We start from the raw sequence: 55,813 nt of genomic DNA on the forward strand, positions 1-55,813 counted from the left end.
TTGGTGATCACGATGAACTGCACCACAGTGACGATGGAGAACACCACGAAGCCCACCGCCAGGCTGTCGCCGATGACGAACTGGCCGAAAGTGGCGATGATCTCGCCGGCATCGGCCTCGATCAGGATCAGGCGGCTGGTGCTGATCGACAGCGCCAGCCGGAACAGCGTGGTGATCAGCAGCACGGACGGGAAGGTGGAGAAACTGAGGATGCGGTCGATGTAGAACGAGCCCATGAACACCAGCATCGCCAGCACGATGTTGAGGCCGATCAGGAAGTCCACCAGATAGGTGGGCAGCGGGATGATCAACATCGCGATGATCATCACCATCAGCAGCAGGATCAGCAACTCAGGCCGCGAGCGCGCGCCGTTCAACAAAGAAGTCAACACCGTCATTCATCCAGAAAATCAGACGCTCAACGCGCCTTTCACAAGGGAAAACAGCAAGCGAAACCCTGCGCGGCAGGGCTTGGCTGGCGGCTCTCTCCCAAACGGCTCACCGCGCTCTGCGCCGCTCCGCCAATTCATGCCGATAAGCGATTCCGGCCAAGTGGCGGAACTCGTCCAGCAAGGCGTCCAGCCATCCTTCGTCGGGAAACAATCTGGCGGGCAAGGCTTTGCAAGCCTGGTACAACGCGTGCAGCAGGGTGGAGCGATCCGCATGGCGGCCAAGCAAGGCGGTATCGCCCACGGTTTCCGCCAGCAGCTCGTCCAGCTCTTGCGGCTGCTGCAGCAGCGACAGCAGCAGAAACAGCCAATCGGCCTCATTGGGGTTGAAGCCGCGGACGGCGGGGTTGGCCAGCAGACGGCCGATGAACAGGCAGTCGGCGGAGCGCAGCAGCTTCAGCTGGGTCAGCCTGCCGAGCAGATCGCCGAACTCCAGCCTCGAGCAACTGGCATCCAGCGAATCGATGTCAGCCAGCAAAGCCCCCTCGATGAAATCCAGCACCTGCGCCCGGCGCTGGTAGCCGTAACTGGCCACCCAGTCCTGATAGATTTCCGCCTCGCCCGCCTCGCTTTGCAGAAACTGCCGGTAGCTGGCGCGCAGCAGGCCGGGGCTCAGATCCAGCGTCTTGCCGAACAAGCGCGCCTTGAGCGCGCAGTTGATGCCGGCTTTCAGGGGCCGCGGCTCCGCCTCGTCTTCCACCTGCTCCAGCAGCGCTTGCAGCCGCTTGCGCATCACCTCGTCCAGCTGCCGGCGCCGCAACAACTGGCGCAACACCAGCACCAGATCGCTGTCGTCGGGAAACTGCGAGCGCGCCCGGCGCAGCAACTCCTCGGCGGTGTAGCCGGGCGACTTGGCCACCTGCAGGATTTCCTGCGCCTTGGGCAGGGCATCCTCGTCAAGCACTCGCTCGAAGCTGTCCGCCAGATTGCCCCGCTTCTTGTCATAGTCGCGGCGGCTGCGGAACTGGGTCAGCACCGCCGCCATTTCGTCGGCGGATTGGGCGGCGCGCTGCAGCAGCGCCGCCGGATTGGTCTCTTCCGCCAGCTCCGCTTCGTTCATCTGCGCATCCGCCTGCTGCGATTCGCTTTTCTGCGGAGCCTCGTGCCGGATATCGCGCTTGGCATCGCGCTTGGCGTCCAGCTGAGCCTGCTGTTTGGGCGTGCGCAGGCCCAAGGCATGCTGCTGGCGAGCGCTAATCTCCATGAGCCGCATCCTCACGCCGTTCCAGATAACGGCGCAGTTTTTGCTGCAGCGGATCCATGTCCATACCGCCCTGCCGGCTCAAACCGCCGGCCAGATCGCTGGCGTCCGGCGCCAACGGCGAGTCGATTTCGCGCGGCTGGATCAGAAACACCCGCACGCTGTTCGACAAATCCTTGCGCTGATAGCGAAACAGGCTCCCCACCAGCGGCAACTGGCCCAAGCCCGGCACGGCCGCCCGATTGTCGCTGCTGGCGTCGCGGGTGAAGCCGCCTATCAACAGGCTTTTGCCCTGCGGCACCCGCGCCACCGTGCTGATGCGCGTGCGCCCCACTTCCGGCGTGGCGGCGTCCTTATTGTCTTTGGAGTAATCCGGCGCCCGCGCCTCGCTGCCGTCCTCGATGTTCAACGACATCTCGATCTGGCCATCGGCGCTGAAGCGCGGCAGCACGCTGACCAGCGTGCCGTAGGTCACATGCTGCAAATCGACGCTGCGCTCTCCCTCCAGCTTGGTGTAGAAGGTGCGGTTGTTATCGAACACGGCCGGCACATTTTCCTGCGTCAGCAATACCGGCCGCGACACGACATTGGCCTTGTTCTGCTGCGACAAGGCCATCACCGACGCGATGAAGCGGCTGCCGTCCAGCGTGCTCAGCGAGCCGGAACCGTTGAACGACACCCCCAGCCCGCCGCCGACCGCAAGCTGCCCGCTCCACTCCACGCCCAGCCGATTCAGATCCTCTTTCTGCAGATCGATGATCCACAGAGACAGCTCGACATGGCGCTTGGCCACGTCCAGCGCCGTCACCAGATTCTCGATGAAGCGCACTTGCTCGGCCGACCCCTTCACCAGCAGGCTGTTGGTGTCCGGATAGGCGATGACGCGGATATCCCCGGCCGGGCCGTCTTGCGGCGGCGGCTCCGGCAGCGCCGCCTTGGACGGCAACGGCAGCCCCGGCAACGGCGGCAGGCCCACTTGGCTGGCCGCGTCTTCCGCGCGCGCGGGCAGCGCCGGAGAGGACGGCAGGGACGGCGCCGGCGGCGGCAGCATCCGCACCGACTTCCCCTCGCCCGTCAGCAATTTCTCTATCACCGTGGCCATGCCGGGGATCACCAGCTTCTGATCCCGCAGCTCGTAACTGCGGTCCCCGACGAAAGTGTTGTTGAGCTTGATCACGCCTATCTTCAAACGGCCCAGGTCCATGCCTTCGCTCTGTTTATCCATGAACCCGGCCGCATTGATCACCAGATCCACATACATCGGCGGGCCGGATACGTAGAAAGCGCCGCTGCGGCTGTCGCCGCGCAGCGGATAGCGTTTGTCGTAGAGGCCGGATTTGCGCAGAAAGCCATTGAAGGCCGACAAGGACACATTGCGCAGCGCCACCACCGCGTTGCGGGTTTCGCTGGCGTCGTAGACATAGATGGATTGGCCGTCGTGATACCAGACCAGCCCCAGTTGCTGCGTCATCCTCTCCAGCAGCGCCTGCGGATTGCTGAGGTCGAACTCGCCGCTGACCTGCTTGCGCGCCGCCTGCTTGCTCAGGATCACCGGCTTTTTCAACTTGGAGGAAATCGCGTCGAAAAACGAACGCAGGCTGTCCTTTCTGGCCACATAGCCAGCGCCATCGGCAACCTCGCCCGGCTCCGGCGCGGCCAGCGCCCCGGCGGCCAGGCACAACGCGCACACCAGCCATAACGCGTACGACAAACACTTGTTCATTTCACGCTTAGCGGGATGATATTGGACAGACTGCGTGGAGAAACGCCGATCAATCCCTTGATTTCATTTGAAAAATGCGATTGCGAGGAATAGCCGTGCTTCAAGGCCAGCTGGGTCAGGCTTTCCCTGCCCTCAACCACGTCCAGCAGAGAACGCGCCATCCGCCAGTCGCGCAGCGCGGTCTTGGCCGCATTGCCCAGGGCATGACGGCACAAGCGGCGAAAATGGGAGCGCGACACGCCGTAACGCTCGCCCAGCTCTTGCAATTTGTCGCCGCCTGGCGACTGCGCCAACAGAAAACGCACCAGCCAGTAGCTTTCATTGCGGCGCAACAGGGCCAGCAAGGACGAAAATGGCTCCGCAGGCTCCAGCAACTGGTTCAGAAACCAGTACTCGCAACGGCGCCGATCCGACCATAGAGACAGATCATCCTGCGGCAAGCGCGCGCAGTGCCGCTCGGCAGAACACGGCGCCAGGCCATTGGCCTCATCGACGAAGGCCAGCAATTTGGCCAGCGCCTCCAGCCGAACCGGGTGAAAACAAAGACTGCCGGACGCCACCGTCAGCTTCAGGCGGTCCAGCAGCAACAGACCTTGCCAGCCTGATGGCAGAGTCCAAACCTCACGGTCCGCTCCCCAGCTCAGCTCAAGCCGGGCCCCGCCCTTGGCCAGCGGCAGCAAGAGCCAAGCCTCCTGGCCGGCGATCTCGCGCCGGCCAGAGGCCGCCAAGGTTTGCAGGGGGTTCAATACATTGTTCTCTGTCATCGCATGAAATCCAGGCCCGGCGGTTGCCGGGATGACGACAGTATGTGACAGCGAGGGGGAGGAATCCTGATGGGAATATGATGACCGGGACAATACTTGCTACCAGCAGGCAAGCTACGTCGAGTCATTCTCCCCGCGAAAATATGGAATACAGTTAGCGAGAAAACATTCTCGACATAGGCGATATACCATCACACGCTTGATAACGAGCAAGCCCACTCCCATCAAAATCGCTTACTGACTCCCAGTTTTACGCCCACCCTCACTTTCACTTCCACTTTCGCTTCCACTCCCACTGAAGTTTACACCCTCAAAATCCCCAGAAAAAAGATCAAATCCTGAATCTGGCTCATCTGGCTTTTTAAAATGCTCTTCGAAATTTTTTACACTAGATAAATCATTAACATGTTCCAGTTTTTTTCTTACATCCCCCGCCTGTCCCAAAACTGTCAAGAATCCATCTGCTGTAAATGAATCATTAGACATTTTAGAATATAAACCATTCAACTCACCAACAAGCCCTGTAATCTCTGCCACCACAGCCTCTTTGTAAGGACCAACATCCACTCCCTCGCTCTTTGGCTCATAACGATGAAATGGAAATCCATTCTTGCCGCCATTCATTGTATCTTTTGCAAAATTGGGTATGGACAAAGAAGAGGGAGAAAATCTGCTGTCTTTTTTCTCATTAAATACACCTCCAGCATCTTCATTACTGAATAAATAGGTCCCACCTGAGTGGCTACGCACCAGCGCCGGAGGATCATTCTCGCCCTGTCCCTTCACATCCGCATTGAACTCCACATCAGAAGCTTTGGCTAGTCCTTCTCTCGGATGCGTATGTACAATGTTAATAACATTCATGCCTTCAAAACCAGGCGTTGTGTTCCCTGGCGTCTTAACAGAAGCAGCTAGACCATTAGAGCCATCACTTGTCACCCCTCCTACTATCAGAAGCCGTCGTTCACTCGCATCACCAACCACATTCAACCCAATTTCACTTGCTGTATTTCTATCCATCCCAATAGTTTGAAGATCCTTTAAAGAAATACTAAAGTTGACTGGCAAGAAAACATGAGGAAAAAGAGAAACTGTGCGCGCAGCATCACCAACAGCAATATCGCCCGCTTCACATTGTGCCCTGATGGACTTACCTTCAGCAGCCATTTCATCAGCAATGCGCAATTTTCTAAGAATTCCATCTGGATTATTAGGCTCTATCTCCTCATACTGTGCATGCAATCCCTCAAGCTTTGCAGTATCAACCTTATCACTTGCCTTCAGTATATTGATCTGGCCATCATAAGTTTTAGAGGCCTCCCCCGTGTTGAATTTTTTAGCACGCTCCTCCACCGCGCCACCATCCAAGGCCATACTACCAAATTTTGCATTGACAGACATACCATTCGAGGGACTAGAAATCATATCACTTCCATTGTTCAAACAAATATAACCAATTAAATTTGATGGCAATAAATTACGCCACCACCTTATAACCTCGCAACACACTTCGACATATAAACCAAGTCTAGCCAACACAAACTGCACTGAATCCAAATGCCATGGATGGTTAGCAATACTAGTCAAACAAAGTGGAAAAGGCTCTGCGCATGCTCTAAACGCTCAAGAGGCACACGCGTAACCAAAAAAGCTAAACCACAATCGCCAGCCATACTTGCAGAAACAGCTCACACCTCCACCATCAAGGACGAGCCGGCCCCATCCCTACAGGCGTGACAAACCGGATAGTAAAAATTCCGTTGTCAAGTCGCCAAGCCAGCTGATAATATGTTTGATATGATACATATCATAACGAACAAATTATCAATGCGCCGTGAGACCCTGTAGCTCTGGCCTGCCGCAAAGGATAGAGAGATGATGAACAACGATGGCTTCATGAACCGGCAGTTCGTCTTCGGCGACTTCATCCTGCATTTCGACGGCATGCTGATCCATGGCGAGCGACAGCTGGGCATCCCGCCCAAAGAGCTGGCGGTGCTCACCGTGCTGCTGGAAGCCGCCGGCGAGCTGGTGAGCAAGGATGAGCTGCTGGACAGGGTATGGCCCGATGACGACGTCAACGAAGAGTCGCTGACTCGCTGCATCTACGCTTTGCGCCGCATCCTGCTGGAGAGCAAGGAGCAGCGCTACATCGACACCGTCTACGGCAAGGGCTACCGTTTTTGCCGCCCCGTGGCCATGGTGACCCAGCACAGCGTGCCGGCGACAAGCGCCTCGGTCGCGGTGCTGCCCTTCCGCATGGAAAGCCAGCTGGATGCCCAGGCGCTGCATGGCGCGCTGGTGCAGAATCTGGCGCGCTACGCGCCTTACGGCCTCTGCGTGCTGCCGGCCACGCTGACCCGGCATTGCCATGCCATCGGCGATATCCACACGCTGCTGGAGCAGCTCGCTCCCGACTACTACCTGGCCGGCCAAACCCAAGGCGCGGGCGAAGCCTGTATCTTGCGGGTGGAGCTGATCCGCTCCCGCGGCCACCAGCTGGTTCATCACGAAAGCATCTCGCTATCCGGCTTGCACCCGGCGGCGCTGCAAGCCAGGCTGAACAATCTGCTGGCGCAGCGCATCCCCGGCCTGCGCGTCAGCCGGGTTGGCGAGCTGGACGCCGCCGACACCGCCATCCCCTACCTGAACGCCATTCACGAATTGCGGCAGCACACGCCATCCAGCCTGCTGCGCGCGCTGGGCCAGCTGCATCGGTGCGTGGAGAGCGCGCCCGGCCACGCGCCATCCTGGCGCGCTCTGGCCGAATGTTATCTGGCCTTGGCGCAACTGAGCCTGTTCGATCAGGAGCTGGCGCTGGAGCAAGCCAGACAGGCAGTCGACAAGGCGGTGGAGCTGGACGCCGCCCATCCTCAGACGCTTGGGCTGCTGGCCTTGCTGGGCAGCTTGCGCGGCGAGCATGCGCTGGCCGACGCGCTGTTCGAGCAGGCGCGGCTGCTGGCGCCGCAATCGGTGGAAGTGCACTGCCACCACGCCTGGCATCTGTTTTTATCCGGCCGGCTGAACCAGGCCCAGAACGCGCTGGACGCCAGCCTGGAACGCGATCCTTCCCGCATCGCGGCCAGCATCCTCAAGCTGTGGCTGACCTTTTGCCAGAACCGCCTCGGCGACGCCGTCGCGCTGGGCAAGAGCCAGTTGCGCCGTTACGGCCAGGACCATCCGGTGCTGCAAAGCCTGCTGGCCTTGATCTTGTCGCAGCAGCAGCAGCATGCCGAAGCGCTGGAGCTCATTCATGCCGTGCGCGCCGCGGGCGAAGAAGCCGGCCTGCTGATGCTTAACCGTTGCAGCGTGGAATATGCCAGCACCGGCGACCGCGCCCCGCTGCAGGCGCTGCAGATCGACAGCCGCCATGTGCGGGCCAGCCTGCTGCCGCTGGTGCTGGCGCGCGACGGCCGCGAGGCGGCGCTGCTGCTGTGGGGGCAGTTGCAGGCCGGACGCTACCCCTGGCTGCCGGCATGGCGGCACGACCCGCGGCTGGCGGAACTGTTCGCGCCGCAGATGTCGGCGGCAGCGTGAGCCCACTAAGCCGACAAGATTCGGATGCGAATCTGATCCGCCGCGCCGAATCTGATCGGTTTTTCATCAGGAATGGCACAGCCCGCGCGCATACAGTGGCGGCCGATATCGACTCGCCCAGCAGCCTTGAATAAGAACACCATGCTTGCAGAAGACAACCACCCATCCGAGACGGCCGCCATTGTCGTGCGCCTGCTCAACAGCGCCTTGCGCGGCTGCGAGTTTTTGTTGCGCCCCGGCAGGACGCTGTTTCTGGTAGGCCCCAGCGAAGCCCTGGCCGAGCCCCACCAATTGCCGGAGTTGCCAGGAGACACGCTGTACGTGCCGCTGGCCGACGGCGGCGTCAATTTCGAGATCCTCATCGATGAGGATGCGCGAATCCGCGAGCTGGGCCAGGACGAGGTGGCCGAATATCCGGCTGGCTTCAATCAGATCATCCGGGTGGGCGCGCTGGAGCTGGCGTTGCGCCCTCAGGACCAGTCCTGGCTGCCGGAAGTGCTCAATCCACGCCAGACAGATATCCGGGCAACGAAGCCGCCGCGCCGCCGCAACCGCTGGCTGGCCATTCCCGCCCTGCTGGCGTTGCTGGCCGCGGCGGCGCTGGGCTTCAGCAGCTACGAGCAATGGCAGGATAGTTCTCAACACAAGACAACTGAGCTGTCGGCGCTGCTGGGCAACGATCCTCAGCGCTTTCAGATACTGCCCGGACAGGATGGCCGCTTTTACGTCTCGGCCACCAACGAAAGGGACACCGCCTGGGCGCGGCAAGCCCTGCTGCGCGGCGACGCCCCCCGCGCGTCTGAAGTCATTACCCCCTTGCGCGAAAACGAGCGCATCGGCCGCTGGCTGGCAGCGACTTACCCGGATCTTGCTTATTACTGCCTGCAACTGAATGATCCGCGCCACCCCCAGCTCTGGATCAGCCTGCAGCGCGCCGCGCTGAGCGCCGAAGACAAAATGCGCCTGGCTGCCCGGCTGGTCGAGCGCCTGCCTTACGCCGACAAGGTGGAAGTCATCCCGATGGACGACGCCGCCGCCGCGCGCGAAGCGGAAGCCGGGCTTCAGCGGCTGGCCTTGCCCTTCCGCCGCCAGGACAACCCAAGCAGCGTCGTCTTCGCCATCTCAGGTTCGCTGGGCGATGACGAACTGCAGCGCGCGCGCCAGTTCGTCGACCGCTATTACCGCCAATGGGGCGGCCGCTATGTGCAGTTCGCCATCGAATTGAAGGATGACTGGCTCAAGGGCAAGTCCTTCAAGTACGGCGACCAGGGCTACGTCAAGCTGGACGCTGGCCACTGGTACTTTCCCAAACCGCTCTGACAACAAGGAAACATTCCGTGGGATTTTATATCACCGACCGATCCGCCCAATTTGACACTACCGGCCTGCAAGCCACCGTCCAATCCGCGCTGGATGCCCTCGTCGCGTCGCCATCCGATCCGTCGCTGCTGGCCAAATATCAAAGCGCCTTGTCGGAATACAACCTGTACCGCAACGCCCAATCCAACGTGGTCAAGGCTTTCAAGGACATTGACGCCGCCATTATCCAGAACTTCCGTTAATCGCCGCGCCGGCAAGGCGCCGGCGCCAACCTGGACTCCAAGATGATTCCCATTTCCGCCGCTCAGTCGCGCCAGGCCCTCCAGGTCAGCGACATCAGCCAGACCGCGCAGCAAACCGTATCGCTTGAAGACCGCATGATCCACGCTTTCGCCGAATCGGCGGTCGCCACCGGCTCCGAGAAAGCCGCCATCATGCAAAAGCTGGATCAGCCCGAAGCCTTGAGCGATCCGGCCGAACTGTTCCAATTGCAGCAACGCAGCTCCAACTACAATCTGGAAGTCTCCATGCTCAGCACCCTCGCCCGCAAAGGGGTGGGCGTGGTGGAAAGCCTGCTGCGCTCATGATGCGCGCCTGCCTGAAAGCCGCGCTGCTGGCGCTGCTGCTGGCAGGCTGCCAGCAAAAGGACTTGCTGAAGGGTTTGGACCAGCAGCAGGCCAATGAAGTCATCGCCGTGCTGCAGCGCCACAATATCGAAGCGGACAAGCAGGACAAGGGCAAGAGCGGCTTCAGCATCGCCGTGGCGCCGTCCGACTTCGCCGCCGCGGTAGACTGGCTGAAAACCTACGACCTGCCCTCCCGCCCCCGCATGGAAGTGGCGCAAATGTTCCCGGCCGACTCGCTGGTTTCCTCGCCGCGCGCGGAGAAGGCCAGGCTGTATTCCGCCATAGAACAGCGGCTGGAGCAGTCGCTGCAGACCATGGATGGCATCCTGTCCGCCCGCGTCCACGTCAGCTATGACCTGAATGCCGGGGAAGACGGCCGGCCGCCCCAGCCCATTCATCTTGCCGTATTGGCAAGCTATGACCGGGATATCGAACCGGAACCAATGATCAACAACATCAAGCGGTTTCTGAAAAACAGCTTCGCCGATGTCGAATACGACAATATCTCGGTGGTGCTATCGCGCCGCAGCGAAGCCCAGCAGCAGCCGCCCGGCCAGCCATCCTCCAACCGGCCGGACAATCTGCCGATATTGCTGGCCGGCCTGGCCGCCTCGGGCTTGCTCGCCGCCGTCGCCGCCTGGCTCTGGCTGCGCCAAGGCAGGCGAGGCGGCAAAACGGCGCTCGTGGAGGCTCGGCATGGCTGAGCGCTCCGGCATTGACGCCGAGCTGCCCCCTCAAGTGCGCAGCATTCTATTCGACCCGCTGTCCTATCTGCATCCGCAACGGTTGCGGCTGCCTGCCGCGCTGGACAGCCCGCGGCAGCGCGCCATCGTCAACGACATGCTGATCAGCGGCCATCGCCTGGATTGTCACTGGCCCACCGGCCCGCTCAATAGCGCCACCCGCCAGTTCCTGCGCCATTGGCCGCGGCTGCCGCAAACGGCGTATCTGATCGGCTGCCAAGCGCTGCGCGCCGCTCTGGGTTGGCAAGGCGGCCTGCTGCGCCTGCCCGTCTGGGCCCAAGGTTTCGCCGCCATGCCGCTGGCTCCGTCAGGCGGCGTCGCGCCGTCCCGTCCCGTTGCCCACAACGATTTGCTGCGCGCCGGCTACAGCCGCCTGCAGGCCTGGAAGGGGGAGTTGCCAGCGGCGCTCTCCCAACGGCTGGCGCTCGCGTTTCCTCCCGCCATCGATGGCATGCCGGCCGCGTCCGGCGCGCCCGACGTCCTGCTACTGACATTGGCTCTGCAATATGCCCAGCGACACCCCCATCTTCCGCCCGCAGACAGCCATTGAGGGCGTGCTGATCCGCCGCGGCCAGCTGGAACGCATCCGCCGCGCCCACAAGCTGGAGCGTCAGGCGCGCCAACGCGCCAGCCAATTGCTGCGGGAAGCTCAAAATCAGGCCGACGCCATTCGCAGCCATGCCTATAGCGACGGCTACCAACAGGGCATGCTGACGGCGCTGGATCAGATAGCCGCCGCGCTGGCCGACAGCCAGGCCCTGGCCGAACGATGGCGCGGACATCTGGAGCAGCAGGCGCGCGCCATGCTGGCCGCCGCTGTCGACCACCCTGACACCTTGCTGCTGCTGCTGGACGAATGGCTGAAAAGCCAGCCGCCCGCCGCGCCGGAAGCCACGCTGTACTTGCGGCTGCCCAAAACCGCCCGCCCGCGGCAAGGCGCGCTGATGGCACTGCTGGCGGAGCGCTGGCATGGCGTCATCCAGATCGACCACCACGACGATGACCGTTTCATCATGCGGTGCGCCGATCAAGCGGCGGAATTCTCCCCAGAACACTATCTGGAGCCGGCGAGCCGCCAGTTGCTTCAAAGCCTGAACGGTTTGCAGCAAGACTGCCGCCAGTTGTCCGCCGCCGCTCTGGAGCAATTGCAGCGGCAATTGCGGCAACGGCTGGAGCCGCTGGCCGCGACGCTCCCCGCCACCCCGTCAACGGAAAACTAAACACGCCATGATCACACCCGCGCCAAACCGGATTCCCGACACGCAGACGCTCGGCATGAGCGCCGCGGATTCCATCGTCCCGCTATACTTGCGCGCAGCCCAAGCCCAACAAACCGCCGCCGCGCAGGAAAGCGCGCTCGCGCCCGGAGACGCCGCGCAGGCGCAAGCCTTGCTGGCGGCATTGAAACAGCTGCCGGCGCCGGCATCGGACTCGCAGGCGGACCGCAAAGCCTATATCGCCGCCATCGCGCGGCAGTTGCGCGATTTCAAGACCCCTCAGGGCGACGCCCGCGCATTTGCCACCCTGGCCCAGCAAAAAGCCGTGCTCCAGCACATCCAGAATGAAATCGGCGACGCCTCCTCTCTTTACAAGCCGCTGACCGGGGTCATGCTGGGCGCCAGCAATCTGCAATCGCAAGTGAACCAGTGGATGCAGGAAGTTCTGTTGTCGGATGGCACTCCGCCGGAATTCAGCGACTGGTGACCCGGGAGCGGTCAAACTGCGCTCGGCGGACTGCAACGGAACCGCCGCGGGATATCCTGGCGCAATCGGATGCGGCCGCCGGCGGGAGGGGCGGCATCGGGGCCTCCGGATCGCCGCAAAAAACACAGCCGCCCTTCAGGCGGCTGACACAGCTGAATCCCGCGCCTGAGGCAAGGCTCTCCGGCTCAAGGGATAAAAATGGCGGGCCGTTCAACGCGGCATCGGAACCTCGGCCGGCCGCCCCGCAACCGCGACGGCGAGGCCGGGGACAGCCATATCGATGGCCATGGCCGCGCGCCGCTGCCGCCGCCGCGCGTCATCCAGCTGCAGCAGATCCCGAACCATGCCCTCCTCTTCGGAGAGAAACCAGCCGAACAGCTCGCGCGCGGTAATGGGCAAGTCATCATGAACGCCCGCCTGAATGGACTGCCGCGCCCAGGCCTGGAAGCGGTCATACAGCTCGGCTTCGGTTTCAGGCAAGAGTTCCTGACTGCCGAAATGTCCAGCGGTCAACTGCGTCGACTCCGCGACAGTCAGCAGGGACACGTCCATCCACAGCGCGCCGCGCCGCGCCGCGGACTGGGCAGCAGCCGCAGCCGTCGCGGGCCGCCACTCCGCCGCCGACGGATCGGCCAGCAGATTCGCCTTCACAAACTCGTCGCCCGCTCGCTCGAATGCCGATGCCGCCGGCGAGCGCTGGCCAAGCCAGGCCCTCATTCGTTCCACCGCATGCGCCGCGCGAAAGACTGCCAATGGCTCTTCCGCCCGCGCCGCGCCAGGCACTCGCCGCTCCGGCATCCCTCCAAACAACCCAGGCAGCCAACTCAGCATGGCCGCGGCCATCCGCCGCAGCAACTCGGCACCCTCATCCAATTCCTTCTCTCCCAGGCAATGACGGGCAAGGGCCGGGAAGGCATTCCGCTCATCCGCCCACCCCAGCTCTCTCAATACAGCTTCCGTCAAGCAAACGCCGCCGCCTCCGGCCTCCCGATCGTAATCCGGCAGAGGCGCCAGCGGCGGCAAACCCATGATTTGCGCGCCATTAAACAATGAACAACCTTTCAGCACGTATACGGCTTCATCGCCAGGCATGGCCCCCGCGCGCGTCACTGGCAGCGCGAACACCGCCAACGCGGCCTGCGCGCCGTTAGCGAGCCTGATTTCGCCAAACCGTTGCCGCAAGTCGTCTATCTGCTTCAACGTCAGCCAGCGGGGATCGGCGCTCTGCGCCGGCAAGGCGGCGCTCAACAACAAATGATTGATGCCTTGATAAACCGTTCCCGACAGCGGATTGAAATGACGCCCGGGCACGACAGCGCAGCCTGGGCGCAGCGCATCCAAATACCGGGACACCCTTTCCGAAGCCTCGCTCAAATAATCGCGCCGTCCGCTTCGCCGCAGACTCATGAAATCCCCTCTTCCCTACAGATACAAGCCGCTGATCGACTGATGCAGGCCCGTCTCCCCTCGCCCCATCATCGAGGCCAGCGTGGCCAGGCTTCCCAGATAGGCCGCCGCGGCCTGGGCAAACACAGGATCCGCAGCCGACGCCGCCATGGCGCGGATCGCCACTAGGCCATCCCCGCCCAAGGGGGAAAATGCGACCTCATGGTCTTCGGCCAACAACTGCATGATGCACAAGCGCTCGATCGCCAGCTTCAGAAAAGGCAGGCAGGCCCACCGGGCATCTTCCTCATCGTCGCTCGCCTCCGGCGGCAAAGGCGCATCCAGGCCCAGCCTGCCAGCCTCCGCTGCCGACAATGCATCCGCCGGTATCCGCCGAGGAAAACCTTGCGCATCCATCGCCACTCCCGATCTCACCATTCAAATGAAAAACCTGCCTCGCCCGCGAGCGATGCGATTCGGCGTCCATCAGGCGCCGACAGCCAAGGAACGCAGGCCCGCCGTGTTTTCACGCTCCACATCCAGGCCGCGGTAAAGCCTTTCGATCTCCGCCGTATTCTGCGTCGCGGCCAATGTCGAGACCGCCGCCGAAACCGGCGCGGCCGCCGGTTCGCGCTCCATCGTCAAAATCGGGATGTCCGCGCCCTGCGCCGCTCCGTCGCCCGGCAACGCGCGCCGGCCCATATCGCAAGGATGCGGCGGATGGTCCAGCATCGCGATATGCTCGACCCGCCTTACCATTCCGGACAAGGCGGACCCGATATCCTGGCGCAAGGTATGTCGATAGTTGACCGTGCCGCAGACTTGGGCAGTCGGCATCAGCAACACATGGTCGGCGTAGATATCCCCATCCAGGTTGCCGGCCACGACCACGACGCGGGCATGCAAATCGCCGTTGATGTCGCCCCCCTGACTGACGATGACGATGGGATCGCATTCCTTGACCGCCCCATTGGGAATCAGGCTGCCGATGATCCGACCCGACACCTTGACGCCGCGGCCGATGAAGATGTCGCCATGGATCTCCATGTCGATCTCGATCAGCGAGCGGATCTGCTCGCGCGTGATGGTGGGCGAACTGCCCTTGAGCGTGTCGCTGATCGCCTCCTCAGGCTGGCTGCCCGCCACCACCTGCAGCGCTTCCGACTGTTCGATAGAGTCGAGTTTGCTGAGCGCGTCGCTGCCCAGCAGCATTTTCGCGAAAAACTTTCGCATGACTTCATCCTTTCATATCCGCGCCCAATGGCGCTGCCGTCATCCAGCCTGCGCCGCTGGCTAGAAGTTGACCTTGTAGCGGCCATGATCCGTTTCGATCACCTGCGCTTGCTGGTCTATGCGCTGGATCACTTCGCCGCTCCTGAAGCGATCGCCTACCTGTAATTCAGTGGCGCGGCCATCCGGCTGCGTCACCCACACCGATGTGGAGGACATGCCCAGCACGTTCAAATCCCGCGTCTTCCGTCCATGTCCGGCGGCAACCGGCTTACGCGCGCTCTCCGGCCGGCTGCGAGCCGTCAACGCTTTCACCTCCGCTTCCAGCCTGGCGACCTTGGCCGCCAGCGTCTCCTCCGGGGGCGAGGACTTCGCGTTGATGGCCCTGGCGTCAAGCGCCGGCGCCGCGGATTTCCGCCCGGATGGAGCGGACGCCGACGCATCCGGCGCCGTTGCAGGCTGCTGCGCGGCAAGCGGGGCGGAAGCATTGGTCCGCGCGGCAAGCATTGGCGGCGCCGCACGCCCGGCCGCCGCGGATGCCGCGCCAATTTTCGCAACGTTCTGTCGCGGCGCCGGCGTCGCCGGACGGCCAACAGGCGCCACGGTAGCGGCCAGCGGCTCGACAATCGGCTGCGGACTCAAAAACCTCTGCCATAACAGCAATCCCAGCAGGATGAGCACAAGCCATGCGATCAGCGCCAGCACCGCCACGCGCCGAATATCGCGCTTAGGCTTGCCCTCCGGCAGCGGGTGCGCGGGCCTTTCCTCCATCCTGAAGTCCTGGTGCGGCAAAGATTGCCGCCATGCATCACGCGCGGCGGAGCGCTCATCGGCAAAACCAGGCTCCTCCCTATCCAAGGCCAGGCTTTCCGCATCGCCAAAATCATGCATTCCACTCATTCCGACACCTCGTCACATAGGTCAATGCCGGAAATATGTTATATTGAAGTAGGTACTAAATCAAACTTTATGTTGATGGATTGCAAAAATTGCGTGCCCCCCGCCCACTGACAAACCTTGTCCGAAAGAAAGCCAGAAACACATGATCGACCGGAAAAGCGCGCTCCTCATCGGAAGCGCGAGCATCGCGCTGACAGGGCTATTTTCCTGGCTCAGCCTGAACGCCTCACTCGCCGCTCAGTTCGCCGCCGCGCTGCTGGTCTTGGGCTTGCTGCTTGGAAGCTTCTTGAATGTGCTGGCTTACCGGCTCCCCAGAATGATGGAGTCCGCCTGGAGACGCGAATGCGCCGAAGCCGCGGGCCAGCCGATGCCGCCTCTTGAAACGCTGACCCTATCCCGCCCGCGCTCTCACTGCCCCGCCTGCAATGCCCCGCTGGCGGGATGGACGCTGATTCCTCTGCTTGGCTACTTGCTGCTTCGCGGACGTTGCGCCGGCTGCGCCGCCAAGATCAGCTTGCGCTACCCCCTGGTCGAGCTCGGCATCGGCCTAGCCTTCTTTGGAATAGGCTGGCGGCTAGGCCCCCATCCCATCGCCATCGCCTGCCTGGTTTTTCTGTTCCTGCTGTCCGCGCTGGCGCTGATTGATCTTGACGCCCGACTGTTACCAGACGCGCTGACTCAACCATTGCTGTGGCTGGGTCTAGCCGCCAACCTCTTTCATCTATTCATTCCACTGCAAGACGGAGTAGTCGGCGCGATGGCCGGATATCTGCTGATGCGGACGATCGCCGCCGCGTTCCGCCTATGCACGGGACGGGACGGACTCGGCGCCGGAGATATCAAGCTGGTCGCAGGCTTGGGAGCCTGGCTAGGATGGCAGCAACTGCCGCTGATTGTCGGGCTGGGCGCCATCAGCAGCGCGCTGGCCGGCGGCGCGCTGATCGCGCTGCGGAAGATTGACGGCCATGCGCCGCAACCATTCGGCCCCTACCTCATCGGCGCGGCCGCGGTAGCGCTGCTCTGGGGAAAAGAAATCGCCGCCTGGTATTTGAAGACAGCCTTGGGACAGGGCTAGCAGCCAGTCTTGACACTGCGCCGGATGGCCCCAAGGGCCATCGCCCGGCGAAACCATCACTCGGATCTAAGACGCCTTGGCGCGTCGCGCATCCTTCATGACGTCGGCGGGGGGCTCGCCGTCCAGCAAACGCCGCACCCACCCCCGCTCCGGCTCGGCCAGGACGCCGATGCGCCGCTCCACCCGCTCGGCCAACCCCCTGGCGCCGTGAGCTTCCTCCAGCGCGACATTAATCATCAAGTCCTTGCGGTACTTGGCATTGCCTCGCATTTGGAAAAAGTCCAGCAAATTGCGGTCAATGCTCTCCGCCTCAGGCTGCGCCTGTTCGGCTAGGCGTCGGTCCGCGGCCGGCGGCTGGCGGCTGGCCGGCGCGACATCGGCGGGATGGATGGCCATATCCACCAGCTCTCGCGCCAGTTGAGCGTGGCCGGCAACCGCAGCGCGCCTCACCGCGGCGGCATCCAGCGCGGTGATGGGCGCGTTGCTCATGGGAAACAGCACGGACAACGCCACGGCGCCCAACGCATCCCGCGCTCCGAGCGCCTCCGCCCTCAGGAAAAACTTCGCGACATTGCTTTCCGTCATGGAAGCCGGCGGCGCTCCGTCAAGAAAAGCGCCGGCCTTCCACTCATCAAACCGTTGCCGCATCGACTCAGGCACCTCGCCCTTGAAGTAGCAAGCCTGCAACTCCTCCGGCAATACCGCCGCAAGTTGACGCTCATACACCGGGATGTTCACCGTAGACATCTGTCACACCTTTTTGCGATAGACCCGATCATTACCGAATGACACCATGTTCTTTTAGTGCCGGCACCTCTCCAGTTGCGACCCTCTCCATTCGGTACAACAACTCCGTCAATCTGGCCAAATCCACCACGCCAGAAACGGAAAGACTAGGCATCGCGCCCTGCTGCAGAACCGCCGCCTCAGCCTCACTGCGCGCAGCCACGAAATTGACCACGGGATTCCGGTCCGGCGCATGGGTCTTGGAAAACCCGACAACAACAAAAACCCGCTCCGCGGGCAGGCGGCCGTCATCGTCAAAAGCCACCCCCTCCTGCATCAGGCAAGCCTCGTCGCCGGCGGCGATCCGATTCATGTAATTTACATATCGACGCACTTCGGCCAGACTCATCACACCCGCCGGCTGAAACTGCGGCATGCAACGCTTTGCCAAACTGGATGCGACGGTCGCAGTGTCCGCAATGACATACACAGAAGCCGCCGAGAACGCTTTCTTAAGTTTTGCCCAATAGCCCGCAACCAAAAATACGCGTCCGTCATCGTACATGTCTTTTCCCCTCACTCAGTTACCATGAGTGACCCTGCCTCTTGGCGCAGCCCGGAGGTTACAGTTTCTTTTAGTTTCATTACTACTAGAGTGTACCACAAGGTCACAAAAATTCATTTCCACGAACGCCAACGACTACACCGCTCATACATGAGCCTCCTCCATGTCCGGGTTATCCGCATTTTTAAACGGTACGCTGCCAGCCGCTCCGCCGCGCAGCCAGAAACACAAACCACCATTGTCAGACAATCAACAGGCATAAAAACACCCAGCTCGCCCCTGGGCAACCACCACCAAGGCAAACAGCCTGACATGCCAAACTCAAGGTAAAAAAAACAAAAATATTGATTTAGTATCATCGGAAAAACGAAGTCTACAGGAAAGGTAAGGAATGACTGCGACTATCCACTCAAGAAGCATTCAACAATGCCTCGTTTCCAGCCCGTTCGCCCTCAAGGCGAAATAACCGCCCGCCAACCGCCTTCGGTCGAATCCGCCGGCGTTGCCGCCGCAGGTCCAAATGCATGAGCTCCGGGTGTTTCTACCGCTCGACGCAGTCAGCGGCGCTCCTCAAGGCAACCCGGATTTGGCACACCGTATCTTCCACCCAGAACAAATAGTCGCGCATGCAGACTGCAAGTTCCTGAAACTCCTCAATCACGGCTGGATCGCCGACATCATCCGCACACCAATGCAGCATGGTTTCCAGACTATCAGCCAGCTGTCCCCTGACGCTCAATCCTTGAACAAGATCATTGGCCCGCTCCTGGGTCAGCGCGCCGACCCGAATCGCCTCATCGATCAAGCTAGCCAGCAGCAGGGATTTTTGCGCAATGTCCTTCAGCACCGCTTGAATTTTTTTCATACCAAACCTCTATCAACCCTTCCAGCCCTATCCAAGGAAGTCTCAGCCAACACACCAGAGCATATGCCAGACAAAACGACACGCATCATCATCCGCTTCACACCCATTCCCAACTCGTCACCCTGATCCAATCGCCCAAAACCGCCTTGACACCCAACAGGGGGACCGCCGCCGGAACGCTCAATCAATACATGCTGCAAGCTTCAATACGGAAAAGCATGTCAACGGCAATGCCAAATCCAATTAATAATTTATTAAGATACATACTTTAACACAACTTTTTATTAAAAAAACGCTAAATAACGCTCATGCAAAACGGTGATTTTCCACGCAAATCCACGCTCTCCAATGCTTGCCAGACGTGAAACATCGCATTGCCGCACAAGTGCGCCGACCCGGTATTTTAATGCTCATTCATCCTGGATAATGGCATGGCCCGCCCTGCCAACCGGCGCCTCGCCTGACGACGGGCCGACGAAGCCGCCGCATGCGAAAGTCATCGCCCATAAGCACAGCTTGGATGCGCGGCCTTGGCGATCGAGAATGCGCGCCCGATCCGCCATGCCCATCTGGATTGCTCAGCGCCTCAAGACATAGTCATCAAATTTACTCATGGTATGCGCCAAGGTGCGACAAAGGCGGCCCGGCGGCGGCCATGGCTGCAGCGAGAAGGAAGGCGCGCGAACGCACGGAGGGAGCCGCAGCCTCAGACCAGCGGGCCTTGGATCAAGAAGAAGCAAAACGGCGCAGGGCGCAGCCGGTTGCCACGCCCTGGCCATATTTATTTGGTACACATGGCTACAGCCTTCCAGCAGCCCGACTCCGCGCCCCCGGTCCAGATATACCAGCCCTCCCGATTCAACTTGTCGCGCGGCAGCGGACGCTCGTCATTGCGGGACTTGTAACCCTGCGGATACTCGGCGCGCGGTATCGTGTAAAAGGCCAGCGGCGCGCTCTCCTCCGGAGCCAGGGTATATTTGATATAGGGATCCTCTTGATTCTGATTGGGCCAGCCAGTCAGATAGTAGCCGCCCGCCACCAGCCTGGCCCCCTCCTCGCAATAGGCGATAGACGGATTGCCGTTGTCGCCCCTGGGCGGACGGACCGAATGCTTGCCGCAGGACTCGACATCGGCCACCGCGGGCTTGGTTTGCGAAAAACCGCCCGGCGCCCATTTCAACCTCTGGCATGACAGGATCAAGCCATCCTCATCGCGCCCCACCAGGCCGTTCGGCGAGCAATCCGCCCCGATCACCGCTCTGGAGTCGCCTCCCAATTGCAGGTACTTATTGGCAGTCAGCCGCTCCTTGGCGATGAGCTCGCCTTTCATCGTCGCCTGCTTCTCCACCGTCAGGTTGCCGCCGGCAGACAAATCCGCTCCTGCGGTGATGTTCTGGAAAGCCAACATGCTGCCGGCGGCGATCGCATTCCCATACATCGTCAGCGAGCCCGTCCCCACGATGTCCTTGGCTGCGCCTATGTTGCCGCCCCCCATATCCAGATTGCCGGTCATCGGCCGGCTGCCGTCGCGCCTCAAAAATTGGTCCATGTCCGAACGCAGATAACCGCCGCGCACGGCGATGATGCCAGCCGGCTGTCCCTGGGCTCTGTTCACGATCCGAGCGACCTGCCCCCCGTTATTGTCTGGAAACGTCAGCCACTGGCTGTTCTGCAGCATCGACATCCCGCCATTGGCCCCTATCGTCTGCACCGCGGTGGCGGCCGCCACATAGTCAGCCTTGTCCGAAACCGACGGATACGGCAGCAGCAACGGTTTGTCGACATAGGTCAAAGCATCGATATTGCAGGTTTCCGGGGCCGAACACTGGCTACCCTTGCTCAGCACGATCTGATAGTTGCCGCCGGTCAGCGGCGGCTTGTCGCCGAAACCGCTCATGCCGGCGAACTTGGCGATCTCCTGAACCGTGGGCTTCGCCGCATCGCGGGCGATCAGCACGCCATTATCGATCAAGGGAATGGGCGGGCCGGAAGCAAACAGGGCCTGTACAATCGTGGGGTGATACTGCACGACGTAGCTGTTCACCCCCCTGGCCAATCCCGCCAGCGCGCCGCCCAGTTGCCGGCCGCGGCTTTCCCGCCAGTCGTTCACCTGCCGCACTCCCAGATACGCCAGGCACATGCCTATCAAGGTCACGGCGATCGCCAGGCTGATCAGCAACTCCCCTGCCTGCTTCCTGCGCATCAGTTCCCCCTGTTCTGAACATTCATGCGCCGCTGGATGTCCACTTCTCCCTCCAGGCGCGCGTATTCGCCCTTGCTCAGGAACTGGTAAAGGTCCCTGCGCTCGCGCACATCCAGCGAACTGACTTGCGGAATGCCGCTGTCCAGACGCTGGTGAAACACCATGCGCAAGGAGTCGGCGATGAATTTGTCGGCCTGGATCTCGCCGCCGGCCCGCGCCAGCGAAGCCAGCCGGCTCAGCGCGGTGGGAATGTCGCGCGAGTGTATGGTGGACAAGACCAAGTGGCCGTCCACCGCGATTCGCAGCAACTCGGCCGCGCTATGCGGATCGCGCACCTCTCCTATCATCAGCATCGAACGTTCCCGAGCGGGGAAGGAGCGCAAGGACGTGGTGATCGCCTCGGCGAAACGGCGGTCGAAGCTGATTTCCTGCCCCGCCGGACTATCCGTCACGTCGATCTGAGTGCAATAGCCCTCGCCATGCCAACCCTCGATGACGATCTCCACCGGATCCTCCACGGTCTGGGCGAAACCGCCGAACTTCTCGAGCCGGGACACCAGCATCGCATTCAGCGTGGTGGTCTTGCCCGAACCCGTCAGGCCCGAAAACAGCACCAGCCCGCCGCTCTTTTTCAACTCGTCCGACTGCATCATCCGCATATGGCATTCCAGCAGGCCCAACTCATTCAGCTTGGGCGCCTGCCCCATCACCTTGCGGCACGCGTAACGGAATGGCTGCATGCGCTGAACGCGCCAGCGCGCGCCGCCAACGGTCACGGTGAAACCAGAGCGCTGCTCCATCTGCCTCTGCTCGGCCAAAACCGCTTCCGCCATGCCCTGCAGGAAAGCCCTGTGCTCGTCCGCCGGCCGGATCTGCCCGGGAAACAGCACACTGGACTGCCAGTCGCGCACATGCAACTGAACGTCGGTAATCATCTCTTGCATCATGTATCCGGATACTCTCGCCGGCGCCCCGCATCCGCCGGGCGCCGCTTGTCATTTGGTGAACGCGAACTCGATATCAGCAGTCTTGCCGTCACCGGGATTACACGCCGTGCCCAGGCTGCTCACACTCAGCGCCTTGCCACTAAAGGTGTCCTTCACCGGAGTGCCGCCGATCTTGATCCTGGCAAACAGCGCCTGCACATTGGGCACCAGCTTGGCGCAGGCTTCCGCGGAATAGCCTTTCGACGTAATGATCAAACCGTCATCGTTGCCGAAGACGTCGCCGTGGCCCCAATCGACCGTGCCGCCGAAGCGGTTCAGTATGTTTTTTCCACTGATGCGATCCGGCGGCGACAGCTTGAGGCTGACCGCCACATCGGTCGTCAAGCCACTGCTGTCCGCGCCGCTGCCGAACACGCGCAGGGCGTTGGAAACCGCTTGCTGGATGTCCGAGGTTTCCGAATTGACCTTGATATTGGTCATCACCGTCGGCACCACCAGAAAGCCGACTGCCAGAATGAAGGCGATGATGCCGACAGCGACCGACAACTGGATCAGGTCTATGCCGGCCTGGCGTTTGAGCGAGCCGCGCCTGACGGCCATGGTTTGTATGGGCAATGCATGCATGAGTGTCTCCCATGATTACTTAGAGTTAATTAAAATAGTAACGATAATAAATATTTAATTTTCTGGGCTGAATGAATCACCCTCCAGTGGTCATTTGTTGAATCTGATTGCCCGCCTCCAGCGCCGTCATCATCATGCCGGCGATGGTCAACAGGATGAATCCGCCCACCATCACCACCAGCGCATTGCGCATGATGGCCGAGCGCTCGCCTATCGCCTCGGCGATCTCCTCAATCGTGCCAAGCCCTATCTTGCGGATGCCGTCTTCGAAATTGCTGCGCTCGGAATATTCCGACAAGCGGTCGAAAATCTCCTCGGAGAACAACCCGGTATCCATCGCTTTCAAAATGCTGCGATTGGCGGTCAGCGAAATCCGGATGCGCGCCAAATGCCAGCGCATCCATGGCGTGGCGCCGCGCTCCAGCAACATCACCGCGTCGAACACCGCGGTATTGGCTTGCGACAGCGCCGCAAGCGACACCAGAAACTCGCTGGCCTTCAAATCCCGATACACGGAGTACGGCAGGTGGCGATCCAGCCGATTGCGCAGCGAGCCGGTCCAGCGCGGCAGCGACCAGAAGTAGGCGAAACCCAGCAATACCGGCAAGCCGTAGATCAGAAACCAGAAATCGCGTATCGCCGCCGACAGGTAGTACAGCACCTTGCCAATGAATGGAAAGCGCTCGGCGGGCATGATCTGCTCCATGATGGGCATCATGCCGATGGCCACCCCCAGCTGCACCCCGCTCATCAGAATCAGCAGGAAAATCGGCAACGCCACCGCCATCTTGATGGCCTTGGCGTTGCCCTCCCTGATTTTCACCACCCTGGCCAGGAAGCGCAGCGCCTCCGGCAGATCGCCGCGCTCGCCGGAACCGATCACCATCAGATCGTCCGCCGGAACCGTTCCCTCCCAGGTGCCGCGTAGATTCATCGACGCCGCCCGCTGGCGCCAATAGGCGAACAAGGGCGCCATCGGATTGCCGCGTTCGCGCGCCAGCGCGTATTTGTGGGAAAACAACTCATAGGGATTGGCGCCGTCTTCGATCGAGTCCGCCAGATCGCCGTAGAACTTGGCGCGCAGCTTCAGAAACTTCCGCCGCGCCTTGGCCAGGCCGGCGTATTTCGACTCGTCCGCGGGAGCGATGCCGAAAAACCGTTTCAGCAAATCCAGCATGACTGGCTCCTCCTCGCCTCGCCCGGCCCTGCTCCGCGAAACCGGCTCATGCGCATTCCGTTTTCTCCGCCGGCGTCAGCGGGCGGTACTTCTTGAGTTTGCGGAACGCCGACTCCACATCGCGAGGGTCCAGCAGACCCAGCGACATCTTGTAAAGCGCATGCTCCATCGCGGTCTTTCCCAGCATCGTCGAATCGTCCAGGCGGCCGTTGCTCAGGGCGCGCCAGCGCCTCTCCGCCTCCCAGAACCGTCCTTCCCGGATCAGCGGCAACATTTCCTCGGTCACTTCGCACACCTCGGCGACCACGGTCTGTCCCATGCTGCCCAGGTGCCGGCACTCGGGACACCCCGCCCCCTCCACCCTCACCGCCGCGATATCGATGCCCAGATCGGCGATGGTGCGCAGATATGGCTCATCCAGGCAGCTTGCCGCCGGCTGGCTGCATGCCGGGCACAGCACCGGAACCAGCTTTTGATAAACCAGCGCGGTCAGGAAATCCGGCGCCGCCAGCGCGTGGATCGGCATGCCGACCTCGTCGTCGCTCAGGCGCGGAATGATGCCGAACGCGCTGGCGGCGTGGACGGTGGACAATACCTGATGGCCGGTCTGGGTCATGGCCTTGGCGAACGAGCCGGTTTCCACGTCGCGGATCTCGCCGCCCATCACCTTGTCCGGATCGCCGCGCAGCAAAACCTTGGAGGCCGCGCCGAAGGCGGTCTCGCTGCCATCCTTGCGGCTGTCCTCCGCCTTGCGCTGGATGGGGATTTGCGTCACATGCGGCTGGATATATTCGACCGGATCCTCGATGGAGAAAAACTTCTTGCCGGAATGGCGCTCGTAAGTCATCAACGTGCGCAAGGTGGTGGTTTTGCCCGAGCCGGTCTCGCCGGCGATGATGGTCAGTCCGGGCGAACGGAACACCGCGTCCTCCAGCGCCTCGACCTGGTCCGGCGAATAACCCAGTTCGGCCAGGCTCATGATGTCCTTCTCCACCGCCTCGTTCAGCAGTATCCGCAGGACAATGTCGACGCCGCGGTTTTCCCGGATGCTCTGGAAGCGCAACTGGTAGTTGCGCCCCTGGATAGCCAGGCTGATGGAGCAGCTCTGATGCTTGTTTTCATCGAAATGGTTGTGGCTGCGGCTGCTGGAATCGGCGCGGGAATTGTAGGCGGTGGAAACCGCGTCCATCATCGCGTTGAAATCGCGCAGCAATTTATCCTTGGGATCGCTGTCCCTCAACTTGCCGTGGATGCGATAACGCACCTGGACCAGGCCGCTGTCGCGAAACTCGAAATGGATGTCCGTGGCGCGCAGATCGATCGCCTTCTCAATCACCATGTCGAAATTCCGATAGCCGCCGGTCTTGGCGTCCCCTCCCCTCAGCCCGGTTTCCATCCCATGCTGCTGCAGCTGGGAGTGAACCAGCAGGATCTCCTCCATGCTGCCGACAAAGATGCCGAGACAAGCGAAACGGGTCCGGCCGCGCACCCCGGCGTCGAAGCGCTGCAGCAGATCGCTGTGCCGCAACTGGCGATACGCCGCATCCTCCAGCAGCAGGATGTATTGCTTCGCCTTGGCCGCGACCAGCACCATCGCGTCGTTCTCATGGCCGGGCAATATCAGTTCGCTCTCCTGCCGCCATCCCTGATGCCGGATAGCCTCCAGCTTTAGCTGGGCGATCGGGCTCGCCGGCATGGCTCTCGCCCCTCTCGACGCATTCCGGGCATGCGCCCTGCGCTCCGCGCCCTCATCCCGCCGCGGCGCTCCAGTCAACCATTTCCATACTTCCACGATCCGCTCCTTCCCGCGTTCAGCGCGGCTCCGAGATCGCCGCGCCGGCATCCATCAGCAAACGCGTCCGCTTCCCTCGGCGCGACATGTCGACATAGTCTTCGCCCACCGCCGCGATCTTCCACTCCTGCAACATGTCGCCGGCCTGGACTGCCCGGCCGTACTTGCCGCCCACCACGATATAGGCCTTGCGCACCTTGCCCCGGCTCTGGATGAACATCAGATCGAACGGCTGCGCCGCAGCCTCCCCCCCCGGTCCTGGCAATGCCGGCGCCGCTCCCGCTGCGGGCAGCGGCGGCATGCCGCCGCTCGACGACAGCGCCCCTCTGGCGAAACTGTCTACGGTTTCCGCCGCCGCGGGCAAAGCCAGCGCCAACCCGGCGAGCGCCAGCCATTTCAGCGGATTAGCGGACATAGAACGTCCCCTTTGCCGAAAACGCGGGATTCTTGTCATCTATCGTCACTGCGAGTTGATCTATCGTCATGTTGTTGGCTTTCTCCATCAGGCCCGGCAAGGAATCCAGAAACGCCAGATGGCCTTGCAGCATCCAGTTCCCCTTGCCCAGCGGCCGAATCTGGCTTGCCCGGCTCTTTAGCTCCGGCGGCACCGGCACCAGGGGCTCTATCTTGTTCAAGGCCACCTGCAGCCGGCTTTCGCCCGAGAAGGATTTTCCGTAGTCATCCAGCATCTGCATCCGCACGCCAGCCTTCAGATAGAACTGCGAGGCTTCCATCGCCTCAATCGCGGGGGCGCCGGCCGGCGGAGCGAAATCCAGGCTCTCCTCCGCGGTGTTCATGTCCTGAAAACGGACATTGCGGCGCTGCGCAAGCAAGGTTTCGAACGTGCCCCCGATCCCGCGCAGCCAAGCCAGCGCGCAAACACCGTTCTGGCAAGACATGCGACTGAGCCGCCATCCGCCCGCCGACAACGGCAATTGCTGGACAACGGCCTGCATCGCCCGGGCATACCCCACTCCATGTCGCAGCGGAAGTCCCTGCCAGGCTTTTTCCATCTGGCCGCGATAGATCGCCACCGGATCTGGGCTGGCCGCCTGCAGCATCGCCAGGCTCGCCTGCCGTTCGCGCTCTTGCTCCTGGGTCCACCACCAGGCGCCGCAGCCCATGCCCGCCAGGGCCAGCAACAACAGAGCGACCGCCCAGCGGCCGCCGCCAGGCAGGGGCCGGAAGCGTGAAGCCGCCTTATCCTCATCGGACAGCGCGCTGACGATATGCTCGAGATCGAGCAGCCTGGTCGCCACCAACGGACCTTCGGACACATCGCCCAGTATGGTGACCCCGGTCCCGACCTCCTGGATGAACTGCCTGGCCGCGGCGATGGCCTCGTCGCGGGAAACCACGCGGTCATGTGTCGGCTTGCCCTCATGTATGGCGATGAAAATCAGGCTTTCCGCATCCTCCGGATCGGTATGCAGGAAGAGAATGTTGTCATCGTCCGACATTTCCCGGAGCAGGCCGGCCAGAGCGAAATACGCCGTTTTGCGCACATTGCCGGGCAAATCGGCCAAACCCGCCACATGCGGACCCAGCTGATTGCGCAGAACCAGGAACTGCTTGGTCCCACGACGAGAGGATAGTTCGCGGATCTCGTCCGCTTCCTTGCTCAGCCCAAGCAGCGCTTCCCACTGGACCTCGACGACCAGATTGCCGAACAGCAGCCGGGACACCTCACACGCCCTCGGTCAATTGCGGCGAGATGACCACAATGACTTCCTCATCGCTCTGCGAGGCGGTCTTCGTGCCGCCCTCGTACGCAATCACCCCCTTGCGCCGCGTATTGTTCCTGGCCTGGCGGAACCCGCTCAGGATCAGCGTCTGTCCAGACTTCAGCGCCGCGCGCTGCATCGTCTGCACCGACGAGGTATTCGGCGTCTGGATCAGGTTGTCTCCGGACTTGACCTCATCGATCCCCATCAGCTCGGACAGATCGATCTGAACCTGCAGCATGACGCTGCTGTTGTTCAACAAGGTCGGCAGCAAATTCATGACGAAGCCGGTCGAGATCAGGCCCGGCTCCAGCCCGACGCTGGGCGCGGAACCGTTGGTGCCGGGCGTGCTGGTCACCCGGGCCAGATAGCCGCGGTTGCTGGTGACCGCCACCGGCGCCGGCTGATTATTAAGCGTGACGACATTGGTATTGACCACCGTGCTGACGCGTCCTTGCTGGCTCAGCGCCTGCAACAGGATTTTCGATCCCTTGAACTGCCCGGAATCCATCGTGATGCCGAACACGCCTTGGCTAGTATCCGAATTGCCCGCCATCCGGAACGAGCTGCCCCAGCCGCTTTGCGCGGCGCGATACACCAGATCCCAATCGATGCCGGCCGCCGAATCGCGGGTCAGGCGGATCGAAAACACTTGCACCGACAAGCTGACTTGCCGTCCCAGCACCGCGTTTTCTCCATCGACGTAACGGCTCACGCGCTCAATGACGTCGGCCGAATCGGTCACCGTGATGGAGCTGGTCATCTCGGACGACACCGCCCGCCCAAGCGGCGACAGCATGCTGTTGACCGTATCGCTGAGCCGGTCCCAGTATTTCATTTCCGAATTCATGCTGACCGACGAGTCCGAGCCGAAATTCAGGCTGGAACCGCCAGCGGAGCCGCCCCCGCCAGTGCTGCTCTGAGAACTCTTGCCCACCTTGGCCACATAGCTGGACGTGCCCGGCATGGTCTTGATCTGAAAAGTCCTGGTAAGCAAGCGAGAGAATTTGACCGCCCCGCCGCGGTAAACCCAGTAGGTGCCGGTACGATTGGCCACGGCATCCAGCAAGCCGCGCAGGCTGCCGCTGTAATTCACTTGCGCCCTGGGCTCTCCATCGCCGCCAGTCGCGGCGGGCAGCGGCAATCCGCCCAAACCCGGCTGCAGCGCCGGCATCGCGGCCGCCGGCGGCGCGGCGCCGGTCTGCTTCGCCGCCCCGGCGCTGAAAATATCGCGCGCCAGACGGATGACGACGCCCTGCTCCTTGGCGATCTGCTCAAGCAGCAGCGACAGCGGCAATGCCCTGCCGGATGCGAAGCTGGCCGGCTCCTCGAAGCGGGCCGGCAACGCGTCCGCCTCATCCATCACGACCGAGCGATGGGCAAGCCAGGCCCCGCCATTCCGCTCCACCAGTTCCGCCGCCGGATACGCCAACTCCGCGCCGGCCTTGCGCGATGCGTCCTGCACGTCGCCGATGCGCTCATCCGTGCTCTGCAACAGGCCCGGCGTGCCGCAGCCGGCCGCCATGACCGAGCAGCACGCGACAACAAGCATATTCCTCATACATCCCCTCATCGTGCGGCTTGAAGCACGCGAATGACCTTGTTCGCTTCGTAGACCTTGACCCGAACCGGCGAGTCCGTGTTCTGCAGCGACCTGGCCACCTGCTCGATCACATCGAGAAAAGAGCCGCTGAAAGTCGCGGGATAGTCGATCGGAAAATCGCGATCCAACTCCCAGGCAAGAACCCAGCCATTGATCTTGGCGAAGTCGCGCAGCGCGGCGGAAACTCTGCCCGCCCCAGGCTGCAAGCGCAGCACGACGCGACTGGCGGCGGCTCCTTCGACTGCCGTTGCCGTCGTTGCGGGCGGCATTGCCGTCGTTATGGGCGGCGGCGACACGGACGGCGCCGCTACGGGCACCGTCATTGGCACCGTCATTGGCGCTGGCATTGGCGCCGCTGGCGGTGCCGCCACGGCCGGCGGAAGCGACGGCGCCTTGATCTCGGCTCCGCCGGCCAAACCCGCGCCAGGAGGCTGCAAACCGGTATCGCCGCCCAAGTACAGAAATCCAGCGCGCGCCTGGACCGCGTGCATCAGAACAAACGTCGTCAGCAATAATTTCTTCTTCACAGCCGAACCCTAATAGTTCACTTTAGTGAATATTATATCAAACATTTTATAGATGCCAGTCAAATAAGATCATGCGCAGATCAACACAATCCGAATTCCAAGCGGCGATCCTCTCGGTCGCCAATGGAGTAGCCTATCAATTTTTTGTTTGATATAGTTACTATTTTATCAAATAAATTTTAGAAAATGAAAATACCTCCATGGCTGGCGCTGCTCACAGCCGCCCTCAGCGCCTGCGCCCCGCCCCCATACAATCGGCCGGGCGGCTCCTCCGAACTGGCAACCGTGACCAAAGCCACGGATGCGGTTAAAGACGGCCGCCAGGCGATGCCGCGCGCCGCGACGAATCCGGCCGAGGATCTCAGACAGGCGTACTCCGCCGACTACACCGGCTCGCCGCGCGAGATCGCCCGAGACCTCGCCGACGCCATTGGCTGGCGCTTCGAAGAACGCGGCGCCGCCGACAATACCGCCATCGTGCGCATCAAAAGCGCGTCGCAACCAGCGCTGACGGTGCTGCAAGCCATAGGAGACCAGTTTCCCTACGTACTGGTGGTGGACACCAAAACCAGAACCATCGCGCTCGACTACACGCGAATGATCATCGGCTCGCCGGCCGCCGCCAAGGCGCCAGACAAGCCCCCCTCGCAGAAATACGCGATGGACGGCGGGATCTTCGCCAAACGCGCCTTGGCCGCGCGCGTAGCCGCCGCCTACAAAACCAAGGGATTTGACAGCCAGATCCAGGATGTCGGCAGAAAATTCCAGGTTAAAATCGGCCCCTTCCTCGACGACGGCGCCGGAGAGCGCAAGGTTCGGGAAGCCCTGGGACCGCTGCGGCGCCTGCCATGAATCCCCAGACACGCCGATTCCGCCCCCCTCCCCGGCAATGGGCTTTCGTTCTTGCGCTATTGCCGGCCCTCTCCTGCCAGGCGGCTCCCGCCGACCGCGCCGCGGAACACTTCGACATCCAACGCACCGCCAATTGCGCGCTGGACGCCTCCCGCCGCTTCAGCGTGCCCTACCTGCTGCTGATGGCGCTGAAAGTGAAGGAGTCCGGCGTTCAATTCAGCAACCCCTACATCACCGGCCGCAACCGCAACGGCAGCAGCGACATCAGCTACTGGCAGATCAACGACAACTGGCTGCCCAAGCTGGCGCGCTACAACATCGACCGCGCCCGGCTGTACGATCCCTGCGTCAATGTCCAGGTCGCCGCCTGGCTGCTTTCCTCCGAGGTGAGGCGCACCGGCAGTTGGGAAGCCGGCATCGGCGCCTATCACAGCCCCACGCCAAGCAAGGCCCAACCGTACGCGGCCCACGTCTTGAGAATCTGGGCGGAACTGCGACGCAACCATCCCGGGTGGAACTAGACAGAACAAGACTGATCGACAATGGATTAAATAGATTCAAAAGTTATATCCGCCATCATCGATATCTCCTTGTGGCAAGCGCCCGGCGGCATTAAGGTAAACGATCATGACAATCGCCTGCAGCCACCCGCCCACTCAACCGGAGCCAACGATGAAACTGGAAACCCTCGCCGTCCACGCCGGCTACAGCCCCGACCCCACCACCAAGGCGGTGGCGGTGCCGCTGTACCAGACCACCAGCTACGCCTTCGACAGCACCCAGCACGGCGCCGACCTGTTCGACCTCAAGGTGCAGGGCAATATCTACACCCGCATCATGAATCCCACCACCGACGTGCTGGAAAAGCGGATCGCGGCGCTGGAAGGCGGCATAGGCGCGCTGGCGGTGGCGTCCGGCATGGCGGCGGTCAGCTATTCGATCCAGACCATCGCCGAATCCGGCGACAACATCATCGCCACCCGCACCCTGTACGGCGGCACCTACAACCTGTTCGCCCACACCTTCCCGCAGCTAGGCATCGAAGTCCGCTTCGTCGATTACAAGGACCCTGCCGCAATCGCCGCGCTGGTGGACGAGCGCACCAAGGCCGTATTCTGCGAGTCGATAGGCAACCCGCTGGGCAATGTGGTGGACTTCGCCGCCTTCGCCGCCGAAGCCCATCGCCACGGCCTGCCGCTGATCGTCGACAACACCGTGCCCTCGCCCTATCTGTGCCGGCCGTTCGAGCACGGCGCCGACATCGTGGTCCACAGCCTGACCAAATACCTGGGCGGCCACGGCAACAGCATAGGCGGCGCCATCGTCGATTCCGGCAAGTTTCCATGGGGACAACACAAGGCGCGCTTCAAACGGCTGAACGAGCCGGACGTCAGCTACCACGGCGTCAACTACGTGGAAGCGCTGGGCGAGGCCGCCTACATCGCCCGCGCCCGCGTGGTGCCGCTGCGCAATATGGGCGCGGCGCTGTCGCCGTTCAACGCCTTCCTGATCCTGCAGGGCATAGAAACGCTGGCGCTGCGGATGGACCGCATCTGCGACAACGCATTGAAAGCGGCGAGCTTCCTGAAGGAGAGCGCCGCGGTGGAGTGGGTGGAGTACGCCGGTCTGCCGGACCATCCCAGCAAGCCGCTGGCCGACCGCTACCTGGGCGGCCGCGCCTCGGGCATTCTGTCCTTCGGCATCAAGGGCGGCGCTGCGGCCGGCGGCCGCTTCATCGACGCGCTGCAGCTGGTGACCCGGCTGGTCAATATCGGCGACGCCAAATCGCTGGCCTGCCACCCGGCCACCACCACCCACCGCCAGCTGTCGCCGGAGGAACAGCTGCAGGCCGGCGTGCGGCCGGAGCTGGTGCGGCTGTCGATCGGCATCGAGCACATCGACGACATCCTGGCCGATATCGGCCAGGCGCTGAAGGCCGCGGCGCAGTAAGCGCGCCGCCAAATGCATCCGGGCCGCGATCGCGGCCCGGATTCACTGACTCAAACCAGCGGACTCAACCCGCCTTGGCCACAGGCCGGACGCGCTGGCCGGCTCTGGCCGACGGCGGGCCCGGCTGGCGCTCGTTCTGCGGCTGGCTGGCCGCCGGCGCGGCGGGCGCGGACGGAGCCGGCGGGTTCATCTTCGACAGCCAGGGCAAGGCGCTCAGGTTGCCGTTGATGTCGGTTTTGGCGCTCTTGCAGCTCAGGCAGACCGGCTTGCCGTCGCGCTGCTTCAACGCGTTGTCCACCCGCTGGCCGAACAAGGCCTGCTGGTGCTGGCGCTGCCAGGCCAGCAGCGTGTCCGCCAGGTACGGCAGCGAGGGATCGCTCTGCCGGTAGTGGTTGCGGTAGACGGTCAGCCACAGCTGGCCGGCCTCGTCCTCGCTCAAGATGATGGTCTGGTAGGCGACGGTGACCGCGTCGCCGCGGCTGACGGTGCCGGCCAGCTCCAGCGCGTCGTTGTTGCGCAGCCGGACACAGCCGTGGCTGCGGAAACCCGGCACCGAGCCCGGCGCGTTGGTGCCGTGGAAGCCCAGGCCCAGGCTGTTCTCGCCGAAGCGCACGAAGACCGGGCCCAGCGGATTGTTGGGCCCCGGCGGCACCACGGTCTGCACTTCCTTGCCGTTGCGCCGCATCTCTTCCTGGATGGACTTGGGCACGTGCCAGCTAGGCGCGCGGTAGATGCCGGTGATGTCGAAGCTGCCGGTCGGAGTCTGGGTCAGCATCTTGCCCACCGCCACCGGGAAGATCCGCGCCAGCTTGCCGTCCTGGTACAGGAATAGCCGCGCCTGCGGCAGATTCAGCACCAGGTGGCGGCCTATGGGATTGACCGCGACATCCGGCGCGGGCATCACCGCCGCTTGTACGGGAACAGCCAGCCACCATCCCAGCGCCAGCACCGACAACCGCTTCAACATACCGCACCTTCTGTAACCATGATTCACACTGCTGATTCTAACAGAAAGGCGGCTAATTCCGAGATCGTAAAAAAACCAGCAAGAATCGCCGGTTTTTGAGAAAATCCGCGTTTTACCGTTTGATTTTGCAAGCAAGACGATGACGCACGCACAGACTATTGCCCTGGTCGAATCGCTGGACCACGAAGGCCGGGGGGTCGCCCACGTTGACGGCAAGACCATCTTCATCGATGGCGCGCTGCCGTACGAAAAAGTTGTCTACAGCAGCTACCGCAAGAAGCCCAGCTACGAAAACGCCAACACCTCCGCGGTGCTGAAGGAAAGCTTCATGCGCGCCGAGCCGCGCTGCCCGCACTTCGGCGTCTGCGGCGGCTGTTCGATGCAACACGTGGAGTTCACCGCCCAGGTGGCGATCAAGCAGCGCGTGCTGGAAGACAATCTCAAGCGCATCGGCAAGGTCAAGGCGGAACGCGTGCTCACCCCCATCGCAGGTCCGGCCTGGCACTATCGCCATCGCGCCCGCATGTCCGCCCGCATGGTAGCCAAGAAGGGCGGCGTGCTGGTGGGCTTCCATGAGAAAAGCTCCAGCTACATCGCCGAGATGCGCGAGTGCCACATCCTGCCCAAGCACATCTCCGACCTGATCATGCCGCTGCGCGCGATGATCGCCACGCTGTCCATCAGCCAGCGCATGCCGCAGGTGGAAGTGGCCGTCGGCGACAAGCTGGACATCCTGGTGTTCCGCAATATGGACGCCATCACCGACGCCGACTTCGCCATCCTCAAGGCGTTTTCCGACACGCACGGCGCCGCCGAGCGCCCGCTGCAGATCTGGCTGCAGCCCAAGGGCCCGGAGACCTGCTACCCGATCTACCCGCTGGACGCGCCCAAGCTGACCTACAGCATGCCGGAGTTCGCGGTGGAGATGCCCTATTACCCCACCGAATTCACCCAGGTGAACCCGCAAATCAACGCGGTGATGGTGGCCCGCGCGCTGAAGTTCCTGGACCCGCAGCCGGGCGAGCGCATCGCCGACATGTTCTGCGGCATCGGCAACTTCACGCTGCCCATCGCCCGCTCCGGCGCGATCGTGCACGGCATGGAGGGCAGCCAGCCGCTGGTGAAGCGCGCGGTGGAGAACGCCACGCATAACCAGCTGCAGGACAAGGTGAGCTATGAGATGGCCAACCTGTTCGAAGTGACCGAGGAGTCGTTCGCGGCGCTGGGAAAATTCGACAAGATGCTGGTGGACCCGCCGCGCGACGGCGCGGTGCAGCTGCTGAAGGCCATCACCGAGGACACCGCGCCCAAGCGCATCGTCTACGTGTCCTGTAACCCGGCCACGCTGGCGCGCGACGCCGGCATCCTGGTCAACACCAAGGGTTACACGCTGAAGGCGGCCGGCATCATCAACATGTTCCCGCACACCGCGCACGTCGAGTCCGTGGCCTGGTTCGAAAAAACCAGCCCGTGCAAGACGCGCAAGGAAGTCGAGGAGATCGAGGCGATAGAGGCCGCCGAACGCGAGGCCGCCAAGGCGGCGCGCCTGGCGGAAGAAAACGCGGAGAAGGAAAAGAAAGCCGCCGAGCTGGCGGAGAAAGCCGCCGCCAAGGAAGCCCGCCGCGCGCATTATTTCGCCGAACAAGCCCGCCGCGAGGCGGAGGAAGCCCAATCGGGTCAATAGACATGAAAAGCGGCCCGTCCCAGGCCTGCGCCGGGGCGGGCCGCTTCTCTTTATCTAAAGACAGATTGTTTGATCTAAAGACAAGTATTATTCTCTGCTTCAGCGCATTGTGCTCACGCCGATGGCATCCGCCCCAAGCGCATGCCCCCCGGCGCGGCGCTGACCGCATTTTATAAAAACCGGCATACGGCCCGCGGCATCAGGCGGGACCGGAACCATGCTCGATACCTGCCTCGGCAGGGGGAACCCACAAAGCGACATTCATCATGCATATCGTCCAATTCATCATCGGCCTGATCGTGGTACTGGCCCTCACCCAGCTGGTCGCCCGCGACCGCAAGAACATCAAGATCCGCTCCGTGATCCAGCTGCTGGTCATCGAGATCGCCCTGGCGTTCTTCCTGCTCAACACTACCTACGGCCTCGCCATCGTCGGCAGCATTTCCGGCGTGTTCACCAAGCTGATGGACTTCGCCGGCGAAGGCACCAAGTTCGCCTTCGGCGGCATCCAGAACAAGGATGAATTCAGCTTCTTCCTCAACGTGCTGATGCCCATCGTGTTCATCTCGGTGCTGATCGGCATCCTGCAGCACATCCGCGTGCTGCCGGTGGTGATCCGCGCGATCGGCTTCGTGCTGTCCAAGATCAGCGGCATGGGCAAGATCGAGTCGTTCAACGCCATCAGCTCGATGATGGTCGGCCAGTCCGAAAACTTCATCGCCTACAAGAACATCATCCACACCTTCGACGAGAAGCGCATGTACACGCTGGCCGCCACTGCGATGTCCACCGTGTCGATGTCCATCGTCGGCTCCTACATGCAGATGATCGAGCCGCGCTTCGTGGTGACCGCGCTGGTGCTCAACCTGTTCAGCACCTTTGTCGTGCTGTCGCTGATCAATCCCTACGACAGCGCGCTGGGCGAGGACGAGCTGATCAGCAGCGACGCGCACCGCGTGTCCTTCTTCGAGATGCTGGGCGAGTACATCCTGACCGGCTTCAAGATCGCCGTGATCGTGGCCGCCATGCTGGTCGGCTTCATCGCGCTGATCGCCTGCGTGAACTTCATCTTCACCGCCATCTTCGGCATCAACTTCCAGACCATCCTGGGCTACGTGTTCTGGCCGTTCGCCTGGCTGATGGGCGTGCCTAGCCACGAGGCACTGACCGCCAGCAGCATCATGGCCACCAAGCTGGTGACCAACGAGTTCGTCGCCATGCTGGAACTGAAGAATCAAGCCGCCCACCTGTCCAGCTACACCCGCGGCGTGCTGTCCATCTTCCTGGTGTCCTTCGCCAACTTCAGCTCGATCGGCATCATCGCCGGCGCGGTGAAGGGCCTGGACGAAGAGCGCGGCAACATGGTGTCCCGCTTCGGCCTGAAGCTGGTCTACGGCTCCTCGCTGGTGAGCATCCTGTCGGCGCTGATCGCCGGCCTGGTGCTGGCTTCCTACTAAGCCCCGCCTGCCCCGCCAAACCGCCCGCCCCTGCGCGGGCGGTTTTGTTTTGCCCCGCCCTGCCCCATAATGGCCGCCTGACCTACTAGAAGAATCCGCCATGTCGCACAAGCCGCTCAGCGAACAAGATTATCAACGCCTGTCCTCCACCCTCGCCCGCTTCGCCGGCCACGGCTGCATGAGCCTGGAGCGGCTGGACGGCTTCTTCGCCGCGCTGCTCGCCGGCCCGGAGGCCATCCGCCCGGCCGAGTGCCTGCCGCTGATCCTGGGCGACGCTTTCGACGACGAATCGGCCTTCACCAGCGAAAAAGCGCTGGAACAGTTCGTGGCGCTGCTGCGCGGACACTGGCAAGACATCGCCGAAGCGCTGAAGCAGGGAGAATTCCAGCCGTGGCTGGATGCCGACGCGGCCGGCCAGACCACCGGCAACGACTGGGCCGAAGGCTTCGCCGCCGGCATGGAGCTGCTGAACGACGATTGGGGCCTGCTGTTCGACTCCCCCGACAACGCCCCGCTGCTCGAGCCGATCATGATCCTGGGCTTCGAACGCCATCCCGACCCGGACATGCGCCCCTTCGTCGACGCCATCGACGCCGAGACCCGGGCAGAACTGCTGGCGTCGCTCTCCCCCTCCGTGCATGGCATCCATGACTTCTTCGCCGCCATCCGCCGCCAGCTGGAGCAGGAAGAGCAAGAGCTGGATCAAGAAGAGCCGCGCCGCCCGCGCTGAACGATCCGGTAAACCGGACAGCTGGCTTGCGCGTTAAGAAGCGGTCATTCTTCCAAAACGGGCGCGGCGAATCCGCCGCCCGTTTCTTACGCGTCCGATCCAAGGGGGAGCCATGAACGCGACCGAAGCCTTGCTGTTTGCCGTGATCCAGGGCATCAGCGAATTATTTCCCGTCAGCAGCCTGGGCCACGGCGTGCTGATACCCGACTGGCTGCATTGGTCGATCAACCGCACCCATCCCGACTTCCTGCCCTTCATGGTGATGCTGCACCTGGGCACCGCCGCGGCGCTGCTGATCTACTTCCGCCGCGACTGGATAGACCTGATCGGCGGCTGGCTGAAAGCCGGCGGCCGCGCCAGCAATCCGCACGCGCGCCTGATGTGGCTGGTGATCGCCGGCACCATACCGGCCGGCCTGCTGGGCCTGCTGCTGGAGAAACAGTTGCGCGCGCTGTTCACCAGCGCCACCGCGGTGCTGGTTTTCCTGGCGCTGAACGGCCTGATGCTGCTGTGGGGCGACCGTCTGAAAAAGAAGACCGCCTCGCACGAGCTGTCAGAGCTGAGCTTCGCCGGCGCGATCAAGATCGGCGCCGGCCAGGCGCTGGCGCTGCTGCCGGGCTTCTCCCGCTCCGGCGCCACGCTGGTGGCCGGCCTGGCACATGGCCTGGATTACGCCTCCTCCGCCCGCTTTTCCTTTCTGCTGGCCACGCCCATCATCACCGCGGCGGGCGTGCTGGAAATTCCCAAACTGGCCCATCACGGCAGCAACGCCCCGCAATGGGGACTGCTGCTGGCCTGCGGCGCCGTTTCGGGACTGTGCGCCTATGCCAGCACCTGGTTTCTGATGCGCTACTTCAAAAAAACCGAAATCGAGTCGCTGCGCCCCTTCGGCTTTTACTGCCTGCTGGTCGGCCTTGTCGGTTTACTGGTGAAACTCGTATAAATGCGCTGGACTTGGCCATGCCTTGATATAAAATGGCATGTGACCAGTAATTCTACTTATTGAAATACAGACGGCGCTCCGCAAAGGGCGCCATCTGCATTTGGAATGCTGGCCCGGGGCATCAAGACCCCGTCAAATAATATTTATTGGAAGAATGAGTGTTTTGGAAGATCGTAAAAACGAGCGCCTGCCCAGCGACCTGGCCAGGCGCGCCACTGCCATCATCGAGATGCCGGACGGCGTGCTGGTCACCGCCAGCCGCGGCGGCCGTTACAACCTCCCTGGCGGCAAGGCCAATCGCGGCGAACTGCGCTCCCAGGCGCTGATTCGCGAAATCCGCGAGGAAACCGGCCTTCGCATCAACTCCATGCTGTACCTGTTCGACCACATCACCCCGTTCAACGCCCACAAGGTCTACCTGTGCATCGCCCAGGGACAACCCAAGCCGCAGAACGAGATCGAGCGCATCGCGCTGGTGTCGTCGCCGGATACCGATATGGATTTGTTCGTCGAAGGACGAGCCATCCTGCGCCGTTACGCCAGGCTGCGCAACGAGGAAACCGCCAAAGGAGAGGCGCTGCGCGCGCTGCTGGGCCTGGCCCGCTACATCGCCAAAGTAGACTGAGGGATTCAATCCTCAAAACAAAAAGGACACGCGTGCGCGTGTCCTTTTTTTCTTGCCCGCCATGCGGCTTATTTTTTCACCGCCGACGCGGCATCGCTGGCGGCGCCCTGCTTCTGCATCATCTCCACCATTTCCTGAGGCAGCTCCACCCAGCCTGCGGTCTTGGCGAACGACAACGTGGCCGCCAGCAACAGCAGCGACAAAGGCGCGAACAGCACCACGCCGGCCAGGGTGCGCATCACGGACACCTGCGCCACCTTGGACAGCGCGTTGACCAGCACCACCAGGCCAAGCAGCGACAGTAGGATGTCGATCACCTTGGCGGCATCCCCCGGCAGCCAGCTGGTCAGCGGCTCCACGAATTGCAGGCCGCTGGCCACCACCACCAGGCCGAACAGCGAGCCGCTGACTTCGCCCTTGCCCCAACGCAGCCAGACGCCCATGAAGCGGGCGAACATCAGGGTCTGCAGCCAGGTGAACAGCACCATGAAGCCGATGCGGCCGGCGATATTGCCGCCCAGCTCGGCGGTATCGCCGCTGGAAACCGCGCCCATCAGCGTCAGCAGCAGCGCCGGCTGCCACCAGGCGTACTGGTAGGCGGCCAGCGGCTTGACCCGCAGGCGCAGCAAATCAAGCACATCGTCGATCAACAGGCGCATGGCATCCTCAGTCGAAAACCACGGTCTTGTTGCTGTACGACAGCACGCGGTTGTCCAGATGCCAGCGCACGGCGCGGGACAGCACCACTTTCTCCAAGTCGCGCCCCTTCTCTACCAGATCCTCCACCGTGTCGCGGTGCGAGATGCGGGTGACTTCCTGCTCAATGATCGGGCCCTCGTCCAGATCTTCGGTCACATAGTGGCTGGTGGCACCGATCAGCTTCACGCCGCGCGCGAAGGCGCGGTGATAGGGCTTGGCGCCGTCGAAGGCCGGCAGGAAGCTGTGGTGGATATTGATCACGCGGTCCGGATAGCGCTCGACGAAGCCGCTGGACAGGATCTGCATGTAGCGCGCCAGCACGATGAAATCGACGCCCGCCTCTTCCAGCAAGCGGAACTGCTCGGCTTCGGCCTCGGCCTTGTTGTCCTTGGTGACCTTGATCACATGGAAAGGAATGCCGTTGAACTCCACCAGGCGGCGGCAGGTTTCGTGATTGGAGATCACCAGCGGGATGTCGCAATCCAGCTCGCCGATGCGCCAACGGTGCATCAGATCCACCAGGCAGTGCTCGTACTGGGACACGAAGATGGCCATCCGCGGCTTGCGCGCCGACAGCGACACCTTCCAGTTCATGCCGTGCTCGTCGGCGATGGGCTGGAACGCGGCGGCGAAGCTGTCCATCGGCAGCGTAAAGCCGTCCAGATCCCACTGCACCCGCATCAGGAACAGGTTTTCGCTGGTGTCCTGATGCTGGTCCGCATGCATGATGTTGGCGTTGTAGGTCATCAGGAAATTGGCGATGGCCGCTACCAGGCCCTTCTTGTCCGGCGCGCTGATCAACAGCGTCGCCGAGTGCTTGTCGTGACTCATGAAGCAAATCCGTAAATTAGTTTTATATGATACTAAATCTGATACTAAAACAGCCAAGCGCGGCTGTCTGCACATTCGAACGCCGCCATGACGCAGGCAAGCCGGCATTCCCGAAAACAAAATCGCCACAGCCCGGCGCTGCGGCGGCTGTGGCGAGCTGGCTTGCGGCCGCCGCTCGGGCGGCGTTCGGCTCAGGCGTTCAGATTGGCGGAGTCCAGCGTGTTCTGCAACAGCGTCGCCACCGTCATCGGCCCCACGCCGCCAGGCACCGGGGTGATGAAGCCCGCCCGCTCGCGCGCGGCGTCGAATTCCACGTCGCCGCACAGCTTGCCGGTATCCAGCCGGTTGATGCCCACGTCGATCACCACCGCGCCCGGCTTGATCCACTCGCCCTTGACGAAGTTGGGAATGCCGACGCCGGCCACCAGGATGTCCGCTCCGGCCACTTCCTCCGCCAGATTCTGCGTCGCGCTGTGGCAGACGGTGACGGTGGCGCGCGCCAGCAGCATTTCCAGCGCCTGCGGACGACCTACGATATTGGACGCGCCGACGATCACCGCCTTCTTGCCCTTGGGATCGATGCCGTACTCTTCCAGCAGCGTCATCACGCCGCGCGGCGTGCACGGCCGCAGCAGCGGCATTTTGATCGCCAGGCGGCCTACATTATACGGATGGAAGCCATCCACGTCCTTTTTCGGATCGATGCGCTCGATCACCGCCTGCGGATCGATCTGCGCCGGCAGCGGCAATTGCACCAATATGCCGTCCACGCCGTCATCGGCGTTCAAACCATCGATGATTTCCAGCAATTGCTGCTGGCTGGTGGTTGCCGGCAGGTCATAAGCGACGGAGCGAATGCCCGCCTTTTCGCAGGCTTTTTTCTTGCTGCCCACATAAACAGCGGAAGCCGGATTATCGCCGACCAGGACAACGGCCAGCGCCGGCGCCCGCTTGCCCTGAAGCAGACGCTCGCCCACGCCCGCGCGCACTTTCTCCAGCAACTTCTCCGCTACCGCCTTGCCATCGATCAATTGTGCCGACATGCCTGATTCCCATATTGATGCAGATAAATAACGGCCGTTATTCTCGCATTAATTGCGCAGTGCAGTAAGAGCGGGCGACGGATTATTTTTCTTAAGATCAAGATAAATAAAGAAAAAAACGACGCCCAATTCCGAAGCCCCGAAAACACCCCGAAAACCCCCGAAAATATTTGCACAAAGCCGTTGACAGCCCCATGCCTCATCCGTATAGTTGCGGTCTCTGTTCGGGGCGTAGCGCAGCCTGGTAGCGCACCTGATTTGGGATCAGGGGGTCGCGAGTTCGAATCCCGCCGCCCCGACCAGACACAATGCCCGATAGAGCGCCCGTAGCTCAACCGGATAGAGCACCAGCCTTCTAAGCTGGGGGTTACAGGTTCGATTCCTGTCGGGCGCGCCAGTCGCTTAAGCGGCGGCAACAAACAGTGGTGGATATAGCTCAGTTGGTAGAGTCCCGGATTGTGATTCCGGTTGTCGTGGGTTCGAGTCCCATTATCCACCCCACAATTTGCAAGATTGCGGCACTGTCGCAGTCGCACTGTTTCGACGGTGGATGTAGCTCAGTTGGTAGAGTCCCGGATTGTGATTCCGGTTGTCGTGGGTTCGAGTCCCATCATCCACCCCAAGGTTTCGACCATCGCGTCATCAGCGGTGGATGTAGCTCAGTTGGTAGAGTCCCGGATTGTGATTCCGGTTGTCGTGGGTTCGAGTCCCATCATCCACCCCAGAAACAGCCAAGCCCGACCTCGCGTCGGGCTTTATCTTTTCCCGCCTCCGCAATTACAGAATTGCGACGAAAATGTTCAGATTTGCCGCTTGCCAGTACAGTGAAGCTCCGTATAATCGAATACATTTGCATGTATCCGATTGACTGACAGATAAGCCCATCCACCATGACCACCCTGCAGCCGATCAAGCGCCAGACGCTTACCAGTGCCGTCACCGAATCCCTGCGCCGACGCATCCTGTCCGGCGAGTTCGCCGACGGCCAACAACTGCGCCAAGAGGCGCTGTCCAATGAATACGGCGTCAGCCGGGTGCCGGTGCGGGAAGCGCTGCGGCAGCTGGAGGCCGAGGGGCTGATCCAGATCATCGATCACAAGGGCGCGCTGGTTTCCAAGCTGTCGCTGGAGGACATCCTGGAATTGCTGGAAGTGCGGGCGATGCTGGAGTGCTCGCTGCTGAAGGCCGCCATCCCCTGTCAAAGCTCGGCCGACCACGACGCCGCCCAGCAAACGCTGCGCGAGTTCGAAGTGGCGCTGAACAACAACGACGTGCGCCACTGGGGCGAGATCAACTCCCGCTTCCATCTGGCGCTGTACCGCGCCGCCAAGCGCCCGAACACGCTGGCGTTGATCGAGCAGCTGCACAACAAGACCGACCGCTACACCCGGATGCAGATTCTGTTCACCCGCACCATGGAGCGCGCTCACGAAGAGCACACCCGGCTGCTGGAGCTATGCCGCCAGGGCAAGGCGGACGAGGCGGCGGAATTCCTGCGCTTCCACATCCTGTCCGCCGGCCACGCGCTGGAAAGCTATCTGAAGGGCCAGCAGGCCAATCACTGAGCGCAGCCGTTCCGCCAATCGGCGGCGGCCCTTCTCAGCGCGTCGGCCAGATACAGGCAGGCGGGCCCGGCGGACGCAGGCTCCGCCAGCACCAGGTATAGCGAGGCCTTGCGCACCGCTCCGCTCCTCAGCGGCAGCGGCTTCAGGCTGCCCTCGGCCAGCTGCCGCCGGATGCGGTGGCGCGCCAGCCAGGCAAAAGCCAGCCCTGCCTCCACCATCGCGATGCCGGTTTCCGGCTGCGACACCGTCCAGCGCTGATGCGCGCCCAGCCAACCCTCGTCCCGCGGCTGGCGAACGCCGGAATCGCGCAACACCACCTGCACCTCGCCGCGCAGCCTTTCGCCGTCCAGCTCCCCGCCCAGCGCATGCAGACGATGGTCCGGCGCCGCGCAGGCGATGAACTCCGCATCCAGCAGCCAATCGCCCAGAAAACCCTGCGGCACCCGCCCCGCCACCGCCAAGGCGGCATCGCCTTGATACAAGGCGTCGTCGGCGCCCGACATCACCACCTCATGCAGTTGCAGCCGCGTCTCCCGGCAGTGGCCGGCGAAATCGCCGCAGGCGGCCAACACCACCTCGGTCGGCAGCAGGCTGTCCAGCGCCACCTTGAGCTCCGGCTCCCAGCCGCGGCGCAGGCTGCCCGCGCGCCGCTCCAGCCTGTCGGCGTGGCGCAGCAGTTCTCCCGCCTCGCGCAACAGCACCTCGCCCTCGCCGGTCAGCCGCATCCGCCGCCCTTCCTGCCGCAGCAAGGCCACACCCAGCTGCTCCTGCAGCCTGGCCACCGCGTAGCTGACCGACGACTGGCTGCGATGCAGCTTCTCCGCCGCCTGGGCGAAGCCGCCCTCCTCCACGATGGTCCGCAACACCTGCCATTGATCCAGCGTCGTTTTCATAATTAATCAGATTTTTAGATATAAATACGCTGAATTTTGCGCTTTTTTATCTGATTTTTCACTGCAAAAATAAAGGGCATGAATTCAGACCGGAGAAAGAAATGAGCAAGACCAGCCGCGAAGTGGAACACATCATCAATGGCCGCGAAGTATCGGACGGCGCCGGCGTGCGCCTGCTGCGGGTGCTCACCGCCGACCTGCAGCGGCGGCTGGACCCCTTCCTGATGCTGGACGAATTCCGCTCCGACAATCCCGACGACTACATCGCCGGCTTTCCCAGCCACCCGCACCGCGGTTTCGAAACCATCACTTACATGCTGGCCGGCCGCATGCGCCATCGCGACAACGCCGGCAACGAAGGTTTGCTCGGCCCCGGCGGCGTGCAGTGGATGACCGCCGGACGCGGCATCGTCCACTCAGAGCTGCCAGAGCAGGAAGACGGCCTGATGCACGGCTTCCAGCTATGGCTGAACCTGCCGGCGGAGCGCAAACTGTGCGAGCCTTGGTATCGCGACATCCCCGCCGCCGAGATCCCGTCTGCGCCGTCCCAAGGCGAAGCTCGGCTGATCGCCGGCAACTGGCGAGGCCAAGCCGGCGCGATGACTCGCGACGCCATCGAACCGCTCTACCTGGATCTGCATCTGGACGCCGGCGGCGAGGAAACGCTGGAAATCTCGGTCGGCCACAATGCCTTCCTCTATGTTTATCAGGGCGAAGTCGCCGTCGGTACGCAGCAGCGCGGCGTCAAGGCCAGGCAGATGGCGGTGCTGGACAACCGCACGGGCGGCGACAGCGTCGCCATCCGCGCCGCGGCCGACAGCCGCCTGCTGCTGATCGCCGGCAAACCCTTGGGCGAACCCATCGCCCAGTGGGGGCCGTTCGTGATGAATAGCCGCGAGCAAGTGGAAGAAGCCATCAGCGATTTCCGCGACGGACGCTTCTGACCCGCATGCCATTGCCAGGAGACATTATGCCGCTGCTTACGCAAACCATAGCCAGCCAGGCCCGCGACATCGGCTTTCCGGTACGACGGCTACTGCCCACCCGCCAGGCGCGCCGCGTCGGTCCCTTCGTGTTTCTCGACCACATGGGCCCAGCCCATTTCGCCGCCGAAGGCAGCGCCGGCGATGTGCGGCCGCATCCGCACATTGGCCTGGCCACCGTCACCTACCTGTTCTCCGGCGCGATGATGCACCGCGACAGCCTGGGCACCGTGCAGCGCATCGAGCCCGGCGCAGTCAATCTGATGACCGCCGGCCACGGCATCACCCACTCCGAGCGGGTGCCGGCCGATATCCGCCGGCAAGGCGCCGCGGTGGAAGGCATGCAGCTGTGGCTGGCGCTGCCGGACGAGCAGGAGGAGTGCGAGCCGGCTTTCGCCCACTACCCGGCCGAGGACTTGCCGCGCTGGGAGCAGGACGGCGCGGAGCTGAACCTGTTGATGGGCGAAGGCTGGGGCCGCCGCGCGCCGGTCGCCTATCCGCTGCCGGTGTTCTACGCCAGCGCTGTCATGCCCGCCGGCGCGAGGCTGGCGCTGCCTGAAGGCGTGGACGAGCTGGCCGCCTATGTCGCCGCCGGCGAGCTGGACGTGGGCGGCGCCGCGCTCAACGCCAACGAATTGGGGCTGCTGCGAACCGGCCAGGGCGGCGAGCTGATCGCGCGGCGCGACAGCCGGGTGATGCTGCTGGGCGGCACGCCGCCGGCCAGCCCGCGCTACCTGGACTGGAACTTCGTATCCAGCCGCCGCGAGCGGCTGGCCCAGGCCCGCGCGGACTGGATCGCCCAGCGGTTTCCCATGGTGCCGGGCGAGACCGAGTTCATTCCCCTGCAATGAGCGCCACTCCAAAACAAAACCCCCGCCAGTTTCCTGACGGGGGTTTTCGCTTGGATCAAGCGTCTTACTTGCTCTGGATGCCGCCTTGCACCACCGTCGGCACATTCTCATGCTCGGCGCGGATCAGCGGCGCCTTGCCGGAAGTCACATCGCCGATCGCCTGCTTCAGGATGCCGGACGGCGTGCTGTTCAGCTTGACCCCGCCGCCGCCGTTGTAGCGTTCGGTGGCGATGTCGGCGGTTTCCACCTTGGAGTCGCCCAGATCCACCTTGCCGTTGGCGGACGAGACGGTCGCGCCGGTCAGCTGGGTCTTGCCGCCCACTTGCAGCGTCACGCCGTCGGCGCCGGCGATGCCGGTTACGGTGCCGACCGAGTTGTCGCGCTTGACGCTGACGTCCACGTCGGCCTTCAGCTCGGTGCCTTTGTCCTGGGCGTTCAGCAGCTTGTCCTTCAGCGTGTTGCCACCTTTGCGCGCCAGGGTGTCCAGCGTGCCGGACTTGGCCGGGCCGGAGGTCGGCTGCTCGGGCAGGGTGACGGTTTCGCTGTTGGCGTTGAAGCTTACCGCATTGGTGGTGTCTTCCTTCAGACCCTTGTTGAAGGCCAGGCTGTCGTACTTCTCCTTCACCTTGTCGGACGCGGCGTTGACCAGCTCGGTGCCCTTCTCCTTCACCTTGTCCTTCAGCGGGCCGGCCTTGTCGGCGACCTGATCGACCAGGCTGGCATCCTTGCCGTTGGAGCTGTTGGCGCCCAGCGCCACATCCACCTTGACGCTGTTGTCGCGGTCCTGGCGGCTTTCCAGCGCCAGCTTGCCGCCCACCTGGCCAGTGACGGTCTTGCCGCTGACGTTGGCGCCGGCCAGAGTGGCGTTGCCCTCGGCGTTCAGCTCCACCTGCTGCTTGCCGGTGACAGAAGCATTGGCGTTGCTCAGCTTGTCTTGCTGATCCACCTTGACGCTCAAGCCCGCGCTCACGTCATGCACGTTCTTGGTGCTGTCCGGCTTGATCTGGCCGTTTTCCTTGTCGCTGCTGGCCTTGTTGCCGCCGCCGATATTGCCGGCCACGCTCCAGTTGTTGCGCTGGCTGCTGGACTGAGCCGACTCCAGACGGACATCGCCCTGGCTGTCCAGCTTGACGCTGTCGCCCTGCACCTGGGTGCCGCTCAGGCGGATGCCGCCGCTACCGGCCTCGATGCTGGCTTTGCCGCCGCTGGCCACGCTGCCGCCAGCCTGGCTGCGGCTGGACTCGTCGGTGCTGGCGTAATTGCCGCCGGCGCCCACATTGAAGCCCTGGCTCGCCTTCTCCTGGCCATTGCTCTGGCTGCCGCCGGCCTTGACGTCGAAGCCCCACTGGCTGCCGGACTTGTCGGCGCTGGATTCGGCGGCCTTGAACTCCACCTTGTCGCCCTTCAGCGCCACGTCGCCGCGGCTGGCGATCTTGTCGCCCTGCAGCGCCAGCTTGCCTCCGGCCGTCAACGCCACGCCGGCATCGGCGTCCACGCCGCCGGTCACGGCGGTGCTGGAGTTGGCTTGCTGCTTGTCCACGTTCACCGCCACCGCGCCGCTGCCGCCGACATTCTTGCCGCCGCCTTCGATCGGGCTGGTGGTGATGGCCAGATTGGCCTTGCCGCCCACGGTGCGCTGCTCGCTGCTGCTGGTATTGCTGGCCTGGCTGAAGCTCAGGTCGCCGCCCGCGTTGACGCTGGCCGCGCCCTTGCCGCCGGCGATGGCCACGCCCTGGTAGGCGGCGTTGTTGTCCACGTCCACCTTGACGCCGTTGCCGGCGCGGATGCCGCCCGTCACCGCGGTGGAGCTGGACGAAGCGCTGGTCACCGTGCTGCCGCTGCCGGCCGCTTTGACGTTCACGTCCTCGCCGGTGGTGGTGTAGACGCGCACGCCGACATCAGCCTCGGTCTTGCTGCCGCTCTGGCTCTGGGTATTGGCCGCGGCGGTGAACTGGTGGCTGTCCGCCTTGATCTCCACCGTATTGCCCGCCTGGTACTGGGTGCCCTGGTCGCTCAGTCCGGCCTTGGCGTCCACCTTGATGTTGCCGCCGTTCAGGCTGCTGGCCTGCGCGGTGCTGGACTGGCTGGTTTCGGAGCCGACGCCGGCCTTGACGCCGACATCCACGCCCAGATTGGCCGCGCCCAGATTGCCAGCCGCGCCTGCCGCGCCTGCCACATCGCCTTTGGCCACTTTTTCGCCAGCCGCCACCAGCGGACGGGTCACGCCGCTGTAATCGGCGTTGACGCCCACTTCCACGCCCCAATGGCTGCTGTCGGTTGTGGTTTTCTGGGTACTGTTGGCAGCCTGGTTGTCGATGCGGCCGCCGGCCAGCTTGATGTCGCCATCAGCCTTGACCTGGGTGCCCTGGTTGCGGATGTCGCCGTCGCCACTGCCGGCGACAATGCTGACGCCGCCCTTGGAGCTGATGGCGCTAACCTGGGCCGTGCCGCTCTCGGAGCGGCTGCTGCTGTTCTTCTGGTCCACGCCCAGCGCCAAGCCGGTCTTGTCCAGGCCGGCGTCGATATAGATGCCGCCGCCGGTGACGCTGCTGCTCTTGCTTTCCTTCACCGTGTCCTGCGCCGCGTTCAGGCTGACGTTCTGGCCGCTGAGGGCCGCGCCGCCGGCGCCGGCGTTCAGCTTGGAGCCGGTCACCGCCAGGTCGCCCTGGGCGTTGAGCGCCACCTTGTCCCCGGACAGCGTCGCCGCCTGGTTCTGGGTCGCGTCGCGGTCCACGCTGCTGCTGGTGTGCTCGATGCGCACGCCGCCGCGGTACTGCTTGTCGCCGGTGATCTCGCCGACGCCGCGCAGCGCCAGCTCGGTGTCCTTGCTCTGCACGGTGTCGCGGGTCTGCGACGCCGCCACCTTGATGTCGCCGTTCGCGGAAACGTTCAGTTCGCCGCCGGCGCGCACCTGGCTGCCGCTGATCGCCACGTCCTTGGCGGACTGGATGGTCAGATTGGTGTCCGACTTCAGCTCGGCGTTGACCGCCTGCTGCTGGCTGGCGTTGCCCTTGCTGCTGCTCTTGGTGATGTTGAAGGCGGTGCCGCTGCGCTGGTCGGTGCGGGTTTGCGACTGGTTGACCACGCTGTCGATGCTGACATCGCCGTTGCGGCTGATCGCCACCGCGTCCTGCTCGCCGCGGGCGCGGCTGCCGGCGATCGCCACGCTGTCGCCCTGCAGCGTCAGCTTGCCGCCGGCGGTCAGATCGCTGCCGGTGTTGACGGTGTCGGTCTTGCCGTTGTCGCGGTTGCCGCCGCCGCCGATGCCTCCCCAGTACACCTGGTCGTTGCGCTGGTTGTTCAGGCTCACGGTCTGCTGCACGCCCAGGCTGAGCGCGCCGCCCGCGTTCAGGCCGGCGTCGCGGCCGGCGGCCAGCTTGGCCGCCTTGGCGTCGATGTCGCCGCTGGCGCGGACGCTCAGGTCCCGGCCTGCGCGCAGCTGGCTTTGCGCCAGGCGCTGCTCGCTGGAAGTGTTGTCCCAGGAGCCGGTTTCCAGGCTGGCGCCGTCATTCTTGCGGTTGCCCTGGTCGCGGCGGGTGTCGGTTTCCGTCACGCCGCTCAGCTTCACGCCGCCGTCGGCCTGCAGGCGGATGTCCTGGCCGGCGCTGACGCTGCCGCCACGGATGGCGATCTGGCCGCGCGGCTGCGCGCCGTCAGCCGCCTGATTGTCAGCAGCCGATGCCGCCGCGGTCAGCGTGGCGTCCTGGTCTGCGCGGATGCGCACGCCTTCCTGGCGCTGGGTGGTTTCGTTCTGGTCGCGGTTGTACGCCCAGGAGTTTTTCCAGGCGTGATTGCTGCTGCTGGACGCGCTTTCTGCCAGCTGGCTGTCCAGCGTCACGTCCTTGCCGCTGACCGCCACGTTGCGGCCGCTGATGTCGGTGGCCGCCAGCGTGGCGGCGTCGCCGGCGCTGAGCGCCACATCGTCGCGCGCGCTGATGGCGCTGCGCTTGATGCGGGTGTCGCTGCTGTTGCTGGCGGTATTGGTTTCGCCGGTTTTCCAGATGAACCAGCTCTCGTCATGGCTGCTGTCCTGGGTGGTGGAGGTCTCCACGCGGCCGCGGCTGTCGATCTGCCGCGCGGCCAAGGCCACCTTGCCTTCGCTGGCGTGGATCTGCGCGCCTTCCAGCGCCAGCTTGCCCTGATTGGCCTCGACCGATACTTCCTGCGCGCCGTTCAGGCTGCCGCCCACGTTCACGCCCGCGCCGTCTGCGGTGCTGATGATGTTGATGCGGCCGGCCTGCATCGCGCCCAGGAACACGCTGTCCAGCGAACCCACGCCTTCAGGCGCCTTGTCGCTGCGGATGATCTTGGTCTCATCGCCCTGGTAATCCACCAGATTGAAGCCGGCGCGGACATTGATCCGGTCGCGCGCGGAGACATTGCCGCGCACATCGATGCGCGGCGCGATCAGATCCAGCACATTGACGCCGCTCAGGCCGGCGCCGTTAACGCTGAGCGCGTTGCCGTTCATCGCCGCCTGCAAGGAGGTGATGGCGCCGTTTTCGATATTGGCATTACCCACCAGCAGCGACGCGCGCGGGGTATTGATGAAACCGCAGCCGGCGCAAGTGATGCCGTTGGGGTTGGCCAGCACATAATCGGCGGCCTTGCCGAACACTTCCTGCTTGCCCAGCAGCAAAGACGGATTGCGGCTGATCACTTCATTGAGGATCACGCTGGCTTCGCGCCCGCCCAGCAAGGCGTTGGCGCCCAATTGGCCGGCCAGCTGCGATTGGCCGCCGGTGGCGGAGTTGTTGAACACCGCTCCCGGCTTGCCGACGTTGAAGTCCTGGTATTGGTTATGCGACAGGCCCGCGGCGCTGGGCGCCACGATGTTGACCACCGCCGCGCCGTTGGCGGCGTTGCTTACCTGCGGCTGCGCGCCGTTGCCGCCGGCGACGATGCCGGCCCCCAGCGCGGCTTCCGCCACGCAAAACGCCAGAGTCAGCGCCGCGGCCACTTTCCCCGTTGCCGATAATCCGAAATTTATTTTTTTCTTCATGATTTGAGTCCCGTTCATCTAGAGAACAAGCAGATCCGGCCTCAGGCCGCTCCATCCAACCCATGTCGCGCGGGCATCGCCGGCCTGCCAGCTGGTGCTTCCCCATGCTAAAACATACGTTTGATTTCTAATCTACGTCTCTTTTTAAATCAATTCAAATGAAATACTGCCAATACCGCTTAGTCGCGGCCGGACCTAATTTCTTTCAAAAGAACTTTTACATCGAAAAATAAATACCATTAGCATCACCAGGACAACGCCAGCCTGGCGAAGACTTGGTGGCCTTCCGGCTGCCAGCCGGCGGGCTTGCGCAAAGGCCGGCTGTATTCCAGATCCAGGCTGGCCTTGCGATAGCTGAGCGCCAGGCCCAGGCTGGCGCCGGCAATGCTCTGCCACTGTTCCACCGAGCGGTGCGGCAATACCCGGCCGCCGTCCAGCCCGACTCGCGGCGTCACGCCGACGCCTGCCATCTCGAAGCGGCGCGACAAGGTATTGCGCCAGGACCAGCCAGTCTCTCCGGCCAGAGTGTTGCGCCGAAAGCCGCGCACCGCGCTGGAATCGGACACATCCATCTGCTCGACGCCGGGCAGGTAGTCGCGGCTGGTCTGCCCGACCAGCGCGCTGTTGAGCTGGTATGGCCCGCCCGGCAAGGCCAGGCTTTGAAACCAGTTCAGCGACGCCTTCCACTTGGTGAACTGCGGATTCGGGCCGTCCGGCGCGCGCGGGTCCGGCGCGCTGGCGCCCAGCCAGCGGGTGCCTCGCTGCACGCCGGCGTCGGCGATCAGCACGCCGCCGCTGAGCAGCTGCAAACGCGACAGGCCCAGCTCGGCCACGCTCAGCGTCGGGCTGGTGATGTCGATCTCGCTGTCGAGAAAGTAATTGCGCACCCGCTTATGCGTCAGTTGCGCCATCAGCGAGGTGGTCTGGTCCTGGCCGCGGCTCAGCACCCGGTCCACGCGCAGACCGCTCTGCGCGGTGCGGCCGGACAGATTCACCGCGCTGTACTGCAATTGCAGCGGGTTCAGATAATCGGCGCGGCTGGCGAAAGCGCTGAAAGTCCAATAACCGTAAGGCAGGGAGTAGAACAGCGATTCGCTGCGGCTATGCCGCACCGCGTTGTCGTTGCTGGTGCGCTGCGCCGACACGCTGACGAAATCCGACAAGCCCAGCGGGCTGTCCCAGGACAGCCCTACCCCGGCCTGCACCCGGCCGGTGCTGTCGCGGCCGGTATTGTCGGCGTTGAAATTCAGCCGCCAGGGCGCGTCCATATTGTTGCGCAGGCTCAGGATGGAGCCGCCCACCGTTTCGCCGGGCAGGATGTCCAACGTCGCCTTGCTGGACGGCAACCGGTTGGCTTGGTCCAGGCCCTGGTCGGCGTCGTGGATGTTCAGCGGCCGGCCGACCACGCCGGGAAACAAGGTGGCCGGATTGCTGCGCCGGTCGGCGCTGACGATCTTTTCCACCCGGCCCTCGTGCACGCGCAAGGTCAGCACGCCCCGTTCGTCCGGCCCTTCGGCCGCCACCCGCGCGGCGATATAGCCCTTCTTCAGGTAAAGCTGGGTCAAGGCGCGGCTGTAGCGGTTCAGCTCCTCATTGCTCAAGCAATCGCCTGCCAGCTCGCCCAGCGAAGCCACTTCCTTGCGGCTCAGCAGTTTGATGCCGGCCAGACGCACGCCCTTTACGCGCAGGCAGTCCAGCTCGCTCATGTCCGCCGCTTCCGGCCGATGCATGGTATTGCTGTCCGGCAGCATCTGCCGCAGGCGCTGCTGCTGGATGATGGCGTCGAAGCGGCGGCTGTTGTCCTGCAACAAGCGCCGCGAATCGTTTTCCATCTGCTGATGCATGCTGCCAGACATGCCGGGCACTTCCGCGGCCTGAGCCGCCACGCCCCAGCAGACCATCCCCGCCATCCGCCAAAACCGGGCTGAAGATAGTTTTTTGTATTTAATCATCACGGGATTAGTAAATAATTTTAAACAAAGGTAAACAGAAACTCACAATGCGTCCAGGCTAATAAGAATAATTATCAAATAATGACAAAATTACCCGAGCTTGATGCCAGCCTTGCGGCGCTGACGCAACACAAGATGCAATATAAATAAAAAACCCGGCCAATGGCCGGGCTTGTCCCTTAGTCGCTTGATTCTGAAATATCTTTCAGAAGATCAGCAAAATCTTATTCAAATGCGAAGTGGGCGCGCTTGATATTGCACAGTAATTCATAGGAAATGCTGCCGGCGGCGGCGGCCACCTCGTTGATCGATACCGCATCGCCCCACAGCTCAACCTCGCTGCCGATGCCGGCCTCGGGCAGATCGCTCAGGTCGACCGTGATCATGTCCATCGACACCCTGCCGATGATGCGCGAGCGGCGGCCGTCCACTGCCACCGGGCTGCCGCTGGACGCCAGCCGCGGATAGCCGTCGGCGTAGCCGCAGGCGATCAGCCCCACCCGGGTCGGGCGCTCGGTGACGAAGTTGCTGCCGTAGCCGACAGGCTCGCCGGCGGCCAGTTCGCGCACGCCGAAGATCCGGCTGCTCAAACGCATCACCGGCTTCAATTCATCGCCCTGCGGGTAGCCGGCCGGCAAGGGATTGGCGCCGTACAGCACGATGCCGGCGCGGCCCCAGTCGCGGCGCGCGCGCGGGTGGCACAGCATGCCGGCGGAATTCGCCACGCTCTCCTCGCCCGGCAGGCCGGCGGTGGCGGCGTCGAAAACTTCTATCTGCGCCTGGGTCATCGGCACCCCCGGCTCGTCGGCGCGGGCGAAATGGGTCATCTTCACGATGCTCTCCGCCTTGCCGCTGTCCCGCAGCCGCTGCCAGGCGGCGCGGTAATGCTGCGGCAAGAAGCCCTCGCGATGCATGCCGCTGTCCAGCATCAGCCAGACCCGGAACGGCTCGGCCGGATTGGCTTCCTCCAGCATGCGCAGCTGGCCCTCGCTCTGCACCACCAGCCACAAGCGATGGCGCTCGACCTCGGCCAACTCGGCCGCTTCGAACACCCCTTCCAGCAGCAGGATGGGCGCGGCCACGCCGGCGGCGCGCAGTTGCAGCGCTTCTTCCAGACAGGCGACGGCGAAGCCGTCGGCGATGTCGGCCAGCGCCTGGGCGCAGCGCACCGCGTTGTGGCCGTAGCCATTGGCCTTCAGCACCGCCAGCGTCTTGCCGCCGTGGGCGGCGCGCGCCAGCAGATAGTTATGGCGCAGATGGTCCAGCCGTATCGTCGCAATCAACGGACGCATCGGATCAGGCCCCTTGCACCGCGGGACGGATCACCGGCACCACCAGGGTTTCGCCCTGTTTGGCGTAGCGCTGCATCGACAGGCCGTCCACGCTGATTTCCGGCTTGGCGCCGGTGATCAGGTCGGCCAGCACCTTGCCGGAGCCGGCGCACATGGTCCAGCCCAGCGTGCCGTGGCCGGTGTTCAGCGACAGGTTGGCGAAACGGGTGCCGCCGACGATGGGCGTGCCGTCCGGCGTCATCGGCCGCAGGCCGGTCCAGAAGCTGGCCGCCTTGATGTCGCCGCCGTTCGGGTACAGGTCGCCCACCACCATTTCCAGCGTCTCGCGGCGGCGCGGGTTCAGTTCCAGGTTGTAGCCGGACAGCTCGGCCATGCCGCCGACGCGGATGCGGTCGTCGAAGCGGGTGATCGCCACCTTGTAGGTTTCGTCCAGGATGGTGGAGGTCGGCGCGCCGGCGGGATTGGTGATCGGCACCGTCAGCGAATAGCCCTTGACCGGGTAGACCGGGATGTCGATGCCCAGTTCCTTCACCATGTCGCGGGAATAGCTGCCCATCGCCACCACGTAATGGTCGGCGCGCAGCAGCTCGTCGCCGACGCGCACGCCGGTGATGCGCTTGCCGTCGTTCTCGATACCGTCCACGGTCACGCCAAAACGGAACTCCACGCCCTTGGCGCGGGCCAGTTCCGCCAGCTGGCTGGTAAACAGATTGCAATCGCCGGTTTCGTCATTGGGCAGCTGCAAACCGCCGGCCAGCTTGTGCTTGACCGCCGCCAGCGCCGGCTCGACGCGTACGCAGCCGTCCGGGTCCAGCACATTGAAGTCCACGCCGCATTCGCGCAGCACGGCGATGTCCTTGGCCATGCCTTCCACCTGGGCCTGGCTGCGCAACAGCTGCAGCGTGCCGCCCTGGCGGCCTTCATATTGCAGGCCGGTTTCGGCGCGCAGTTCCTTGATCTTGTCGCGGCTGTACTCGGCCAGCCGCATCATGCGGCCCTTGTTGACCGCATAAGCCTTCTCGTTGCAGTTGGCCAGCATCCTGGCGATCCACTGCAGCTGGTACAGGCTGCCGTCCGGGCTGATGGCCAGCGGCGCATGGCGCTGGAACATCCACTTCAGCCCCTTCAGCGGAATGCCGGGCGCCGCCCACGGCGCGGAGTAACCGGGGGAGATCTGGCCGGCGTTGCCGAAACTGGTTTCCAGCGCCACGCCTTCCTGGCGCTCCAGCACCGTCACCTGGCAGCCGGCCTTGGCCAGATACCACGCGGTGGATACGCCCAAAACGCCGCCGCCCAGCACGATTACCTTCATTTCTGTCTCCGTTTGTAGTCTTGGCACTACCAGATAGTGAATTCCGCTAGTATATGCATTGACATCTGGTTTTTTTCACTGAAATTGATAAGAATCAAATGATCTTTCTCAAATCTTTCTCATGTAAACAGTGAAAACATGAAGCCACTTACCGCCGCCGCCAAAGCCCTGGACAAGATGGACCGGAAAATCCTGCGCATCCTGCAGAAAAACGGCCGCATCGCCATGACCGAGCTGGCCGAAAAAGTAGGCCTGTCCACCACGCCCTGCACCGAGCGGGTGCGGCGCATGGAGCGCGACGGCATCATCGAGGGCTATTACGCCCGCCTCAACCCCCACGCGCTGGGCGGCTCGCTGCTGGTATTCGTGGAAATCAAGCTGGAGGCCAAGTCCGGCAATATCTTCGACGCCTTCCGCCGCGAGATCATGAGCATTCCGGAGATCCTGGAATGCCATCTGGTGTCCGGCGATTTCGACTACCTGATCAAGGCGCGCATCCCGGACATGTCGATGTACCGCAAGCTGCTGGGCGACATCCTGCTGCAGCTGCCCTCGGCGAAAGAGTCGAAAAGCTACGTGGTGATGGAAGAGGTCAAGGAGACCTTGCAACTGCCGCTGACCGAATCATGATCTTCCACAGCACTGGCGCGGCTGGGAAAACATAGACCGGCGCCGAGCCTGGCGTCTTTGGTTCTCATCGGGAATAATGGACCGGCCCCCATCTTTCCGACGAGAACCGCCCATGAGCCTGGAATCGGTCAAAGCCTTCTT

The 55,813-nt window shown here is 63.1% G+C and carries 52 protein-coding genes and 5 tRNA genes (2 of these 57 only partly in view); 27 read left to right on the forward strand and 30 right to left on the reverse strand.

Features of this window, described 5'->3' with window-relative positions:
- The 5 genes from ACX17K_RS05685 to ACX17K_RS05705 form a co-directional block, all read right to left on the reverse strand.
- A protein-coding gene (locus ACX17K_RS05685) for an EscV/YscV/HrcV family type III secretion system export apparatus protein (RefSeq protein WP_493774043.1) crosses the window boundary here: on the reverse strand, nucleotides 1-392 show its start. Its footprint begins 1,684 nt before the window's first position; 392 of the gene's 2,076 nt are visible here — the first part of the coding sequence; its start codon is at nucleotides 390-392; its stop codon lies beyond the left edge, outside the window.
- 106 nt (nucleotides 393-498) lie between these two features.
- The gene (locus ACX17K_RS05690) at nucleotides 499-1,653 is read right to left on the reverse strand and encodes a YopN/LcrE/InvE/MxiC type III secretion system gatekeeper (RefSeq protein WP_493774044.1); all 1,155 of its coding nucleotides are present in this window, start codon (nucleotides 1,651-1,653) and stop codon (nucleotides 499-501) included.
- The gene (gene sctC, locus ACX17K_RS05695; RefSeq protein ID WP_493774045.1) at nucleotides 1,643-3,361 is read right to left on the reverse strand and encodes a type III secretion system outer membrane ring subunit SctC; all 1,719 of its coding nucleotides are present in this window, start codon (nucleotides 3,359-3,361) and stop codon (nucleotides 1,643-1,645) included. The genes ACX17K_RS05690 and sctC overlap by 11 nt, the downstream gene beginning before the upstream one ends.
- An 8-nt stretch (nucleotides 3,362-3,369) precedes the next feature.
- Nucleotides 3,370-4,137 (reverse strand): AraC family transcriptional regulator InvF, encoded by a 768-nt coding sequence (gene invF, locus ACX17K_RS05700; RefSeq protein WP_493774046.1) that lies wholly within the window; start codon nucleotides 4,135-4,137, stop codon nucleotides 3,370-3,372.
- Between the two features lie 234 nt (nucleotides 4,138-4,371).
- Nucleotides 4,372-5,562 carry a hypothetical protein gene (locus ACX17K_RS05705; RefSeq protein WP_493774047.1) on the reverse strand — a complete coding sequence of 397 codons (1,191 nt, stop codon included), beginning with the start codon at nucleotides 5,560-5,562 and terminating at the stop codon, nucleotides 4,372-4,374.
- Nucleotides 5,563-6,012: 450 nt separating this feature from the next.
- Here ACX17K_RS05705 and ACX17K_RS05710 point away from each other — a divergent pair, with 450 nt between their 5' ends.
- The 8 genes from ACX17K_RS05710 to ACX17K_RS05745 all read left to right on the forward strand — a co-directional run bounded on the left by ACX17K_RS05710 (nucleotide 6,013) and on the right by ACX17K_RS05745 (nucleotide 12,067).
- Entirely contained in the window at nucleotides 6,013-7,674 is a 1,662-nt protein-coding gene (locus ACX17K_RS05710) for a HilA/EilA family virulence transcriptional regulator (RefSeq protein WP_493774048.1), read from the forward strand.
- 141 nt (nucleotides 7,675-7,815) lie between these two features.
- Complete coding sequence (locus tag ACX17K_RS05715) at nucleotides 7,816-8,994, forward strand: PrgH/EprH family type III secretion apparatus protein (RefSeq protein ID WP_493774049.1); 1,179 nt, start codon at nucleotides 7,816-7,818, stop codon at nucleotides 8,992-8,994.
- A 17-nt stretch (nucleotides 8,995-9,011) separates the two neighbouring features.
- Nucleotides 9,012-9,236 (forward strand): type III secretion system needle complex protein, encoded by a 225-nt coding sequence (locus ACX17K_RS05720; RefSeq protein ID WP_324769786.1) that lies wholly within the window; start codon nucleotides 9,012-9,014, stop codon nucleotides 9,234-9,236.
- Between the two features lie 42 nt (nucleotides 9,237-9,278).
- Entirely contained in the window at nucleotides 9,279-9,581 is a 303-nt protein-coding gene (gene sctI / locus ACX17K_RS05725) for a type III secretion system inner rod subunit SctI (RefSeq protein WP_493774050.1), read from the forward strand.
- On the forward strand, nucleotides 9,578-10,324 hold the full coding sequence (locus tag ACX17K_RS05730; protein ID WP_493774051.1) for an EscJ/YscJ/HrcJ family type III secretion inner membrane ring protein: 747 nt from the start codon (nucleotides 9,578-9,580) through the stop codon (nucleotides 10,322-10,324). Before sctI ends, ACX17K_RS05730 begins: the two co-directional genes overlap by 4 nt.
- Nucleotides 10,317-10,913, forward strand: coding sequence for a type III secretion apparatus protein OrgA/MxiK (locus ACX17K_RS05735; protein ID WP_493774052.1), 597 nt, complete (start codon nucleotides 10,317-10,319; stop codon nucleotides 10,911-10,913). The genes ACX17K_RS05730 and ACX17K_RS05735 overlap by 8 nt, the downstream gene beginning before the upstream one ends.
- Complete coding sequence (locus tag ACX17K_RS05740; RefSeq protein ID WP_493774053.1) at nucleotides 10,870-11,583, forward strand: hypothetical protein; 714 nt, start codon at nucleotides 10,870-10,872, stop codon at nucleotides 11,581-11,583. Before ACX17K_RS05735 ends, ACX17K_RS05740 begins: the two co-directional genes overlap by 44 nt.
- A gap of 55 nt (nucleotides 11,584-11,638) precedes the next feature.
- Nucleotides 11,639-12,067 carry a hypothetical protein gene (locus ACX17K_RS05745; RefSeq protein WP_493774054.1) on the forward strand — a complete coding sequence of 143 codons (429 nt, stop codon included), beginning with the start codon at nucleotides 11,639-11,641 and terminating at the stop codon, nucleotides 12,065-12,067.
- 210 nt (nucleotides 12,068-12,277) lie between these two features.
- Here the strand turns inward: ACX17K_RS05745 and ACX17K_RS05750 are convergent, their stop codons facing one another.
- From ACX17K_RS05750 to ACX17K_RS05765, 4 genes are all read right to left on the reverse strand, one after another.
- Entirely contained in the window at nucleotides 12,278-13,474 is a 1,197-nt protein-coding gene (locus ACX17K_RS05750; RefSeq protein ID WP_493774055.1) for an ArdC-like ssDNA-binding domain-containing protein, read from the reverse strand.
- 15 nt (nucleotides 13,475-13,489) lie between these two features.
- On the reverse strand, nucleotides 13,490-13,870 hold the full coding sequence (locus ACX17K_RS05755) for a hypothetical protein (protein ID WP_493774056.1): 381 nt from the start codon (nucleotides 13,868-13,870) through the stop codon (nucleotides 13,490-13,492).
- A 69-nt stretch (nucleotides 13,871-13,939) separates the two neighbouring features.
- The gene (locus ACX17K_RS05760) at nucleotides 13,940-14,686 is read right to left on the reverse strand and encodes a bactofilin family protein (RefSeq protein WP_493774057.1); all 747 of its coding nucleotides are present in this window, start codon (nucleotides 14,684-14,686) and stop codon (nucleotides 13,940-13,942) included.
- A gap of 60 nt (nucleotides 14,687-14,746) precedes the next feature.
- Nucleotides 14,747-15,574: a hypothetical protein gene (locus ACX17K_RS05765; RefSeq protein ID WP_493774058.1), complete on the reverse strand. Its 828-nt coding sequence runs from the start codon at nucleotides 15,572-15,574 to the stop codon at nucleotides 14,747-14,749.
- 151 nt (nucleotides 15,575-15,725) lie between these two features.
- Between ACX17K_RS05765 and ACX17K_RS05770 the strand changes: the two genes are divergently transcribed.
- On the forward strand, nucleotides 15,726-16,658 hold the full coding sequence (locus tag ACX17K_RS05770; protein ID WP_493774059.1) for a prepilin peptidase: 933 nt from the start codon (nucleotides 15,726-15,728) through the stop codon (nucleotides 16,656-16,658).
- Nucleotides 16,659-16,724: 66 nt separating this feature from the next.
- Here ACX17K_RS05770 and ACX17K_RS05775 read toward each other — a convergent pair whose 3' ends face one another.
- The 12 genes from ACX17K_RS05775 to ACX17K_RS05830 form a co-directional block, all read right to left on the reverse strand.
- Nucleotides 16,725-17,405 carry a hypothetical protein gene (locus ACX17K_RS05775; protein WP_493774060.1) on the reverse strand — a complete coding sequence of 227 codons (681 nt, stop codon included), beginning with the start codon at nucleotides 17,403-17,405 and terminating at the stop codon, nucleotides 16,725-16,727.
- Nucleotides 17,406-17,436: 31 nt separating this feature from the next.
- Entirely contained in the window at nucleotides 17,437-17,949 is a 513-nt protein-coding gene (locus tag ACX17K_RS05780; RefSeq protein ID WP_493774061.1) for a hypothetical protein, read from the reverse strand.
- 541 nt (nucleotides 17,950-18,490) lie between these two features.
- A complete protein-coding gene (locus ACX17K_RS05785) occupies nucleotides 18,491-18,814 on the reverse strand; it encodes a hypothetical protein (RefSeq protein WP_166440451.1) in 324 nt (107 codons plus the stop codon).
- Nucleotides 18,815-19,595: 781 nt separating this feature from the next.
- Nucleotides 19,596-21,017 carry a shufflon system plasmid conjugative transfer pilus tip adhesin PilV gene (pilV, locus tag ACX17K_RS05790; RefSeq protein WP_493774062.1) on the reverse strand — a complete coding sequence of 474 codons (1,422 nt, stop codon included), beginning with the start codon at nucleotides 21,015-21,017 and terminating at the stop codon, nucleotides 19,596-19,598.
- Nucleotides 21,017-21,961: an ATPase, T2SS/T4P/T4SS family gene (locus tag ACX17K_RS05795; protein ID WP_493774063.1), complete on the reverse strand. Its 945-nt coding sequence runs from the start codon at nucleotides 21,959-21,961 to the stop codon at nucleotides 21,017-21,019. Before ACX17K_RS05795 ends, pilV begins: the two co-directional genes overlap by 1 nt.
- Nucleotides 21,962-22,012: 51 nt before the next feature.
- On the reverse strand, nucleotides 22,013-22,588 hold the full coding sequence (locus ACX17K_RS05800) for a type 4 pilus major pilin (protein WP_493774064.1): 576 nt from the start codon (nucleotides 22,586-22,588) through the stop codon (nucleotides 22,013-22,015).
- A gap of 76 nt (nucleotides 22,589-22,664) precedes the next feature.
- Nucleotides 22,665-23,765 (reverse strand): type II secretion system F family protein, encoded by a 1,101-nt coding sequence (locus ACX17K_RS05805; RefSeq protein WP_493774065.1) that lies wholly within the window; start codon nucleotides 23,763-23,765, stop codon nucleotides 22,665-22,667.
- Between the two features lie 46 nt (nucleotides 23,766-23,811).
- The gene (locus tag ACX17K_RS05810) at nucleotides 23,812-25,461 is read right to left on the reverse strand and encodes a GspE/PulE family protein (RefSeq protein WP_493774066.1); all 1,650 of its coding nucleotides are present in this window, start codon (nucleotides 25,459-25,461) and stop codon (nucleotides 23,812-23,814) included.
- 115 nt (nucleotides 25,462-25,576) lie between these two features.
- Complete coding sequence (locus ACX17K_RS05815) at nucleotides 25,577-25,972, reverse strand: hypothetical protein (protein WP_493774067.1); 396 nt, start codon at nucleotides 25,970-25,972, stop codon at nucleotides 25,577-25,579.
- On the reverse strand, nucleotides 25,962-27,242 hold the full coding sequence (pilO2, locus tag ACX17K_RS05820) for a type 4b pilus protein PilO2 (RefSeq protein ID WP_493774068.1): 1,281 nt from the start codon (nucleotides 27,240-27,242) through the stop codon (nucleotides 25,962-25,964). The genes ACX17K_RS05815 and pilO2 overlap by 11 nt, the downstream gene beginning before the upstream one ends.
- A 1-nt stretch (nucleotide 27,243) precedes the next feature.
- On the reverse strand, nucleotides 27,244-28,833 hold the full coding sequence (gene pilN, locus ACX17K_RS05825; protein ID WP_493774069.1) for a PilN family type IVB pilus formation outer membrane protein: 1,590 nt from the start codon (nucleotides 28,831-28,833) through the stop codon (nucleotides 27,244-27,246).
- Nucleotides 28,834-28,850: 17 nt separating this feature from the next.
- A complete protein-coding gene (locus tag ACX17K_RS05830; RefSeq protein ID WP_493774070.1) occupies nucleotides 28,851-29,411 on the reverse strand; it encodes a toxin co-regulated pilus biosynthesis Q family protein in 561 nt (186 codons plus the stop codon).
- A 285-nt stretch (nucleotides 29,412-29,696) separates the two neighbouring features.
- On the opposite strand from ACX17K_RS05830, the gene ACX17K_RS05835 reads away from it, so the two are divergent.
- The 3 genes from ACX17K_RS05835 (at nucleotide 29,697) to ACX17K_RS05845 (ending at nucleotide 32,213) form a co-directional block, all read left to right on the forward strand.
- Nucleotides 29,697-30,263, forward strand: a complete 567-nt coding sequence (locus tag ACX17K_RS05835; protein ID WP_493774071.1) for a hypothetical protein — start codon at nucleotides 29,697-29,699, stop codon at nucleotides 30,261-30,263.
- Nucleotides 30,260-30,784 (forward strand): lytic transglycosylase domain-containing protein, encoded by a 525-nt coding sequence (locus ACX17K_RS05840; protein WP_493774072.1) that lies wholly within the window; start codon nucleotides 30,260-30,262, stop codon nucleotides 30,782-30,784. The genes ACX17K_RS05835 and ACX17K_RS05840 overlap by 4 nt, the downstream gene beginning before the upstream one ends.
- A 151-nt stretch (nucleotides 30,785-30,935) precedes the next feature.
- On the forward strand, nucleotides 30,936-32,213 hold the full coding sequence (locus ACX17K_RS05845; protein ID WP_046155906.1) for an O-acetylhomoserine aminocarboxypropyltransferase/cysteine synthase family protein: 1,278 nt from the start codon (nucleotides 30,936-30,938) through the stop codon (nucleotides 32,211-32,213).
- Nucleotides 32,214-32,277: 64 nt separating this feature from the next.
- Here ACX17K_RS05845 and ACX17K_RS05850 read toward each other — a convergent pair whose 3' ends face one another.
- Nucleotides 32,278-33,180, reverse strand: coding sequence for a L,D-transpeptidase (locus ACX17K_RS05850; RefSeq protein ID WP_493774073.1), 903 nt, complete (start codon nucleotides 33,178-33,180; stop codon nucleotides 32,278-32,280).
- A 139-nt stretch (nucleotides 33,181-33,319) separates the two neighbouring features.
- Between ACX17K_RS05850 and rlmD the strand changes: the two genes are divergently transcribed.
- The 5 genes from rlmD to ACX17K_RS05875 all read left to right on the forward strand — a co-directional run bounded on the left by rlmD (nucleotide 33,320) and on the right by ACX17K_RS05875 (nucleotide 38,619).
- Nucleotides 33,320-34,864: a 23S rRNA (uracil(1939)-C(5))-methyltransferase RlmD gene (gene rlmD / locus ACX17K_RS05855; RefSeq protein WP_493774074.1), complete on the forward strand. Its 1,545-nt coding sequence runs from the start codon at nucleotides 33,320-33,322 to the stop codon at nucleotides 34,862-34,864.
- 266 nt (nucleotides 34,865-35,130) lie between these two features.
- Nucleotides 35,131-36,321, forward strand: coding sequence for a NupC/NupG family nucleoside CNT transporter (locus ACX17K_RS05860; RefSeq protein WP_021475700.1), 1,191 nt, complete (start codon nucleotides 35,131-35,133; stop codon nucleotides 36,319-36,321).
- Between the two features lie 100 nt (nucleotides 36,322-36,421).
- A complete protein-coding gene (locus tag ACX17K_RS05865; RefSeq protein WP_493774075.1) occupies nucleotides 36,422-37,051 on the forward strand; it encodes a YecA/YgfB family protein in 630 nt (209 codons plus the stop codon).
- Between the two features lie 112 nt (nucleotides 37,052-37,163).
- Nucleotides 37,164-37,994 (forward strand): undecaprenyl-diphosphate phosphatase, encoded by an 831-nt coding sequence (locus ACX17K_RS05870; protein ID WP_493774076.1) that lies wholly within the window; start codon nucleotides 37,164-37,166, stop codon nucleotides 37,992-37,994.
- Between the two features lie 154 nt (nucleotides 37,995-38,148).
- On the forward strand, nucleotides 38,149-38,619 hold the full coding sequence (locus tag ACX17K_RS05875; protein WP_166440433.1) for an NUDIX hydrolase: 471 nt from the start codon (nucleotides 38,149-38,151) through the stop codon (nucleotides 38,617-38,619).
- Nucleotides 38,620-38,687: 68 nt separating this feature from the next.
- Here ACX17K_RS05875 and ACX17K_RS05880 read toward each other — a convergent pair whose 3' ends face one another.
- From ACX17K_RS05880 to folD, 3 genes are all read right to left on the reverse strand, one after another.
- Nucleotides 38,688-39,278, reverse strand: a complete 591-nt coding sequence (locus ACX17K_RS05880) for a hypothetical protein (RefSeq protein WP_493774077.1) — start codon at nucleotides 39,276-39,278, stop codon at nucleotides 38,688-38,690.
- Nucleotides 39,279-39,285: 7 nt separating this feature from the next.
- Entirely contained in the window at nucleotides 39,286-40,149 is an 864-nt protein-coding gene (gene purU, locus ACX17K_RS05885; RefSeq protein WP_021475696.1) for a formyltetrahydrofolate deformylase, read from the reverse strand.
- Between the two features lie 191 nt (nucleotides 40,150-40,340).
- Nucleotides 40,341-41,192, reverse strand: coding sequence for a bifunctional methylenetetrahydrofolate dehydrogenase/methenyltetrahydrofolate cyclohydrolase FolD (folD, locus tag ACX17K_RS05890; RefSeq protein ID WP_493774078.1), 852 nt, complete (start codon nucleotides 41,190-41,192; stop codon nucleotides 40,341-40,343).
- A 225-nt stretch (nucleotides 41,193-41,417) separates the two neighbouring features.
- On the opposite strand from folD, the gene ACX17K_RS05895 reads away from it, so the two are divergent.
- From ACX17K_RS05895 to ACX17K_RS05920, 6 genes are all read left to right on the forward strand, one after another.
- Nucleotides 41,418-41,494: transfer RNA gene (locus ACX17K_RS05895), tRNA-Pro, on the forward strand.
- Between the two features lie 18 nt (nucleotides 41,495-41,512).
- Nucleotides 41,513-41,589, forward strand: a tRNA-Arg gene (locus ACX17K_RS05900).
- Between the two features lie 28 nt (nucleotides 41,590-41,617).
- A tRNA-His gene (locus ACX17K_RS05905) sits at nucleotides 41,618-41,693 on the forward strand.
- A gap of 45 nt (nucleotides 41,694-41,738) precedes the next feature.
- A tRNA-His gene (locus ACX17K_RS05910) sits at nucleotides 41,739-41,814 on the forward strand.
- Between the two features lie 26 nt (nucleotides 41,815-41,840).
- Nucleotides 41,841-41,916 (forward strand) — tRNA-His (locus ACX17K_RS05915).
- A 166-nt stretch (nucleotides 41,917-42,082) separates the two neighbouring features.
- The gene (locus tag ACX17K_RS05920; protein ID WP_021475694.1) at nucleotides 42,083-42,757 is read left to right on the forward strand and encodes a GntR family transcriptional regulator; all 675 of its coding nucleotides are present in this window, start codon (nucleotides 42,083-42,085) and stop codon (nucleotides 42,755-42,757) included.
- On the opposite strand, the gene ACX17K_RS05925 is transcribed toward ACX17K_RS05920, so the two are convergent.
- Entirely contained in the window at nucleotides 42,751-43,650 is a 900-nt protein-coding gene (locus ACX17K_RS05925; RefSeq protein WP_493774079.1) for a LysR family transcriptional regulator, read from the reverse strand. The two genes, ACX17K_RS05920 and ACX17K_RS05925, sit on opposite strands and share 7 nt — an antisense overlap.
- Before the next feature lie 101 nt (nucleotides 43,651-43,751).
- Between ACX17K_RS05925 and ACX17K_RS05930 the strand changes: the two genes are divergently transcribed.
- The gene (locus ACX17K_RS05930; RefSeq protein ID WP_493774080.1) at nucleotides 43,752-44,594 is read left to right on the forward strand and encodes a pirin family protein; all 843 of its coding nucleotides are present in this window, start codon (nucleotides 43,752-43,754) and stop codon (nucleotides 44,592-44,594) included.
- 26 nt (nucleotides 44,595-44,620) lie between these two features.
- A complete protein-coding gene (locus tag ACX17K_RS05935; protein ID WP_493774081.1) occupies nucleotides 44,621-45,484 on the forward strand; it encodes a pirin family protein in 864 nt (287 codons plus the stop codon).
- A 64-nt stretch (nucleotides 45,485-45,548) separates the two neighbouring features.
- Here ACX17K_RS05935 and ACX17K_RS05940 read toward each other — a convergent pair whose 3' ends face one another.
- The 4 genes from ACX17K_RS05940 to ACX17K_RS05955 form a co-directional block, all read right to left on the reverse strand.
- Nucleotides 45,549-50,486, reverse strand: a complete 4,938-nt coding sequence (locus ACX17K_RS05940; protein ID WP_493774082.1) for a hemagglutinin repeat-containing protein — start codon at nucleotides 50,484-50,486, stop codon at nucleotides 45,549-45,551.
- A gap of 245 nt (nucleotides 50,487-50,731) precedes the next feature.
- Nucleotides 50,732-52,342: a ShlB/FhaC/HecB family hemolysin secretion/activation protein gene (locus ACX17K_RS05945; RefSeq protein ID WP_493774083.1), complete on the reverse strand. Its 1,611-nt coding sequence runs from the start codon at nucleotides 52,340-52,342 to the stop codon at nucleotides 50,732-50,734.
- Nucleotides 52,343-52,662: 320 nt separating this feature from the next.
- Nucleotides 52,663-53,730, reverse strand: a complete 1,068-nt coding sequence (alr, locus tag ACX17K_RS05950) for an alanine racemase (RefSeq protein WP_493774084.1) — start codon at nucleotides 53,728-53,730, stop codon at nucleotides 52,663-52,665.
- Nucleotides 53,731-53,734: 4 nt separating this feature from the next.
- Nucleotides 53,735-55,042 (reverse strand): D-amino acid dehydrogenase, encoded by a 1,308-nt coding sequence (locus ACX17K_RS05955; RefSeq protein WP_493774085.1) that lies wholly within the window; start codon nucleotides 55,040-55,042, stop codon nucleotides 53,735-53,737.
- Between the two features lie 138 nt (nucleotides 55,043-55,180).
- Between ACX17K_RS05955 and ACX17K_RS05960 the strand changes: the two genes are divergently transcribed.
- Nucleotides 55,181-55,672, forward strand: a complete 492-nt coding sequence (locus ACX17K_RS05960; RefSeq protein WP_493774086.1) for an Lrp/AsnC ligand binding domain-containing protein — start codon at nucleotides 55,181-55,183, stop codon at nucleotides 55,670-55,672.
- 112 nt (nucleotides 55,673-55,784) lie between these two features.
- On the forward strand, nucleotides 55,785-55,813 hold the 5' end (the start) of the coding sequence (locus ACX17K_RS05965) for a YbaK/EbsC family protein (RefSeq protein WP_493774087.1). Its footprint extends 439 nt past the window's final position; only the first 29 of its 468 coding nucleotides appear in the window; the start codon lies at nucleotides 55,785-55,787; its stop codon lies beyond the right edge, outside the window.

Source organism: Chromobacterium sp. INPA-IVC (assembly GCF_059047085.1).

Excerpts from the sequence above, each read along its gene's own strand:
- ACX17K_RS05845 (WP_046155906.1), top strand. The coding sequence starts at position 30,936 with ATGAAACTGGAAACCCTCGCCGTCCACGCCGGCTACAGCCCCGACCCC.
- alr (WP_493774084.1), bottom strand. The coding sequence starts at position 53,730 with ATGCGTCCGTTGATTGCGACGATACGGCTGGACCATCTGCGCCATAAC.
- ACX17K_RS05750 (WP_493774055.1), bottom strand. The coding sequence starts at position 13,474 with ATGAGTCTGCGGCGAAGCGGACGGCGCGATTATTTGAGCGAGGCTTCG.
- ACX17K_RS05760 (WP_493774057.1), bottom strand. The coding sequence starts at position 14,686 with ATGCGAAAGTTTTTCGCGAAAATGCTGCTGGGCAGCGACGCGCTCAGC.
- ACX17K_RS05815 (WP_493774067.1), bottom strand. The coding sequence starts at position 25,972 with ATGTCCGCTAATCCGCTGAAATGGCTGGCGCTCGCCGGGTTGGCGCTG.
- ACX17K_RS05770 (WP_493774059.1), top strand. The coding sequence starts at position 15,726 with ATGATCGACCGGAAAAGCGCGCTCCTCATCGGAAGCGCGAGCATCGCG.
- ACX17K_RS05745 (WP_493774054.1), top strand. The coding sequence starts at position 11,639 with ATGAGCGCCGCGGATTCCATCGTCCCGCTATACTTGCGCGCAGCCCAA.
- ACX17K_RS05775 (WP_493774060.1), bottom strand. The coding sequence starts at position 17,405 with ATGTCTACGGTGAACATCCCGGTGTATGAGCGTCAACTTGCGGCGGTA.
- ACX17K_RS05730 (WP_493774051.1), top strand. The coding sequence starts at position 9,578 with ATGATGCGCGCCTGCCTGAAAGCCGCGCTGCTGGCGCTGCTGCTGGCA.
- ACX17K_RS05840 (WP_493774072.1), top strand. The coding sequence starts at position 30,260 with ATGAATCCCCAGACACGCCGATTCCGCCCCCCTCCCCGGCAATGGGCT.
- ACX17K_RS05810 (WP_493774066.1), bottom strand. The coding sequence starts at position 25,461 with ATGCCGGCGAGCCCGATCGCCCAGCTAAAGCTGGAGGCTATCCGGCAT.
- rlmD (WP_493774074.1), top strand. The coding sequence starts at position 33,320 with ATGACGCACGCACAGACTATTGCCCTGGTCGAATCGCTGGACCACGAA.
- ACX17K_RS05945 (WP_493774083.1), bottom strand. The coding sequence starts at position 52,342 with ATGTCTGGCAGCATGCATCAGCAGATGGAAAACGATTCGCGGCGCTTG.
- ACX17K_RS05875 (WP_166440433.1), top strand. The coding sequence starts at position 38,149 with ATGAGTGTTTTGGAAGATCGTAAAAACGAGCGCCTGCCCAGCGACCTG.
- ACX17K_RS05780 (WP_493774061.1), bottom strand. The coding sequence starts at position 17,949 with ATGTACGATGACGGACGCGTATTTTTGGTTGCGGGCTATTGGGCAAAA.
- ACX17K_RS05755 (WP_493774056.1), bottom strand. The coding sequence starts at position 13,870 with ATGGATGCGCAAGGTTTTCCTCGGCGGATACCGGCGGATGCATTGTCG.
- ACX17K_RS05930 (WP_493774080.1), top strand. The coding sequence starts at position 43,752 with ATGAGCAAGACCAGCCGCGAAGTGGAACACATCATCAATGGCCGCGAA.
- ACX17K_RS05800 (WP_493774064.1), bottom strand. The coding sequence starts at position 22,588 with ATGCATGCATTGCCCATACAAACCATGGCCGTCAGGCGCGGCTCGCTC.
- ACX17K_RS05870 (WP_493774076.1), top strand. The coding sequence starts at position 37,164 with ATGAACGCGACCGAAGCCTTGCTGTTTGCCGTGATCCAGGGCATCAGC.
- invF (WP_493774046.1), bottom strand. The coding sequence starts at position 4,137 with ATGACAGAGAACAATGTATTGAACCCCCTGCAAACCTTGGCGGCCTCT.
- ACX17K_RS05710 (WP_493774048.1), top strand. The coding sequence starts at position 6,013 with ATGATGAACAACGATGGCTTCATGAACCGGCAGTTCGTCTTCGGCGAC.
- ACX17K_RS05715 (WP_493774049.1), top strand. The coding sequence starts at position 7,816 with ATGCTTGCAGAAGACAACCACCCATCCGAGACGGCCGCCATTGTCGTG.
- ACX17K_RS05955 (WP_493774085.1), bottom strand. The coding sequence starts at position 55,042 with ATGAAGGTAATCGTGCTGGGCGGCGGCGTTTTGGGCGTATCCACCGCG.
- ACX17K_RS05860 (WP_021475700.1), top strand. The coding sequence starts at position 35,131 with ATGCATATCGTCCAATTCATCATCGGCCTGATCGTGGTACTGGCCCTC.
- ACX17K_RS05940 (WP_493774082.1), bottom strand. The coding sequence starts at position 50,486 with ATGAAGAAAAAAATAAATTTCGGATTATCGGCAACGGGGAAAGTGGCC.
- ACX17K_RS05705 (WP_493774047.1), bottom strand. The coding sequence starts at position 5,562 with ATGATTTCTAGTCCCTCGAATGGTATGTCTGTCAATGCAAAATTTGGT.
- pilN (WP_493774069.1), bottom strand. The coding sequence starts at position 28,833 with ATGCTTGTTGTCGCGTGCTGCTCGGTCATGGCGGCCGGCTGCGGCACG.
- ACX17K_RS05735 (WP_493774052.1), top strand. The coding sequence starts at position 10,317 with ATGGCTGAGCGCTCCGGCATTGACGCCGAGCTGCCCCCTCAAGTGCGC.
- ACX17K_RS05920 (WP_021475694.1), top strand. The coding sequence starts at position 42,083 with ATGACCACCCTGCAGCCGATCAAGCGCCAGACGCTTACCAGTGCCGTC.
- ACX17K_RS05960 (WP_493774086.1), top strand. The coding sequence starts at position 55,181 with ATGAAGCCACTTACCGCCGCCGCCAAAGCCCTGGACAAGATGGACCGG.
- pilV (WP_493774062.1), bottom strand. The coding sequence starts at position 21,017 with ATGCGCAGGAAGCAGGCAGGGGAGTTGCTGATCAGCCTGGCGATCGCC.
- ACX17K_RS05880 (WP_493774077.1), bottom strand. The coding sequence starts at position 39,278 with ATGCGCCTGTTGATCGACGATGTGCTTGATTTGCTGCGCCTGCGGGTC.
- ACX17K_RS05935 (WP_493774081.1), top strand. The coding sequence starts at position 44,621 with ATGCCGCTGCTTACGCAAACCATAGCCAGCCAGGCCCGCGACATCGGC.
- purU (WP_021475696.1), bottom strand. The coding sequence starts at position 40,149 with ATGAGTCACGACAAGCACTCGGCGACGCTGTTGATCAGCGCGCCGGAC.
- ACX17K_RS05850 (WP_493774073.1), bottom strand. The coding sequence starts at position 33,180 with ATGTTGAAGCGGTTGTCGGTGCTGGCGCTGGGATGGTGGCTGGCTGTT.
- ACX17K_RS05925 (WP_493774079.1), bottom strand. The coding sequence starts at position 43,650 with ATGAAAACGACGCTGGATCAATGGCAGGTGTTGCGGACCATCGTGGAG.
- ACX17K_RS05740 (WP_493774053.1), top strand. The coding sequence starts at position 10,870 with ATGCCCAGCGACACCCCCATCTTCCGCCCGCAGACAGCCATTGAGGGC.
- ACX17K_RS05690 (WP_493774044.1), bottom strand. The coding sequence starts at position 1,653 with ATGGAGATTAGCGCTCGCCAGCAGCATGCCTTGGGCCTGCGCACGCCC.
- ACX17K_RS05805 (WP_493774065.1), bottom strand. The coding sequence starts at position 23,765 with ATGCTGGATTTGCTGAAACGGTTTTTCGGCATCGCTCCCGCGGACGAG.
- ACX17K_RS05785 (WP_166440451.1), bottom strand. The coding sequence starts at position 18,814 with ATGAAAAAAATTCAAGCGGTGCTGAAGGACATTGCGCAAAAATCCCTG.
- ACX17K_RS05865 (WP_493774075.1), top strand. The coding sequence starts at position 36,422 with ATGTCGCACAAGCCGCTCAGCGAACAAGATTATCAACGCCTGTCCTCC.
- ACX17K_RS05765 (WP_493774058.1), bottom strand. The coding sequence starts at position 15,574 with ATGCATGATTTTGGCGATGCGGAAAGCCTGGCCTTGGATAGGGAGGAG.
- folD (WP_493774078.1), bottom strand. The coding sequence starts at position 41,192 with ATGTCGGCACAATTGATCGATGGCAAGGCGGTAGCGGAGAAGTTGCTG.
- ACX17K_RS05795 (WP_493774063.1), bottom strand. The coding sequence starts at position 21,961 with ATGCAAGAGATGATTACCGACGTTCAGTTGCATGTGCGCGACTGGCAG.
- sctI (WP_493774050.1), top strand. The coding sequence starts at position 9,279 with ATGATTCCCATTTCCGCCGCTCAGTCGCGCCAGGCCCTCCAGGTCAGC.